The organism is Geobacillus sp. FSL W8-0026 (genome assembly GCF_037966255.1).
Lineage (GTDB): Bacteria > Bacillota > Bacilli > Bacillales > Anoxybacillaceae > Geobacillus > Geobacillus icigianus.
Genome location: NZ_CP150194.1, coordinates 321,691 through 379,361 on the forward strand (window position 1 = coordinate 321,691; position 57,671 = coordinate 379,361).

The window sequence follows — 57,671 nt, forward strand, 5'->3', positions numbered from 1 at the left end:
ATGCTCGTGGTACCGACGGACGTTGGGACTCTCTTGCTGCGGATGGAGCTAGCTATGGATTTGTAAATATCGGCCTTGAAGATGGATCGATGTATAACACCGTTTCTTGCGATGGCTTGTGGGTGTAAAATCCCCTTTTTTGGGGATTTTTTTGTTATAACTATTGACGATTGTAAATAGATAAGGTATTATATAATTGAAAGGAGGTGAACAGCGGTGTGGAAGTGGTAAAGGAAATCATTCTTACGCTTGCGGCTCTCGCAACGTTGATTAAAACCATCCTCGAAATCAACGAAAAAATCGATGCGAAGCGCAAGCGCAAGAAAAAGAAGAAAAAACGATAAACTAATGAGGGGGTGGGGTTACCGCCAACCTCACCCTCTCAAGAATATTATATCCGTTCTTCCACACAAATTCCAATGAAGAAATGGTTCAAAAAAATCGAAGCGACAGATTGCTTTTTCGCAATGTTGTTCCTGTCTTGGTTGAACGAAATTGATTTCCACAATATGACGATTTTAAGATGGATCACGTTGGTGCTTGTTGCAGCTTGGGTGATCATGATCGTGATCAAATACAAATTGAAATTCGAGGGTGATGAATGATGGAATACCACTTGAAAAACCGGGAAGAAGTGGAGTGCTTCATTAAAAATGAAGTCCTCACCACTTCCGAAGTGGTTGAAATTCTTGGAGTTACTCGTCAACGGATTAGTCAAATGATTTCCGCTGGCAAGTTGAATCCGATAAAAAAATTACGTGGTGATAGCTTGTTTTTACGGCAGGATATTGAAGAAAGAAAAAAAGAACTTGAGGCATTGCGTAAGAAATATCGCCCGTATGATGCAGAATAATGCAAAAAGCCCTTCTCATGTGAGAAGGGCTTTAATCCTCTGACATATTCCTTCTTTCATCGAGAAGATGATGAGGAAGATTAAAAAAGGATGGAATATGAGCAACGAAAAGAAGGCGGATCGCTCCGCCTTTTTTTGTATGAGATAGCAGTCGAAAATAATTTTGTATGGAATAAAAGAGCATATCTATTCATTCTGAAAAGTCTCGTGGCTGTGTTTAGTTTGCCTTCGAAGGTTCGGATGGTTAAGACCTGAACCTTGCAAACCATAAATGACACCTGTGATGTTAGGTGAAATCAAACAAGCATAAAAATAGCCCCTGCCTAGAAACCTCAACTAGTACTGCGAATATTTTTTTGTTTTAATACAAAATTTCGACAATATTTTCGATCAAAAACAGTTAATATCGGAATGAATGGATAAAGCTTTGAAATGGGGGGCTAATGATGTACGTTGTAGATGGGGCTAGCAGAATCATCTATTATCCATCAAATTATACAAATTATCTATGGAGTGGGCAAACGCTAAAAAGAGGTGATCGAAATGATGATGTGAGGACATTGCAATCTTGGCTTTACAGAGCCGGATTTAACCCTGGGGGAATTGATGGAGTTTACGGAGCAAATACAGAGAAGGCTGTGAAGGAATTTCAGAAGAAGGTGGGAATTACAGCTGATGGTATTGCAGGAAAGCAAACGTACCAAGCTCTACAAAAGTATGTTAGAACAGAAACGACAACATCACAATCAAACTCATCGATCAGTAATGATCATTGGACAGGTCAGACACTTAGGGAAGGAAATCGGGGACAAGCGGTAAAAGATTTACAGACTAAGCTTCAACGATTGGGGTATAACGTCGGGGCTATTGATGGTATTTACGGTAAACAAACAGCAGAGGCAGTGAAAAGGTTTCAAAAGGCCCATGGGTTGACAGTGGATGGCTTGGCGGGAAAAAGCACTTATCGTGCTATTGAGCAGGACATACAGCAAAAAAATTATTATAATCAAAAAACGATTATTCAGAATAAGTATAAAGCATTGGAAAATAAGGTTCATTCTAAAGATTCTACGTGGGGAGAAGTGGTAAAATCTTTAAAGGAAATCGCTAAACTGGGATTTGATTTTATCATTGGAGATGATATTAAAACTTTATTGGATCCCAACGCTAATACAATTGATAAAGTTATTGCAGCTTTAAGTTTTATTCCTGGTGGAAAGATAGTCAACGGTGAAATAAAATTAGCTAAGCTAGGAAGTAAAATCGAAGTTAAGTTTGATCAAAAATTCCTAAGTGAGATTTCGAAAACAAAACCAATAAATCTTCCCTCATACAAAGCTATAAGCATAGATATGGAGCATATCTTATCAGGTCATATTAAATCGGGAAATCGGGCAAAACAAAGCGGAAAGAAAGATTTGTTTCCTGAAAATATGACTACTAAACAAATAGAAAAGGCGATTATAGAGGCTTATAAAAACGGGAAAAAGTTAAAATCTCAAGGCGATAGGGTGAAAATTGAAGGATATGGGGGAGGAATGAAAATAGAAATGTGGGTCAATCTGAAGACAAAAATCATAGAGACTGCTTATCCTAAATTTTAGAAAGGGTGATTATGTTGTTAAAAGACATTGAAGTTGTAGTAAATACAAATTCAATATTCATGAACACTAGTAGAAATGTTATAGGTGAAATTTATCTAAAGATTGGTGATTTCTTTTTTCCCGAAGAAGGCTGGAATGATTTTGTGGTGGTGATTCTAGGATGGTGGCAAAAAAACATTATGAATATTAAAAATGATAGAATTGGGACAGTGTATGAATTCGACTTTATGGATGGACCTTGGTTTATGAAGGGAAAGAAAATTTCAGAGCACACGATCGGATTGGAATTTGTAAGGAATAAAAGTGATTCTCAACAAATTGTCTTCACGTGTTTATGTCAAGTAGCACAATTACAACAATCCATTTTAAATGCTACTGAAAAACTCTTGATAGAGTTAAAATCGAGGAAATGGCATTCCGATGATATTGAAGAGTTGGATAAAATTTGGCGACTATTGCAGTCTCTTAATTAGTAACGAACTTTGACAAGTTTTTTGGTTTCCATAGCCAATAAAACAGAAATGATGACTGTTTTAATGAAGAATTGTCGCAGCATGTGGTTTTTCAATGCCGCACTCGATGAAATATGGGAAAAGGCGGAGTGATCCGCCTTTTTTTTGACCACGTGACCACATTGTGACCACATTGTGACCACGAATTTAATCAAAAATTATATTTTTGTAACTATTCACCCCAGTGCTAGTGTATAAAAAAGCCCAGCACAAATAGGGCATTTCGGTCATAGAAAATGCCCTAGGTAGCGGAAAGAACTCGATCGATCGTTTCGCCTGCCAACAGAAGACATAACGAATCCCACACGTTTTTTTCGTGTTTCGTCAGTGTGGAAACGATGCTTCTTGCGATGCAAAACGACTGCGCGAATGTTTCTTCGCGAAACGTACCCGAAATGTTCTCTTTGACTTTGACCATGCGAAGATCGCGTTCGGCTTGGTTGTTATCAAAGGGAACATGTACTTCACGTAAGAAACGCAGCGCTTCTTCCTTTCGTTTTTGAAGGCGTCGAACAAAAGCGAGTGCTTTTTTCGGAAGAGGCGTCATCGTTTCTAATCGGTGTTGTGCTCTTTCTAGGATGCGATCATACACTCGTTCCCACCGTCTCGCTTCTTCTTCGGAAAGTGCACCGTGATGGGCTTCGACGGCTTGCTTGGCGGCTAACAGAAACGTGGTCATGCGCATCGCCCACGTATGCCCCTGTTCGATGAATCCTTTTAACTCACGCAAATGGTGGGCATGACAAAGGGCATGGGTGGCATGTGTGTATTTCGGATACGTACCGAACGCATCGTGCATCATCGTCCCTTCATATCGGGGAAGAATCCCGATATCATCGGTCGCTTTTTTTCCACGAGAAGCGTGAGGAGCCAAGTATGTATATCTCGATGTACACGCGACATGCACCCATGCGAGTTTCCCATTGATGCGCAAACTCGTTTCATCGACATGCAGGATGTTGGATTCAAGTAAGGCGTCTTCGATGATGTCCATATTGGATTCCAACGATTCGCGTCCTCGTTTCACCATATTGGCAAGAGTTCCCGTACTAATCGAGTGTTGATATAACGCTTCGATTGTATCACTTAAACGCTTGTACGGGATCAATTGGATATGATGTAAATAAACAACGAGCGCCGTGAGCCGTGGACCGTATTGCACATGATTCGTGACATGGGATGGGAATTCGGCTTGTTGCACGCATCGACAATGTGGACACGATTTCACTTCACGTTCATGTTGTGTCACCTCGATCGCCACAGGAGGGACATCAAACACTTGACGGATATCGACTTTGAACGGTTTGACTTCACGCAAAGAAGCTCCACATCCTTGACACGTATGCACACGGTGGACGACACGATGATGTGGATGTTCCACTTGACGGAGCGTCTTCCCCTCATGTCCCTCTTGCCCACCAAGCTTTTTGCCAGACGGCTCGCGGGAGGAACGCTTTTTCTCAAAACGGTCAGAAGATGGGGGCAAATGGCTATTGGAGCTGTTTTTTTTCGTGCGTGCTTCCAGCTCTTGAACACGGTACTTCAGTTGTTCATTTTCTTTGCGTAGCTGTTTGTTTTCTTTCAACAGTTGCTCAATGACTTGTTGTTGGTGAGTAATGAGCTGCTTTTGTTGTTGGGCTTTGCTGATTAAGCTTTCAACTGTAAATACAGCTTGTTGTACCGTCAACATGCGATTCACCTCCTTGTCTATCAATATTCACATCATGGACAGGAAAAGCAAAAAATATTCAGCTCACTTTATGATGTGGCTGAATAGTTACATATTTTTTATTGGATATTTAAACCTTACAAGTCTCTAAAAATCCCTATAATTCAACATTTAACAGACTTAAAGAAACTTTGATGTCCATTGATAAGCGATGGGCGGCATGATGTAATCAGCGCCTCCCATCCGTTGGAACACTGGGGTTTTCCCCGGTGTTCTTTTTTGTTTTGACCATGAAAATGACCACGCTATGGAATGCGGATCAAGCACGCATAAATCGCCTCCCCCTCTTGCCAAGCAGCGTGAATGACGTAGATGTACGAGCCTTGTTGTTTTGGCAGTGTGATCGTTCCATGTTGCACCGGCTGCCAGTCAACATCATCATCCTTCCATACGCCGGCTTCGAGTGTCGATGGGCGGTAGTCAAACTCGATGTGAAGTTTTGCCCCTGAAGCGGCGGGATGAGGCTTGAGTTCTTTGACGAGCAGCGGTGGGGCGGCGGCATCGGCAACAACTCCGCGCCGGCCTGTTGACCACGTGTAAGTCCCGAGCCGGTGGTCGACTGTTTCGCCGTTGATGGTCAACGTTAATTCAGGCGGCTTGATATCACCGAATGAACAGCCGGAAAGCCATAGAAGCAAAATAAGAAGCGGGGCCCGTCGTTTCTTCATTGTCGAACCATTCCTCCCTTTTCTAAACATAGACGTTTTTTCCGCCGATTTGTTGCGTTGATCTGTCTCAAAATGGGAATAAAAATGTCATGGAGCTCTTCACTATGACACCCTTCCTTTTTATACCAACCGATTTTGTCTTTAAAAGTCAAGTATATCTTTTGGTGATAAACTTGTCATGGGGATGTCGATGCAAAGGAGGACAACGCAATGAACGAACGAATCGAACGCGACTCGCTCGGCGAGGTGAGGGTGCCGGCCGATAAATATTGGGGAGCGCAAACGGAGAGAAGCCGGCAAAACTTCCGGATCGGCAAGGAAACGATGCCGCTGGAACTCATTTATGCTTATGCTGAGCTGAAAAAAGCGGCAGCCATCGTCAACGAGCAAGCCGGGAAGCTGAGCGAAGCGAAAAGACGGGCGATTGTAGCGGCGTGCGACGAAATTTTGGCCGGTCAGTGGGATGCGCATTTTCCGCTTGTCGTTTGGCAGACGGGAAGCGGGACGCAGACGAATATGAACGTCAACGAAGTGGTGGCGAGACGGGCGAACGAGCTGCTCCGTGACGGCGAGGAGCGCATTCACCCGAACGATGACGTGAATATGTCACAAAGCTCCAATGATACGTTTCCAACGGTCATGCATATGGCGGTGTATGCGAAAATTCACACGCATTTGCTGCCGGCGCTGGATGGATTGATCGGCACGTTCGCAGCGAAGGAGCGGCAATATGCGAAGACGATCAAAATCGGGCGCACCCACTTGCAAGATGCGACGCCGCTCACATTCGGACAAGAGATTTCCGGGTGGCGGACGATGCTGGAGAAAAGCAAAATGATGATCAGCGAAGCGGCCGACAAGCTGCTCGATTTGGCGATCGGCGGCACGGCGGTCGGCACGGGGCTCAATGCGCCGCCAGCGTTTGGCGAACAAGTCGCCAAACAGCTGCACGCCCAAACCGGCTACCCGTTCCGGTCTGCTGCCAACAAATTTCACGCGCTGACCAGCCATGACGAGATCGTTTACGTTCACGGGGCGTTGAAGGCGCTCGCCGCCGATCTGATGAAAATCGCGAACGATATTCGCTGGCTGGCGAGCGGACCGCGCTCCGGGCTCGGGGAGATCACGATTCCAGCCAATGAACCTGGGAGCTCCATCATGCCAGGCAAAGTCAATCCGACGCAAAGCGAAGCGATGACGATGGTGGCCGTGCAAGTGTTTGGCAATGATGCGACAATCGGTTTTGCGGCAAGCCAAGGCCATTTTCAATTAAACGTGTTCAAACCGGTCATCGCCTATAACGCCATTCAGTCCGTGCAGCTGCTTGGTGATGCCATCCGTTCGTTTGATGAGCGATGCGCCCAAGGGTTGGAGGCGAACGAATCGAAAATGAAAGAGTACGTGGACCGCTCGCTCATGCTCGTGACAGCGTTAAGCCCGCATATCGGCTATGACAAAGCCGCGGAAATCGCCAAGCTTGCGCACCGTGAAAGATTGACGCTGAAAGAAGCGGCCTTGAAAAGCGGGTATGTGACAGCCGAGCAGTACGAAGAATGGGTAAGGCCGGAGAAGATGATTTAGTGGCCCAAAACGCCGGGAGCGAACAGGAGGATCAAAAAACGGGGCTGATCCAAAAGGTTGTCTGTTTTCAAGATCAACACAACTATAGGAAACGCTCAGGCAGCGCGCGTAGTAGTGGGGGACGAGGGTGTTCCGTTTAGGACACCCTCGTTTTCCTGTTTTTCTCCTCCCCCTTTGTTGCAAATCGATTCCAAAAGTTCGGTATATTCGATATCATATTAATAGTATAAACGAGATATTGTCTACCGCTAAAAGACCCATTTATCACCATAAAAGGAGCTTGGTGTCATGACGATGAACGAATCGTTGCTTCCCGCCATCGAACAAGTGGTTCGCAATGTGGAACAAGTCATTGTTGGAAAACGGCACGTGATTGTGCTCAGTTTCACGGCGCTGTTGGCCAAGGGGCACGTATTGCTTGAAGACGTGCCCGGCGTCGGCAAAACGATGCTCGTACGTGCGCTGGCGAAATCATTTCAAGCTGAGTTGAAACGGATTCAATTTACGCCGGATTTGTTGCCGAGCGATGTGATTGGTGTTTCAGTCTATAACCCGAAAGAGCGGCAGTTTGAGTACAAACCCGGGCCGATCGTCGCTCATATTGTGCTCGCTGATGAGATCAACCGGACGTCGCCGAAAACGCAGTCAGCGCTTCTTGAGGCCATGGAAGAAGGAAGCGTGACGGTCGACGGCATCACGCGGGCGCTGCCGCAGCCGTTTTTTGTCATGGCGACGCAAAACCCGATTGAATACGAAGGAACGTATCCGCTTCCGGAAGCGCAGTTGGACCGGTTTTTGCTGAAGCTGCAAATGGGCTATCCGTCTGCTGATGAGGAAATCGAGCTGTTGCATCGGCTGGAAAAAATGAAGCCGTTGGAAGAGATCGGACCGGTGATGACGCTCGACGAATTGCGGGCTTTGCAGCAGAAGGTAGCCGATGTGCATGTCAGCGATACGGTGAAGCGATATATCGTCGAGCTGGTCCGGCAAAGCCGGGCGCATGAAGCCGTGTATTTAGGCGTCAGCCCGCGCGGGTCGGTCGCCTTGATGAAAGCAGCGCAGGCCTACGCGCTCATTCATGGCCGCGATTTTGTCATCCCTGATGACATACAGCAGCTCGCTCCTTATGTGCTCGCCCATCGTCTGCTCGTTCGTCCGGAAGCGAAATGGGACAAGCTTGATGCGAAAACGATCCTTTCCGAGCTGATGGCCCGCACGCCGGTGCCGGTGCAAGGACGGCGGTGAACGGGATGAAGCGAACGGGGAGGAGAACGTGGCGGCCCTTGTTGGGCGTGGTGATCTTAACTGCGGTTTTGTTTTCCTATGCCATGTTTCAAGGGGGCTTTGTCAGCTGGTTTTTGTTTTACAGCTTTTTGCCGTTTGGGTTGCATGCGTTGACGGTAGCCCTGTATCCGCTCCGGCGTGCGGCGGTGAGCCGGACGGTGCCGGCGCAGCGCTATTATGCGGGAGAAGCGATCCCGGTTACTGTTCGAGTTGAGCTGCCATGGCCGTTTCCCATGGCCGCGGTCGCGGTCGGTGAGGAACGAGAGGGGAAAGGTGGGGGTGCCGTCGTTTCTTGGGTGTTTCGGCGCCGTCTTTCTTGCCGATGGACGCTTATGTTGCCCCGCGGCCGCCATCAATTGGAAGCGGTGCGGCTGGAAGTGAGCGATATGTTTGGTTGGGGGAAGCGGGCGGAATCGTTCTCGGCTCCGTGCACGGTCATCGTCTATCCCCGCTATGTGGAGTGGCCGGCGAGCATGGTGCGTGAATGGTTTTCCCATGGAAACGCGGCCCGGACGTTTGCCTATCGGCGCGACCTAGCGGTGGCGGTCGGGGCTCGCGAATACGCGCCGGGCGATAAAATGTCTTGGGTGCACTGGAAGGCGTCAGCGCGCAAGAACGAGTTGATGACAAAAGAATTTGATGAGCAGCGCAACGATGATTGGTTCGTTGTCTTGGATGGCGGTCCATCACCTTGGTTTGAGGAGCTGGTCACGCTGGCCGCTTCTGTAGCGAAAGCGTTGTTGGATGCGGGAGCTCCGGTTGGGCTGCTTGTGGCGGGGAAAGAGCGCTCGTCCTTAGCGCCGCGGCGTCATGAGGAACAGTGGCAGGCGCTTCTTCTCCGCTTGGCGGAAGTGAAGGCGGCCCGCGAAGGGGGAATGGAGGCACTGCTTGTTGACGAAACGAATTGGAAAACGGCGGCCGGATGCATTTTTGTGACGTCTGCCTTGTCTTCCGCGCTGGTGCCGCCGTTGCGCGCGCTGGCGATGAAGCGCCGCGTCATTTTATATGTTGTGACGGGCGAACGGAGAGAGGAACAAAGGCGTTGGGAAGAAGAGCTTCGCCGCAGCGGTGTGCATGTCTCCGTCATTGCCCCTGACATGTTGCAAACGGTTCGGCAAGGAGGGGAGTTTCAATGAAGAAGGGGGTAGCTCGGCTGTTCTCTTCGTTTTTGCCTGCCTTGTTTGCGGCTTGGCTGCTCACCGAATGGCTTTGGCCGTTGGACGATGTGACGGATACCGGGCATATCGGTTTGTTTGTCTCGTTTGTCTTCCTTTGCTTTGCCGGCTATTGGGTTCGTCTCCCGGCGTGGCTTGCATTTCTTGGGAAAGGTGTTTATATCGGATGGGCGCTCTCCCGTTTATCTTCGTCTCACTCCATCGCCGCTTTGCCTTCGGCGCTTTGGCGGGATTGCCTCAACTGGCTGTGGGGCGATCGGTCTTCCATGCCGAGCGATACCGTGCGCACGTTTGTCTTTTTTCTTCTGCTATGGCTCGCTTCGGCCGCTTTTCATTGGCTCATCGGGAAACGGCAGCAGTGGTTGATTCCGTATGCGTTGACCGTTACGTATATTGCCGTCCTTGATACGTTTTTCCCATATAACGGCGATCAGGCGATCGTTCGTCTTGTCGGGCTCGGTTTTTTTGCCTTTGTGTGGCTGCATGGCGAACGGATGCGGGCAAACGGCGCTTTATTTTCTATCGGAAGGTGGCGGACAGCCGCCCTGTTCGTTCCGGCGTTGGCGCTGGCGGCAGGATATGCAGGCCCCAAACTCCCGCCGCAATGGCCCGATCCGGTGGCGTTTATCCGCAGCGCTCATGCCGTGCCGGAGCCGAGCGATGATGAGCCGGCTTCTTCTGCCGTAGCCAAAGTCGGGTATGGACAAAATGATTCCCGCCTCGGCGGACCGTTCCTTGCCGATGATACGCTCGTATTCACAGCGAAAGATCGAGGTCTTCATTATTGGCGCGTCGAGACGAAAGACGTTTACACCGGCAAGGGGTGGGAGGAGTTTCAGAGCGAACAAGTTTACTCGTTTGCCAATGGAGAGACGATCAAACATGAATGGTGGAGCCCGCGAGTCGAAACGGTGGAGCAAACCGCGGAAATCCACCTTCATCAAGGAGGATTTCATCTCGTTTATCCGCTTGGTTTGCGGCAAGTGAGGACGGCCACTCCGGTCGTTTATCGCATGAAGTTGGCGACAGAGAAAATTGAGGCGACCGACGACCGAGCCAACGCGGTTCCTATGAAACAGTATGTTGTCACGTATGGGGAGCCGGATTTTCCGATTGCCGCCCTGCGCGCTGCTCCCCCGGTCCAAGACCGGTCTTTGTTGAAACGATATACGCAGCTGCCGAAAACTTTGCCGCAGCGGGTGCGCGACTTGGCCAAACAAATTACGGCCGGAGAAAAAACAGCCTATGATCAAGTCAAAGCCATCGAGCAATATTTTCAGCAGAGCGGATATGTATATGAGACGAAAAATGTGGCCGTGCCGGGGGAAAACGAAGATTATGTCGACCAATTTTTGTTTGAAACGAAACAAGGGTATTGCGACAACTTTTCCACTTCGATGGTGGTCCTCGTGCGCACGCTCGGCATCCCCGCCCGTTGGGTGAAAGGCTATGTATCGGGACGGTTGGTTGGGGAGCAAAACGGCGATTTTCTTTACGAAGTGCGCAACAATGACGCGCATTCGTGGGTGGAAGTGTATTTTGAAGGCGTCGGTTGGGTGCCGTTTGAGCCGACGCGGGGGGTTGTCAATCCTTACGCGTTTTCCCTTGATGCTTCCGAGGAGAATGACCTTGCGGCGCCTGAGCAACAACCGGAAGAGCAGGATCGAACGAACCTCCCGCAGCCGCCGTCGGAGCCGTTTTCTGCCGCGAACCAAGACGGCCATTGGTGGGAGCGGCTCGTTGACTTCTGGTCATGGAAGACGGGGGTGGTGGTGGCGGCCGCGCTGGTGGCAGCGGCTGGCGCGATTTATGCGACAAGACGGAAATGGTGGCCGCGCCTGACCCTTGTTCGCTTTCAGCGCCGAAAAGCGGACGGAAGCGACTGGCTGATTTCAGCGTATGCGGCGCTTTTACGCCATTTGCACGATTACGGGCTGAAGCGGCGGCCGCAGGAAACGCTGCGCCAGTATGCGAAGGAGGTCGATCGTTTGTTTGAAACGGATGAAATGAACCGGTTGACTAGGCTATATGAATGTGTGGTGTACGGAACCGGTCTCCCGGACAGAGACGTTCGCGAAGCTGTTCAATTGTGGGAAAATTTAATAAAAAGGACGATCTCTTGACCGCATGCCGGCAAGTTGATAGAATGAATTCAAATTTGCACACGGACAAACGAAAAGCCCTTCATATAAGCGCAGGAATACGGCTTGCGCGTCTCTACCGGGCCGCCGTAAACGGCCCGACTATGAAGGCAGAAGACGCTGCTATTCTGCCTTCATCCATGTTCTCGGCCAAGGGCGGCGTTATTTTTTTGATGAGGTGGAACGATATGAATCAAGAAATGATCGTTGTCTTGGACTTTGGCAGTCAATACAACCAGCTGATCACTCGCCGCATCCGCGAATTTGGCGTCTATAGCGAACTGCACCCGCACACGATCCGCGCTGAGGACATCCGGGCGCTGAACGCCAAAGGAATCATTTTTTCCGGCGGGCCGAACAGCGTGTATGATGAGCAAGCGTTTCGGTGCGATCCGGCGATTTTTGAGCTGGGCTTGCCGATTTTAGGAATTTGTTACGGGATGCAGCTGATGGCCCATCATTTGGGAGGGAAGGTGGAAAAAGCGGCGCACCGTGAATACGGCAAAGCGCTCATCCAAGTGAAAAACGATTCTTTGCTTTTTCATGGGTTGCCGGACGAGCAAGTCGTTTGGATGAGCCATGGCGATTTGGTGACCGCTCCGCCTAGCGGCTTTGTTGTTGATGCGACGAGCCCTTCGTGCCCGATCGCCGCGATGAGTGACGAACGGCGAAAATGGTACGGCGTACAATTCCATCCCGAAGTGCGCCACTCGGTATACGGCAATGATTTATTGAAGAACTTTGTCTTTGAGGTATGCGGCTGCCGGGGCGATTGGACGATGGAAAACTTTATTGATGAGCAGGTGCGCCGCATTCGCAAACAAGTCGGCGGGAAAAAAGTGTTGTGCGCTTTAAGCGGCGGGGTCGATTCATCGGTCGCCGCGGTGTTGGTGCATCGCGCTATCGGTGATCAGCTCACATGCATTTTTGTGGATCACGGCCTTCTTCGCAAAGGCGAAGCGGAAAGCGTCATGAAAACGTTCCGTGAGCAGTTTCACATGAACGTCATCAAAGTCGATGCAAAGGAGCGCTTCCTAGCGAAGCTCAAAGGGGTCTCTGACCCGGAACAAAAGCGGAAAATCATCGGCAATGAATTTATTTATGTGTTTGACGATGAAGCGGCTAAGCTTGAGGGCATTGAATTTTTAGTGCAAGGCACGCTTTATACGGACATTATTGAAAGCGGAACGGCGACGGCGCAAACGATCAAATCGCACCATAACGTCGGCGGCTTGCCGGAAGAGATGAAATTCGAACTGATCGAGCCGCTCAATATGCTGTTTAAAGATGAAGTGCGCGCACTGGGCACTCAATTGGGGATTCCGGACGAGATCGTCTGGCGCCAGCCGTTCCCGGGGCCGGGGCTCGGCATCCGTGTGCTCGGTGAAGTGACGGAAGAAAAATTGGAAATTGTCCGTGAATCGGATGCCATTTTGCGGGAAGAAGTAAAAAAAGCCGGATTAGACCGCGAAATCTGGCAGTACTTTACAGTTCTCCCTGACATCCGCAGCGTCGGAGTGATGGGGGATGCCCGCACGTACGATTATACGGTGGCCATCCGCGCGGTGACCTCGATCGACGGGATGACCGCCGATTGGGCGCGCATTCCGTGGGATGTGCTCGAGCGCATTTCGACGCGCATCGTCAATGAAGTACCTCACGTCAACCGCGTCGTCTACGATATTACAAGCAAGCCTCCGGCAACGATCGAGTGGGAATAAAAACGAACAAAAGACGAACATTTCCTAAGGAATGTTCGTCTTTTCCTTGACAGCTGCTCTTTAGGCTGATACAATAGCCGTGGAATCATGAATATGGTCGAATTCCGTCGTATAATCCTGGGAATATGGCTCGGGAGTTTCTACCAAGCTACCGTAAATAGCTTGACTACGAGGGATGCGGGATAGGAGAGCGCTTGTTTTGTCCTCTCTCTGTTCGTCATTCCTTCCTAGTCAACGCTTCTGGTAGCGGCAGAAGCGTTTTTATTTTTTGTAGGGGGGACAAACTGTGAGAAAGTATTTTCAATTCGATGAGCTCGGCACGAACTATCGGACAGAGATCATCGCCGGGCTGACGACATTTTTGTCGATGGCGTACATCTTGTTCGTCAACCCGCTTACCCTGTCGCTCGGCGCGGTGAAGGATTTTCCGGATGAATTGCGGATTGACCAAGGAGCGGTATTTGTCGCCACCGCTTTGGCCGCGGCGTACGGATCGATTTTGATGGGGGTGTTGGCTCGCTATCCGATCGCTTTGGCGCCCGGGGTGGGATTGAGTGCCTTTTTCGCCTTCACCGTTGTCCTGCATATGGGGATTCCTTGGCAGACAGCGCTTGCCGGAGTTTTCGTCTCTGGGATCATTTTTACGATTTTAACGCTGACGGGTGTTCGGGAGAAAATTATTGATGCCATCCCGGTTGAGTTGAAGTACGCTGTCGGTGCCGGGATCGGGCTGTTCATCACATTCATCGGCCTGCAAAACGCTGGAATTATTGTCGATAACAAAGCGACGCTCGTCGGATTAAGTTCGTTGAAAGATGGCAATGCACTGTTGGCCATTTTTGGATTGTTCATCACCATTGTTTTTATGGTAAGAAAAGTAAATGGCGGCGTCTTTTACGGCATGGTCATTACCGCAATTGTCGGCATGATTTTCGGTTTGATTAAAGTGCCGCATCAAATTGTCGGCGCTATTCCGGACATTTCTCCAACCTTCGGCGTCGCGATCAAACATTTGCCGGACATTTTTTCATGGAAAATCCTCGGTGTTGTCTTGACGTTCTTTATCGTTGACTTTTTCGATGCGACTGGCACGCTCTTGGCGGTCGCCAACCAAGCCGGGTTGTTGAAAAACAATAAGCTGCCGCGCGCCGGCAAAGCGCTGCTCGTTGACGCGACGGCCGTCATGGTCGGAGCGGTGTTTGGCACATCGACGACGACGTCGTACATCGAATCGTCGGCCGGCGTCGCCGCTGGAGGGCGCTCCGGGTTTTCGGCGGTCGTGACGGGGATGTTGTTCTTGCTTGCTTTGTTCTTCTCGCCGCTGTTAAGCGTTATTACCGCGCCAGTTACGGCGCCAGCGCTCATCATCGTAGGGGTATTGATGGCTTCATCGATCGGTGAAATCGATTGGAAGAAGTTTGAGGTAGCTGTACCGGCGTTTTTTACATTGATTACGATGCCGCTTTCCTACAGCATCGCCACCGGCATCGCCGTCGGCTTCATTTTCTATCCGATCACGATGATTTTGAAAGGCCGCGGCAAAGAAGTGCATCCATTATTGTATGTGCTGTTTGTCATTTTTATCTGTTATTTCATCTTCTTGCGCCAATAGGAAAAAGAGAAAAGGGCTGTTCCTAGGATGAGTTTGATTGTCTTAGGAACAGTCTTTTATATTTTTTACATGGTGCGAGCGATCTCGATAAGGAACGATTCGTGATGCAGAGTGGCTTTACGACCACTTTGTCGATCATGTTGTGTACGGAATGTTAGCGAGAGAGTGGAAGAGATAAAAAATGGTGTTGATTGGAAAGAAAAAACTTTACGTAAGCAATTGACACATCAAAATAGAGGTGCTATATTAATAAAGCCGCTTTGATGCGGCAAAAAAAAGATAAAAAACATGTTGACAAAAACAAAAAGAAATGATATATTATAAGAGTCGCTTTTGAGGAGACAAATTCCTCAGGCGAAGCAATGAACGATCAATTTGTTCCTTGAAAACTGAACGAAACGAAGCGCAACGAAAAGCGGAGGTCCGCGGGTCGCCGCGACGGGCAAATGTTCTTCACCCACAGGGGTGCTTGCACCCCGAGGGGGAAGGTTATTTGACCCCGAGCGGCGGCGGACCGAAGCTAGACAATACGAAAAGCGGAGGCCGCTTGCCTATCGGCGAAACGCGCTGGAGGGCCTGCGAGGAGGCTATCGCCGCCGCAGCAGGACCGAAGCGTCGCGAGCCGATAGCGGCCGAAGCTTACAAAGCCAATCCACTTTCTTTTGGAGAGTTTGATCCTGGCTCAGGACGAACGCTGGCGGCGTGCCTAATACATGCAAGTCGAGCGGACCGAATCGGAGCTTGCTCTGGTTGGGTCAGCGGCGGACGGGTGAGTAACACGTGGGCAACCTGCCCGCAAGACCGGGATAACTCCGGGAAACCGGAGCTAATACCGGATAACACCGAAGACCGCATGGTCTTTGGTTGAAAGGCGGCCTTTGGCTGTCACTTGCGGATGGGCCCGCGGCGCATTAGCTAGTTGGTGAGGTAACGGCTCACCAAGGCGACGATGCGTAGCCGGCCTGAGAGGGTGACCGGCCACACTGGGACTGAGACACGGCCCAGACTCCTACGGGAGGCAGCAGTAGGGAATCTTCCGCAATGGGCGAAAGCCTGACGGAGCGACGCCGCGTGAGCGAAGAAGGCCTTCGGGTCGTAAAGCTCTGTTGTGAGGGACGAAGGAGCGCCGTTTGAACAAGGCGGCGCGGTGACGGTACCTCACGAGAAAGCCCCGGCTAACTACGTGCCAGCAGCCGCGGTAATACGTAGGGGGCGAGCGTTGTCCGGAATTATTGGGCGTAAAGCGCGCGCAGGCGGCTTCTTAAGTCTGATGTGAAAGCCCACGGCTCAACCGTGGAGGGTCATTGGAAACTGGGGAGCTTGAGTGCAGGAGAGGGGAGCGGAATTCCACGTGTAGCGGTGAAATGCGTAGAGATGTGGAGGAACACCAGTGGCGAAGGCGGCTCTCTGGCCTGTAACTGACGCTGAGGCGCGAAAGCGTGGGGAGCAAACAGGATTAGATACCCTGGTAGTCCACGCCGTAAACGATGAGTGCTAAGTGTTAGAGGGGTCACACCCTTTAGTGCTGCAGCTAACGCGATAAGCACTCCGCCTGGGGAGTACGGCCGCAAGGCTGAAACTCAAAGGAATTGACGGGGGCCCGCACAAGCGGTGGAGCATGTGGTTTAATTCGAAGCAACGCGAAGAACCTTACCAGGTCTTGACATCCCCTGACAACCCAAGAGATTGGGCGTTCCCCCTTCGGGGGGACAGGGTGACAGGTGGTGCATGGTTGTCGTCAGCTCGTGTCGTGAGATGTTGGGTTAAGTCCCGCAACGAGCGCAACCCTCGCCTCTCGTTGCCAGCATTCAGTTGGGCACTCTAGAGGGACTGCCGGCGACAAGTCGGAGGAAGGTGGGGATGACGTCAAATCATCATGCCCCTTATGACCTGGGCTACACACGTGCTACAATGGGCGGTACAAAGGGCAGCGAACCCGCGAGGGGGAGCGAATCCCAAAAAGCCGCTCTCAGTTCGGATTGCAGGCTGCAACTCGCCTGCATGAAGCCGGAATCGCTAGTAATCGCGGATCAGCATGCCGCGGTGAATACGTTCCCGGGCCTTGTACACACCGCCCGTCACACCACGAGAGCTTGCAACACCCGAAGTCGGTGCGGTAACCCTGACGGGAGCCAGCCGCCGAAGGTGGGGCAAGTGATTGGGGTGAAGTCGTAACAAGGTAGCCGTACCGGAAGGTGCGGCTGGATCACCTCCTTTCTAAGGGGAAAAACGAAGGCCGCCCGCCTATCGGCGAAACGCGCTGGAGGGCCTGCGAGGAGGCTATGCCGCCGCAGCAGGACCGAAGCGTCGCGAGCCGATGGCGGTCGGAGCTAGACAATACGAAAAGCGAAGGTCGCTAATGGCCAATCATTCACCAATCGCGCTTTCGTTTCGTTCAGTTTTGAAGGAATGAGAATTCCTTCCACTGCTTCGTTTGCGTCTGCGTCTACAAGTGAATCCAGAGAAGCTAGATTCCTCGACGCAAACCAGCGAAGAAGCAAGCTCAATGGAGCGACTTCGTTCCTTGAAAACTAGATAACCGATACACAAAAGGAAGAAGCCGAGACGCTGTAGGTTAAGCTAGAAAGGGCGCACGGTGGATGCCTTGGCACTAGGAGCCGATGAAGGACGGGGCAAACGCCGAAACGCTCCGGGGAGCTGTAAGCAAGCGTCGATCCGGAGATGTCCGAATGGGGGAACCCACTGTCCGTAATGGGGCAGTATCCATGCCTGAATCCATAGGGCATGGAGGGCACACCCGGGGAACTGAAACATCTTAGTACCCGGAGGAGAAGAAAGCAAACGCGATTCCCTGAGTAGCGGCGAGCGAAACGGGAACAGCCCAAACCAAGAGGCGAGTCCTCTTGGGGTTGTAGGACCGCTCATAGGGGAGTGAGAAAGGAACGGGGTAGACGAACCGGTCTGGAACGGCTGGCCAGAGAAGGTGAGAGCCCTGTAGTCGAAACTTCGTTCCCTCCCGAGCGGCTCCTGAGTACGGCGGGACACGGGAAATCCCGTCGGAAGCAGGGAGGACCATCTCCCAAGGCTAAATACTCCCTAGTGACCGATAGCGAACCAGTACCGTGAGGGAAAGGTGAAAAGCACCCCGGAAGGGGAGTGAAAGAGAACCTGAAACCGTGTGCCTACAAGTAGTCAGAGCCCGTTCATGGGTGATGGCGTGCCTTTTGTAGAATGAACCGGCGAGTGACGATGGCGTGCGAGGTTAAGCCGGGAAGGCGGAGCCGCAGCGAAAGCGAGTCTGAACAGGGCGTGAAGTACGTCGTCGTCGACCCGAAACCAGGTGATCTACCCATGTCCAGGGTGAAGGCCGGGTAACACCGGCTGGAGGCCCGAACCCACGCACGTTGAAAAGTGCGGGGATGAGGTGTGGGTAGGGGTGAAATGCCAATCGAACTTGGAGATAGCTGGTTCTCCCCGAAATAGCTTTCGGGCTAGCCTCGGGTGTAAGAGTCTTGGAGGTAGAGCACTGATTGGGCTAGGGGCCCTCATCGGGTTACCGAACCCAGTCAAACTCCGAATGCCAACGACTTATGCCCGGGAGTCAGACTGCGAGTGATAAGATCCGTGGTCGAGAGGGAAACAGCCCAGATCGCCAGCTAAGGCCCCCAAGTGCACGTTCAGTGGAAAAGGATGTGGAGTTGCGAAGACAACCAGGATGTTGGCTTAGAAGCAGCCACCATTTAAAGAGTGCGTAATAGCTCACTGGTCGAGTGACTCTGCGCCGAAAATGTACCGGGGCTAAACGTGCCGCCGAAGCTGCGGGATGACCGTTGGTCATCGGTAGGGGAGCGTTCTAAGGGCAGAGAAGCCAGACCGGAAGGACTGGTGGAGCGCTTAGAAGTGAGAATGCCGGTATGAGTAGCGAAAACAGAGGTGAGAATCCTCTGCGCCGAAAGCCTAAGGGTTCCTGAGGAAGGTTCGTCCGCTCAGGGTTAGTCGGGACCTAAGCCGAGGCCGAAAGGCGTAGGTGATGGGCAACAGGTGGAGATTCCTGTACCACCTCCTTCCCGTTGGAGCGATGGGGGGACGCAGGAGGATAGGGCGAGCAGGCGGCTGGAAGAGCCTGTCCAAGCAGTGAGGCTGGCCAGTAGGCAAATCCGCTGGCCGGAAGGCCAAGCTGTGATGGCGACGGAGTCATCCGGAAGTCCCCGATTTCACACTGCCAAGAAAAGCCTCTAGCGAGGGAAGAGGTGCCCGTACCGCAAACCGACACAGGTAGGCGAGGAGAGAATCCTCAGGCGCGCGGGAGAACTCTCGTTAAGGAACTCGGCAAAATGACCCCGTAACTTCGGGAGAAGGGGTGCTCTTTCGGGTGAAGAGCTTGGAAGAGCCGCAGTGAAAAGGCCCAAGCGACTGTTTATCAAAAACACAGGTCTCTGCGAAGCCGAAAGGCGACGTATAGGGGCTGACACCTGCCCGGTGCTGGAAGGTTAAGGGGAGCGCTGAGCGGAAGCGAAGGTGCGAACCGAAGCCCCAGTAAACGGCGGCCGTAACTATAACGGTCCTAAGGTAGCGAAATTCCTTGTCGGGTAAGTTCCGACCCGCACGAAAGGTGTAACGACTTGGGCGCTGTCTCAACGAGAGACCCGGTGAAATTATACTACCTGTGAAGATGCAGGTTTCCCGCGACAGGACGGAAAGACCCCGTGGAGCTTTACTGCAGCCTGATATGGAATTTTGGTATCGCTTGTACAGGATAGGTGGGAGCCTAGGAAGCCGGAGCGCCAGCTTCGGTGGAGGCGCCGGTGGGATACCACCCTGGCGGTATTGAAATTCTAACCCGCACCCCTTAGCGGGGTGGGAGACAGTGTCAGGTGGGCAGTTTGACTGGGGCGGTCGCCTCCCAAAAGGTAACGGAGGCGCCCAAAGGTTCCCTCAGAATGGTTGGAAATCATTCGGAGAGTGCAAAGGCACAAGGGAGCTTGACTGCGAGACGGACAGGTCGAGCAGGGACGAAAGTCGGGCTTAGTGATCCGGTGGTTCCGCATGGAAGGGCCATCGCTCAACGGATAAAAGCTACCCCGGGGATAACAGGCTGATCTCCCCCAAGAGTCCACATCGACGGGGAGGTTTGGCACCTCGATGTCGGCTCATCGCATCCTGGGGCTGTAGTCGGTCCCAAGGGTTGGGCTGTTCGCCCATTAAAGCGGTACGCGAGCTGGGTTCAGAACGTCGTGAGACAGTTCGGTCCCTATCCGTCGCGGGCGTAGGAAATTTGCGAGGAGCTGTCCTTAGTACGAGAGGACCGGGATGGACGCACCGCTGGTGTACCAGTTGTCCCGCCAGGGGCACCGCTGGGTAGCTATGTGCGGACGGGATAAGCGCTGAAAGCATCTAAGCGTGAAGCCCCCCTCAAGATGAGATTTCCCATCGCGTTAGGCGAGTAAGATCCCTCGAAGATGACGAGGTCGATAGGTCCGAGGTGGAAGCGTGGCGACACGTGGAGCTGACGGATACTAATCGATCGAGGGCTTAACCTAGAAAAGCGGAGGACGCCCGCTGATCGGCGAAACGCGCTGGAGGGCCTGCGAGGAGGCTATGCCGCCACAGCAGGACCGAAGCGTCGCGAGCCGATGGCGGCCGGAGCTAGACAGTGTGATACGCGGCTTCTTCCGACGGTTATCTAGTTTTGAAGGAATGCGTTCCTTCTTGACAGGAATTGATTTTCTGGTATAATGCTTGCCTAGTGGTGATAGCGGAGGGGAAACACCCGTTCCCATCCCGAACACGGAAGTTAAGCCCTCCAGCGCCGATGGTAGTTGGTGCCAGCGCCCCTGCAAGAGTAGGTCGCTGCTAGGCAGGCAAAAATGAGGGAGCTATACGGTTCTCTGATTTTTTTGCCTATTGTCATTAAGTCATTTTTAATGACGCCATTTTCGATCCTCTCCCCCAAAATGTGAAGCGTGATCATCGTTTCCTAGACCCCCTTTTTCATAAAGCGATAGGAAACGGAAACTCGCGAAAGGGTGTCCCGTCAACGTGGGACACCCTCTTTTTTGTCAAGAAAGCGGGGCTGGCCATTGGTTATGGTTCGCTTTTTTTAATCACGATCTTCTTTTTTGGCTCTTCAGGGATGAGCCGATGAAGGTGGATGAACAATAAGCCGTTATGATATGTTGCTTCGATGCGATCATCCTTGACGGGGAACGGCAACGGGATCGTTTTTTCGAACCGGCCTTGGAAAATTCCTTCTTCCACTAAGTCAAATCCTTGAAAGCTCAGATTGATGGTTGCCTTGATTTCCAGTGTCTTGTACGATACATACACTTCCGCGTCTTCGCTTTTCTCCAGTCCCGGCAAGCTGACGACGACAAGCAGCTCGTTATCCTTTTTGTAGATATTCATGCCTGATGATGGTTGATGGGATGAACGCAACAGCGGTTGGATGTTTCCCCAAAAATCGTTTTGGAAAAATTGCTGCCAATGCTTTGTCCAATCGGAAAACGGTGTGAATGGATGTTCGTTGGCCATGGCGTTTCCCTCCTCCGCACATTTATCATATGCCTCCTTATTGTTTTGGTGATTTAAAAAAAACGAACATTTGTGTTTATTTAATAATTAATGTTCGATTTTACCTTGACATTTCACCAAGGATCTTGCTACTATAAAAGTAGTTTCATAATGCGTAAAAGAATCCCTCATATAATTTTGGGAATATGGCCCAAAAGTCTCTACCCAATAACCGTAAATTATTGGACTATGAGGGAAAGGATCGGTTTTGGCTTTTTTTCGATCAGCAACTGTCAAAGCCCAGAACGATGCTTTCCCTCGCCTAAAAGAGGGAATGTATGTTCTGGGCTTTGTTTATTAAGGGTAAGGAGTGGAACGTATGAGCCCGCTAGTTGGGGTGGTCATGGGAAGCCGTTCAGATTGGGAAACGATGAAGCACGCCTGTGCGATTCTTGAAGAACTGGGCGTCCCGTTTGAGAAAAAAGTCGTGTCGGCGCACCGGACGCCGGATGAAATGTTCCGGTATGCGGAAACGGCGGAGGAGCGGGGCCTTAAGGTGATTATCGCGGGCGCCGGTGGAGCGGCTCATTTGCCGGGAATGATTGCGGCGAAAACGACGCTGCCGGTGATTGGTGTGCCGGTGCAGTCAAAGGCATTGAACGGGCTCGATTCGTTATTGTCGATTGTGCAAATGCCAGGCGGGGTGCCGGTGGCGACAGTGGCGATCGGCAAAGCAGGGGCGATGAATGCGGGACTGCTCGCCGTGTCGATCATCGGGCTGTTTGAGCCGCGCTATATGGAGGCGCTCAAAGCAAGGAGAGAATCGATTCGAAAACAAGTTGTGGAAAGCAGTGATCAACTTGACTAAGCGGCGGATTGTTCCGGGAGAGACGATCGGCATCATCGGTGGAGGACAACTTGGCCGGATGATGGCCATCGCGGCGCGCGAGATGGGGTTTCGCGTTGCGGTTCTTGATCCAACGCCCGACTCTCCGTGCGGGCAAGTGGCGGATGTAGAAATCACCGCGCCGTACGATGATTTGGATGCAATAGCTGACCTAGCGCGCGTCAGTGATGTCATCACGTACGAGTTTGAAAACATCGATGTGCGGGCGCTTGAGTGGCTTGTGGAAAACGCCTATGTTCCACAAGGAAGCCGGTTGCTTGCGGTGACGCAAGATCGGGCGTTGGAGAAAGAGGCGGTCGTCGCTGCCGGTTTGCCGGTGGCGCCGTATGTGAAAGTGAATGGGGCGGAGGAGCTCGAACAGGCCGTCCAAGCGATCGGGTTTCCTTGTGTCTTAAAAACGCGGCGCGGTGGTTATGACGGGAAAGGGCAATATGTGCTCCGGCGAGAAGGGGATGTTGCCAAAGCGGCAGAGCTGCTTCGCCTTGGCCCGTGTATTTTAGAAGGCTGGGTGCCGTTTGTGAAAGAAATATCGGTCATTGTCACCCGCAACGGCGACGGGGAGACGGCTGTTTTTCCGGTGGCGGAAAACATTCATGTTGAGAACATTTTGCATCAAACGATCGTTCCAGCACGGATCCCACCACACATCGAGCAGCGGGCGGTCCGTTATGCTAAGACGCTGGCGGCATCGTTTTCACTCATCGGGACGTTGGCGGTGGAAATGTTTTTGACAGGGGACGGGGATATTTATATTAATGAGTTGGCCCCTAGACCGCACAACTCGGGTCATTATACAATCAATGCATGTGCCACGTCCCAATTCGCCCAGCACATCCGCGCCGTCTGCAACTGGCCGCTCGGGTCGACGGAATTGGTAAAACCGGCCGTGATGGTCAATATTTTAGGCGAGCATGTCGAGCCGATTATTGGGCAAATTGATGCGTTTACCGGTGCGGTGTATGTCCATCTGTACGGCAAGCACGAAGCGAAGCCGAAGCGGAAAATGGGCCATGTGACTGTACTGGCGGATGATGTTGAGGAAGCGCTGGCGCGAGTGGAATCGTGGCAAATTTGGCATGATCGGAGGCTGGAACGAGGATGATTGAACGTTACACAAGACCGGAAATGGGAGCCATTTGGACCGAGGAAAATCGCTTTCAGGCATGGCTTGAAGTGGAATTGCTCGCGTGCGAGGCGTGGGCCGAGCTTGGCGTCATCCCGAAAGAAGATGTCCGCCGTCTGCGGGAACACGCGTCATTTGATATCCACCGCATTAAAGAAATCGAGGAAGAAACGCGTCATGATGTCGTCGCCTTCACCCGTGCTGTTTCCGAGACGCTTGGCGAGGAGCGGAAATGGGTGCACTACGGGCTGACATCGACGGACGTCGTCGATACGGCGCTCGGCTATTTGTTAAAGCAGGCGAACGCCATTTTGCGGCGCGATTTGGAAACCTTTATTCAAGTGCTGAAAGAGAAAGCGCGCGAACATAAATATACGGCCATGATGGGGCGCACGCACGGCGTCCACGCCGAACCGACGACGTTCGGGCTGAAATTGGCGCTTTGGTATGCGGAAATGGAACGGAATTTAGAGCGGTTTGAACAAGCGGCGAAGATGGTCGAGGTCGGGAAAATTTCCGGCGCGGTCGGCACGTATGCCAACATTGACCCATTTGTCGAGCAATATGTGTGCGAAAAGCTCGGGTTAACGCCGGCGCCGATTTCGACACAAACGCTTCAGCGCGACCGCCACGCCTACTACATGGCGACGCTCGCGCTCATCGCGACATCGATTGAAAAATTTGCTGTAGAAATTCGCGGCTTGCAAAAAAGCGAAGTGCGTGAAGTCGAGGAGTTTTTTGCCAAAGGGCAAAAAGGTTCGTCAGCGATGCCGCATAAGCGCAATCCGATCGGTTCGGAAAACATGACCGGCATGGCGCGCGTCATTCGCGGGTATATGGTGACGGCGTATGAAAATGTGCCGCTTTGGCATGAGCGCGACATTTCCCATTCGTCAGCGGAGCGCATCATTTTGCCGGATGCGACGATCGCGTTGAACTATATGTTGAACCGGTTTGCTAACATTGTGAAAAACTTGTTAGTGTATCCGGAAAATATGAAGAAAAATATGGAGCGCACATTCGGGCTCATTTACTCGCAGCGCGTCTTGCTCGCTTTGATTGACAAAGGGATGACGCGCGAGGAGGCGTACGATTTAGTGCAGCCGAAAGCGATGGAAGCGTGGGAGAGACAAGTGCCGTTCCGCTCGCTTCTCGAGGCGGATGAGCGGATTACGAGCCGGTTGACGAAAGAAGAACTCGACGATTGCTTTGATTACCGCCACCATTTGAAACACGTCGATACGATTTTTGCCCGCTTAGGATTAGAGTAAGTGGAAGCCGGCTGGCCTCATGCTGGCCGGTTACACGAAAAATTTTCAATCTTCTGGATAACGGAGGCTTGCATCATGCCGGCAAAACAACAGCTGTTGTATGAAGGGAAAGCGAAAAAAATTTACGCGACGGATGAACCGGATGTCCTTTGGGTCGAGTACAAAGACAGCGCCACGGCGTTTAACGGCGAGAAAAAGGCGACGATCGCCGGCAAAGGGCGGCTCAATAACGAGATTTCCAGTTTGTTGTTTACGAAATTGAAAGAAGCAGGCGTTGCCAATCATTTTATTGAAAAGCTGTCGCCAACGGAACAATTGGTCCGACGCGTGACGATCATCCCGCTGGAAGTCGTGGTCCGCAACGTTGTGGCCGGGAGTTTGGCGAAACGTCTCGGCTTGGCGGAAGGGACTCCGCTTGAAACTCCACTTGTCGAGTTTTACTACAAAAACGATGACCTTGGCGACCCGCTGCTCGTCGAAGACCACATTGCGATTTTGAAGCTCGCGAGCCGCGAGGAGATCGTCTGGCTGAAAAGCGAAGTGCTGAAAGTGAACGACGTGTTGCGCGCCCATTTTGCCGAGCGAAAAGTGAGATTAATTGATTTTAAGTTGGAGTTTGGCCGCACGGCGGACGGCGCGATCCTTTTAGCGGATGAGGTGTCGCCGGATACGTGCCGGCTTTGGGACGCTGAGACGAATGAGAAATTGGATAAGGACGTATTTCGCCGTGATCTTGGCAGTTTAACCGAGGCGTATGAGGTTATTCTCGAACGGTTAGGGGGAGAATCGGCATGTATAAAGTAAAAGTGTATGTCACGTTGCGTGAGAGTGTGTTGGATCCGCAAGGGACAGCGGTGAAGGGGGCGCTGCACAGCTTATCGTATACGGAAGTGAAAGACGTCCGAATCGGCAAGTTTATGGAGCTGGTGATCGAAAAAAGCGATCGCGACCTTGATGAGATGGTCCGTGACATGTGCGAGAAATTGTTGTCCAACCCGGTCATCGAAGATTACCGCTATGAAATTGAGGAGGCCGTCGCCCGATGAAGTTTGCCGTCATTGTCTTTCCGGGATCGAATTGCGATGTCGATATGTACCATGCGGTCGCCGATGAACTCGGCGAAGAAGTGGAATACGTTTGGCATGATGAAGAAAATCTCGATCGGTTCGACGCCATTTTGCTTCCAGGCGGCTTTTCATACGGCGATTACTTGCGTTCGGGGGCGATCGCCCGTTTTTCCAAGGTGATGGCCGCCGTGAAACAAGCCGCGGAAGCCGGAAAACCGGTGCTTGGGGTGTGCAACGGGTTTCAAATTTTGCTTGAAGCCGGCTTGCTTCCTGGGGCGATGCGCCGCAACCAAGGGCTGAAATTCATTTGCCGGCCGGTGCAGCTTGTCGTGGAAAACAATGAAACGATGTTTACCTCTGCCTATGACAAGGGCGAAGTGATTACCATTCCGATCGCCCATGGTGAAGGGAATTATTATTGCGACGAACAAACGCTAAAGCGCCTTGTCGAAAACCGGCAAATCGTCTTCCGCTACCATGGGGAAAACCCGAACGGCAGCTTGGCGGAGATCGCTGGCATTGTCAACGAGCGCGGCAATGTGCTCGGCATGATGCCGCATCCGGAGCGGGCGGTCGACGCTTTGCTCGGCAGCGCGGACGGACTGAAACTATTCCGATCGATCGTCAATTATTGGAGGGAGACGCATGTCGTTACTGCTTGAGCCGAGCGCGGCGATGGTCAAAGAACAAAAGCTGTATCGCGAAATGGGGTTAACAGACGAAGAATTTGCCCGCATTGAAGCGATGCTGGGGAGGCTGCCGAACTACACGGAAACCGGCATCTTTGCCGTCATGTGGTCGGAGCATTGCAGCTACAAAAATTCGAAGCCGGTGCTGAAAAAATTCCCGACCGATGGCCCGCATGTGCTGCAAGGGCCGGGCGAGGGTGCCGGCATTGTCGATATCGGTGACGGGCTGGCGGTGGCGTTTAAAATCGAAAGCCATAATCACCCGTCGGCGATCGAGCCGTACCAAGGGGCGGCGACCGGGGTCGGCGGCATCATCCGTGACGTCTTTTCGATGGGGGCGCGGCCGATTGCGCTGCTTAACTCGCTTCGATTTGGCGAATTGACATCGCCGCGCGTCAACTATTTGTTTGAACACGTCGTCGCCGGTATCGCCGGGTATGGCAACTGCGTCGGCATCCCGACCGTCGGCGGCGAGGTGCAGTTCGATCCGGCGTATGAAGGCAATCCATTGGTCAACGCCATGTGCGTTGGGATCATCCGCCATGAGGACATTCAGCGCGGCATAGCGACCGGGGTCGGCAACACGGTCATGTACGTCGGGGCGAAAACGGGCCGCGACGGCATCCACGGGGCGACGTTTGCTTCTGAGGAATTAAGCGAGCAATCGGAAGCGAAGCGTCCGGCTGTGCAAGTCGGCGACCCGTTTATGGAAAAACTGCTGCTTGAGGCGTGTCTTGAAGCAGTCAAGTCCGATGCGTTAGTCGGCATTCAAGATATGGGCGCCGCTGGGCTGACGAGCTCGTCGGCCGAGATGGCGAGCAAAGGCGGCTTCGGCATTGAAATGAATTTGGATCTTGTTCCCCAGCGCGAGGCGGGCATGACGCCGTATGAAATGATGTTGTCCGAATCGCAGGAGCGGATGCTGCTTGTCGTCAAGCAAGGACGGGAAGACGAAATCGCTGCGATTTTTGCGAAATATGGCCTCGAGGCGAAAGCGATCGGGAAAGTGACCGACGATCGAATGCTCCGCCTGTTTTTCCATGGTGAAGTAGTGGCGGAAATTCCGGTTGACGCGTTGGCGAAAGACGCGCCGGTGTATCATAAACCATCGGCGGAGCCGGCTTATTACCGCGAGTTTCAAGCGATGCCGCCGTATATTCCGCACATTGAAGATTACAATCAAACATTGCTTGGGCTGCTCGCCCAGCCGACGATCGCCAGCAAGGAATGGGTGTATGACCAGTACGACTATATGGTGCGGACGAATACGGTTGTCGCTCCGGGATCGGACGCGGCTGTCGTGCGCATCCGCGGCACGAATAAGGCGCTCGCGCTGACCACCGACTGCAACTCGCGCTATGTGTATTTGGATCCGGAAACAGGAGGGAAAATCGCGGTCGCCGAGGCGGCGCGCAATGTCGTCTGCTCGGGGGCGAAACCGCTCGCGATAACGGACTGCCTCAACTTCGGCAGCCCGGAAAAGCCGGACATTTTCTGGCAGCTGGAAAAAGCGGTCGACGGGATGAGCGAAGCGTGCCGGGCGCTTGAGACGCCGGTCGTGAGCGGCAACGTCTCGCTTTACAATGAAACGAACGGCGAGGCGGTGTACCCGACGCCGGTTGTCGGCATGGTCGGCCTGATTGAAGACCTTTCCCATATCACGACGCAATCGTTTAAGCAAACAGGTGACTTGATTTACGTGATCGGCGAGGCGAAGCCGGAGTTTGGCGGCAGCGAGCTGCAAAAATTTCTAGAAGGCCGCATTTTCGGAAAAGCGCCGGAAATTGATTTGAAAGTGGAAGCAAGCCGCCAGCGCCAGCTGCTTGCGGCGATCCGCGCGGGGGTCGTGGCGTCCGCGCATGATGTGGCTGAAGGGGGCTTAGCCGTTGCGCTTGCCGAGTGTGTCATGGGGGGGGCTTCAGGGCTTGGCGCGAAGGTGACGATCCGCGGTGATCTCATCAGTGAACTGTTCAGCGAAACGCAGTCTCGTTTTGTCGTTTCGGTGAAAAAGGAGCATCAAGAAGCATTTGAGCAGCTTGTAGAAGCGAAACGGATCGGGGAAGTGACGGATGACGGCACATTCACCGTGAACGGGGAGCAGGGGGAAACGATCATCCGCCTTTCGGTCGACGACTTGCGAAACGTCTGGAAAGGGGCCATTCCATGCTTGCTGAAATCAAAGGATTGAACGAGGAGTGCGGCATTTTCGGCATTTGGGGGCATGAAGACGCCGCCCGGCTCACATACTACGGCCTTCACAGCCTGCAGCACCGCGGCCAAGAAGGAGCCGGCATCGTGGTGGCGGGCGGCGGAAACTTGTCTGGCCATAAAGGGCTTGGCTTGGTGACGGACGTGTTTCAAAGCGGGACGCTCGATGCGCTTTTTGGCTCGGCGGCGATCGGCCATGTCCGCTATTCGACGGCGGGTGGGGGTGGCTATGAAAACGTTCAGCCGCTCTTATTCCGCTCGCAAACCGGTGCGATGGCGCTCGCCCATAACGGCAACTTGACGAACGCCATCGAGCTGAAGCTCGCGCTCGAAGGGCAAGGAAGCATTTTTCAGACGACATCGGATACGGAAGTGTTCGCCCATCTCATCCGTCGCAGCCAAGCGCCGACGTTTGTCGGGCAAATGAAAGAGGCGCTCAGCCAGATCGAAGGGGCGTTTGCGTTTTTGTTGCTGACGGAAACGGCGCTGTATGCGGCGCTTGACCCGCACGGGTTTCGGCCGCTGTCGCTCGGCCGGCTCGGCTCGGCGTATGTCGTCGCCTCGGAAACGTGCGCGTTTGATGTCATCGGCGCCACATATGAGCGGGAAGTGGCGCCTGGGGAACTGCTTATCATCAGCGGCGAAGGGGTGCGTTCGGAACGGTTTGCTCCGGAGCGGCCGCGATCGATTTGCAGCATGGAATACATTTATTTCGCTCGTCCGGATAGCCATGTTGACGGCATCAACGTCCACACGGCTCGAAAAAACTTAGGAAAGCGGCTCGCCTTGGAAGCGCCGGCCGAAGCCGATATTGTCACCGGTGTGCCGGACTCAAGCATTTCGGTTGCCATCGGCTATGCTGAAGCGACCGGCATTCCATACGAATTGGGCTTGATTAAAAACCGATATGTCGGCCGGACGTTCATCCAGCCGTCGCAGGCGTTGCGTGAACAAGGGGTCAAAATGAAGCTGTCGCCGGTGCGCGGCGTGGTCGCCGGCAAGCGGGTCGTGATGGTCGATGATTCGATCGTGCGCGGGACGACGAGCCGACGCATCGTCGCGATGCTCCGCGAAGCCGGGGCGGTTGAAGTGCACGTGCGCATCAGCGCCCCGCCGATCACCCATCCTTGCTTTTACGGCATTGATACGTCGTCAAAGGAAGAACTGATTGCAGCGAAACATACGGTCGAAGACATCCGCCGCTTAATCGGCGCCGATTCGCTGGCGTTTCTTAGCCAAGAAGGGCTGCTGGCGGCGATTGGCCGTCCGGAAGGCGCACCGCAGCGCGGACAATGTTTGGCGTGTTTTACCGGCCAATACCCAACCCGGATCAGCCCAATCGCCCGGCCGTGCATGACCGTCAAATGACAGGCAGCTCTGCGGCGCAGGCAATGAATACCGTGGCGCGCTGCTATTGGGGGAAAGTAGCGGCCGCCAAGGCGTGCGCCTGTTCGAGCGCAGCAGGCGGAGAAAAGGGGGATTCACGTGGCAAAAGCATACAAACAAGCAGGAGTTGACATTGAGGCCGGTTATCAGGCCGTCGCCCTGATGAAAGAGCACGTGCAAAAAACGATGCGTCCAGAAGTGTTGGGCGGAATCGGCGGGTTTGGCGGCTTGTTTGATTTATCGGCGCTTGGTTATCGTCAGCCGGTGCTCATCGCCGGCACGGATGGCGTCGGGACAAAGCTGAAATTGGCGTTTTTGCTTGACCGGCACGATACGATCGGCATCGACTGTGTGGCGATGTGCGTCAATGACATCGCTGTCCAAGGAGCGGAACCGCTCTTTTTCCTTGACTATATCGCTTGCGGCAAAGCGGTACCGGAAAAAATCGCCGCCATCGTCAAGGGGGTGGCTGACGGCTGCGTCGAAGCCGGCTGCGCCTTGATCGGCGGGGAAACGGCGGAAATGCCGGGCATGTACGCGGAAGACGAATACGATTTGGCCGGGTTTGCCGTCGGCATTGCCGAAAAAGAGCGATTGGTGACGGGGCAAACGATCCAAGCAGGCGATGTGTTGATTGGCCTTCCGTCAAGCGGCTTGCACAGCAACGGCTATTCGCTTGTGCGCCGCATCGTGTTCGAGCAGGCGAAGTTGGAGCTTGACCGCATTTACGAGCCGCTTGATGTTCCGCTCGGCGAGGAGTTGTTGAAGCCGACGCGCATTTACGCGAAACAGTTGCGCTCTGTGCGTGAGCGGTTTACGATCAAAGGGATGGCGCATATTACCGGCGGCGGGTGGATCGAAAACGTTCCGCGCATGCTGCCGGAAGGGCTTGGCGCCCGCATTCAACGCGGCTCGTGGCCGGTGCTGCCGATTTTTGACTTCTTGCGCGCCAACGGCAGCCTTGAAGAAGAAGAGATGTTTTCCGTGTTTAATATGGGCATTGGCCTCGTGCTCGCCGTCAGCCCGGAAACGGCAGCGCCGCTTGTCAAATGGTTGGACGAACAAGGAGAGCCGGCCTACATCATTGGCGAAGTGGCAAAAGGAGCGGGTGTGTCGTTTACCGGAGGGGGCAAAGCATGAAGCGGTTGGCCGTGTTTGCTTCCGGAAGCGGAACGAATTTTCAGGCGCTCGTCGATGCGGCGAAGCGCGGCGAGCTGCCGGCGGACATCGCCCTGCTTGTCTGCGATCGGCCGGGCGCCAAGGTCATCGAACGAGCGGGGCGCGAAAACGTGCCGGCGTTCGTGTTTTCCCCGAAAGACTACCCGTCGAAAGCAGCGTTTGAGACCGAGATTTTGCGCGAACTGAAAGAACGACAAGTCGAATGGATCGCGTTAGCCGGCTACATGCGCTTGATCGGGCCGACCTTGCTTTCCGCCTATGAAGGGAAAATCGTCAACATTCATCCGTCGCTGTTGCCGGCGTTTCCGGGCAAAGACGCCATCGGCCAAGCGTACCGGGCCGGCGTGTCGGAAACGGGCGTCACCGTTCATTACGTTGATGAAGGGATGGACACCGGACCGGTCATCGCCCAGCGCGCTGTTCCGATCGTGCCGGGAGAGCCGATCGAAGCGCTTGAGGCGCGCATTCATGCGGTCGAACATGAGTTATATCCGGCGGTATTGCGCATGCTGCTAGGGGAAAAGGAACAACAAGAAGAAAGGATCGAAAATGATGGCAGTGAAACGAGCATTGATCAGCGTCTCCAATAAAGAAGGACTCATTCCGTTTGCCAAACAGCTCGCCGAACTCGGCGTCGAGATCATTTCGACCGGCGGGACGAAACGGGCGCTTGAGGAGGCCGGTGTCCCGGTCATCTCGATTTCCGATGTCACCGGGTTTCCGGAAATTTTAGACGGGCGCGTCAAAACGCTGCATCCGGCCATTCACGGCGGCATTTTGGCGGTGCGCGGCGATGAGCGCCACCAAGCAGCGCTTGCGGAGCACGGCATTCACCCGATCGATTTGGTCGTTGTCAACTTGTATCCGTTCCAGCAAACGATCGCCAAGCCGGACGTGACGCTGGCTGAGGCGATTGAAAACATCGATATCGGCGGTCCGACGATGGTGCGCGCCGCAGCGAAAAACTATGCCGATGTCGCCATCGTCGTCGATCCAGCCGATTACCGAACGGTCATCGAGGAGCTGAAAACAACCGGATCGATCCAAGCAAAAACGCGGCAAAAACTGGCGGCGAAAGCGTTCCGCCATACGGCGGCATATGACGCTATGATTGCCGAGTATTTAACAAACCTCGCTGGAGAGGACTACCCGGAAACGCTCACTATCACGTACACGAAAAAACAATCATTGCGCTATGGAGAGAATCCGCATCAATCGGCGGCGTTTTACGCTAAACCGCTCGGTGCGGCGTTCTCGATGGCCAACGCAGTACAGCTGCACGGCAAAGAGCTATCATACAACAACATTAACGATGCCAATGCGGCCATCAATCTTATCCGCGAGTTTCAGGAGCCGGCCGTGGCGGCGATCAAACATATGAACCCGTGCGGCGTCGGTGTCGGCGCGACGCTTCTTGAGGCGTTTACAAAAGCGTACGAGGCCGACCCGGTGTCCATTTTTGGCGGCATTATCGCCGTGAATCGAGAAGTGGACAGAGAAACAGCCGAGCGGATGCATGACATCTTTTTGGAAATCGTCATCGCGCCATCGTTTAGCGACGAAGCGCTTGCCATTTTGACGCAAAAGAAAAATATCCGCCTGTTGACCCTTGATTTCACGGCGCCCAACGGTAAGGAAAAAACGCTCGTTTCGGTCAACGGCGGCGTGCTCGTCCAAGCTGCCGATACGTATACGCTTGCGGACGCCGAATGGAACGTCGTTACGAAGCGCGAGCCGACCGAAAAAGAGCGCGAACAGCTTCGTTTTGCGTGGAACGTTGTGAAGCATGTCAAATCCAACGCCATTGTGCTGGCGAAAAACGGCATGACCGTTGGCGTTGGCGCCGGACAAATGAACCGGGTCGGCGCGGCGAAGATCGCCATTGAACAAGCCGGGGAGCAGGCGGCAGGCGCGGTGCTCGCTTCCGACGCCTTTTTCCCGATGGACGACACCGTAGAAGCGGCGGCAAAAGCCGGCATTACGGCCATCATCCAGCCGGGCGGGTCGATTCGTGACGCCGATTCGATCCGCAAAGCGGATGAGTATGGCATTGCCATGGTGTTTACCGGCGTGCGCCATTTTAAACATTAAACGGCGGCAAAAGGGGAGGGAGACGATGAACGTTCTCGTAGTCGGACGCGGCGGGCGCGAGCATGCCATCGCTTGGAAGGCGGCGCAAAGCCCGCTTGTTGGCAAACTGTATGCCGCGCCGGGCAACCCGGGCATCGGGGAAGTCGCGGAGCTCGTCGACATTGATGAACTCGATTTTGACGCGCTTGTTCAGTTTGCGAAACAAAACAAGATTGATTTGACGATTGTCGGGCCGGAAGCGCCGCTGGCCGCCGGCATTGCCGACCGCTTTATGGCGGAAGGGCTGCGCCTATTCGGACCGAGCGAAGCGGCGGCGCTCATTGAAGGAAGCAAAGCGTTTGCGAAAGAGCTTATGAAAACATACGGCATCCCGACGGCGGACCATGCGACGTTTTCCTCATATGAACAAGCGAAAGCGTATATTGAGGAAAAAGGAGCGCCGATCGTCATTAAAGCGGACGGGTTGGCCGCTGGAAAAGGCGTCACTGTCGCCCAAACAGTGGAAGACGCGCTGGCCGCAGCGAAGGCCGCGCTCATCGATGGACAATTCGGTGCAGCCGGCAGCCAAGTCGTGGTCGAGGAGTATTTGGAAGGCGAAGAATTTTCGTTTATGGCGTTGGTAAACGGCGAAAAGGTGTATCCGCTCGCCATCGCCCAAGACCATAAACGGGCGTACGACGGGGACGAAGGGCCGAACACCGGGGGGATGGGAGCGTATTCGCCCGTGCCGCAAATATCCGCCGATACGGTCCAAATCGCCTTGGAGACGATTTTGCGTCCGACCGCCCAAGCGTTAGTGGCGGAAGGACGGCCGTTTACCGGCGTCCTGTATGCCGGGTTGATCGCCACATCGGCCGGGCCGAAAGTGATCGAATTTAACGCCCGGTTCGGCGATCCGGAGGCGCAAGTCGTGCTGCCGCGTTTACAAACCGATTTGCTTCAGGCGATCTTGGCGGTGATGGATGGAAAAGAACTGGAGCTCGAGTGGACGGACGAAGCGGTGCTTGGCGTCGTGCTGGCGGCGAAAGGCTATCCGGGCGCTTACGAACGCGGAGCGGCCATCCGCGGACTCGAGCGACTCGCTCCGGATGCGTTGTTGTTCCACGCCGGCACGAAGCGCGAAGATGGAACGCTTTACACAAACGGCGGCCGCGTCCTGCTGCTGGCGGCCAAAGGGGCGACGCTCGCTGAGGCGAAGGAAAAAGCGTACGAGCAATTGGCGGCGATTGACTGCGCCGGCTTGTTTTACCGCCGCGACATCGGCCGGCGCGCTATCGAACGCGCCTCCGCCGCAAATACACATACGACAGGGCGATAATGCCGCCGATTAACGTTGCCAACACAAACGACATATCGGTCATATATTCCAGCAACATGGTGATCCACTCCTTTGGATGGAAGGTGTCCCGGGGCGCGGGACACCTTTTTCTCGCCTTAATCATGAGTTTTTCTAGGGGGCCGGTGATTTCGTGTAAAATGCTACTGATCCCCCCATTTATCAATTAGAGAAACTTTGCAGAATCAGCTTTCTTTTTTGAATGAAAATGCCTCCCATTGGTGTGTGTCGCGGTTTTTCACCGGCCTTCTAGAGGGGCGGTGATTTAGTACAAAATAGTGCTATTCCATCTGTTTCTCAGTTAGAAAAACTTAGCGAAATCAGCCTTCTTTTTTGGCGAGATGCCGCTGATTTGCTCGTGGCAGTCGTTTTTCACCGGCCTTCTAGGAGGCTGGTGATTTAAGAGGACAAGCCGCTGATCAAACCCGTTTTTCAAATAGAAAAGCCTCGTCGCATCAGGATCGCTTTTCAAACGATCCCCCATTGCTCAAAAGAAACAACCGTTTTTCACCAGCCTTCCAAGGCCTTTCAACAGCAACCGATCAGCCCGGCGCTGCCGAGAAAGAGGGGGGAACGATGAGGGACAGCGGCCATCATTGCTGTCCCAAGCTCTTGCGTATCGATGCGTCGCTGTCATGTTTATGTCGGGTTGATGACAGTTTCTGTTTCCTCATTAAGTAGCTGCCGGCGCTGCATATTCTCAACTAACGCAGTGACAGGGCAAAAACGAGTGATGCCTTCCCCGACTTTCATCGCCCCAAGCAAGATGGCCCACAAATAGGAGGTGCACCATGGGCGGCGGGCGAAGCGGGCGGCCCCCCAAGCGACGACAGTCAACCCAAGGGTAATGCGAATGAGCGCATTGACAATGCCAATATTGGCCATCGGTGAATCCCTCCTTTCATCTTTCGTATTGTGAAAATGACTTTTGTGCGTTAAAATGATTACATGGAACGATTAGGAAACAAGGGACGGGGTGTCAATGAGCGAACAACGTTACCGATGGAAAGGCAGCGAGCTGCGCGAACAAGCAGCGGTGATTGATGGCAAACAATCGCCGACCAAAGTGTTAGTCAACGCCACGTATTTGCATTCGTATTTCCGCGAATGGGTGAAAGGGAATATATGGATTCATGGCGACCGTATCGTGTATGCCGGTGATCGGCTTCCCGACCGCGTTGATCCGTCATGTGAGACGGTTGACTGCCGCGGATATGTGCTTGTCCCCGGCTACATGGAGCCGCATGTTCATCCATTTCAATTATATAATCCCCATTCGTTTGCCTATTATGCGGCCTTGTACGGAACGACGACGCTGGTGAACGATAACTTGTTTTTGCTTTTACAGCTGAAAGACGAACAATCGCTTTTATTTTTGCAAAAAATGAATGCGCTTCCAACATCGATGTATTGGTGGTGTCGGTTCGACGGACAGACAGAGCTTGAACGCGAGGAGGAGACACTGTCCAACGCCCGGATCAAATGGTGGCTTGACCAAGAAAGCGTGCTTCAGGGTGGAGAGCTGACTTCATGGCCAAAAGTGATCGGCGGAGATGACATCATCTTGTACTGGATGCAGGAAGCGAAGCGGCGGCGGCGCAAAATCGAAGGACACTTTCCCGGAGCATCGGAAAAAACGCTCGTCAAAATGGCGCTCTTTGGCGCCGATGGCGATCATGAGGCGATGACCGGGAAAGAAGTGCGTCTGCGCCTTTGGCACGGCTATACCGTCACCCTCCGCCATTCTTCCATTCGCCCGGACTTGCCGGTGCTGCTTGAGGAGATGAAGGCACTCGGGCTTGAGCGTTATGACCAATGCCTGCTTACAACGGACGGTTCGCCGCCATCGTTTTACGAGCACGGGGTGATCGACCGGCTTATTCGCATGGCGATCGAACACGGCGTACCTGTGATCGATGCGTATGCAATGGCGACCATCAACGTCGCCCGTCACTATGGAATTGAGCATCTCCACGGCAGCATCACCACCGGCCGGATTGCGCATATTAACTTTTTGCGCTCCGCCCATGACCCGACGCCGGTGCAAGTGCTGGCGAAAGGCCAATGGGTCAAGCGCGAGGGCGAAGAGACTGCCATATGGCCAGCACCCGACTGGAGGCAATTAGGTCTCGGGCCTCTCTCGTTGTCGTGGGAGATTGAGGGAGACGATTTGCAAGTATCGATGCCGATGGGGCTGCGCATGGAAAATGCGGTCATTTTAAAGCCGTATTCGGTGTCGATCGATACAACGCGCGACCATCTTGGCCATGATCACGACGAATGTTTTTTAGTGCTGCTTGATCGCCGCGGTCGCTGGCGCGTCAATACGATGCTGAAAGGATTCGCGACAGCGCTTGGCGGCTTGGCGAGCTCCTACTCCAACACGGGCGATCTGCTTCTGATCGGCAAACATAAAGAAGACATGATGCTTGCATTCCAACGCATGAAGGAACTGGGCGGCGGCATAGTGCTTGCCGAACGCGGGAACGTTGTCTTTGAGCTTCCGCTTCCGTTGGCCGGCATGGTGTCCCCGCTCGAGATGAGGACACTGATCGCCGAAGAGCGCGCGTTCGTTCGCCTTATGCGCGAGCGGGGGTATCGCTTCGAAGATCCGGTGTATTCATTGTTTTTCCTGCAATCGACCCATTTGCCGTACGTTCGGATTACGCAACGGGGCATTTATGATGTGATGCACAAAACGGTACTCTTTCCTTCGATAATGCGGTAAAATAAAAAAGAAAAAGGTTGTGTGTCCATTGAAACGTTGGCTGTTCATCATCGGGTGCACGGCGCTTTTGCTCGGTGGCTGCACGACGGAACGAGAGCAGAAACAAGCAAAACAAGCCGAGCCACCAGCTTCTTCGCTGACAGAACCATCCGCGCCTGCGGCCGAGGAAAAACAACGATTTCCGCTCACCGGATTGCCGGCTCATGAAGATTCCCAACAGCGGGTGGTCGGCGTCATGATCAACAACCATCCGAAAGCCCGGCCGCAATCAGGGCTAAGCAAGGCCGATATCGTGTATGAAGTGCTTGCTGAAGGCGACATCACTCGCTTTTTAGCTCTTTATCAGAGCGAACGGCCCGAACGGGTGGGACCGGTGCGAAGCGCACGTGATTACTATATTGACTTGAGCGAAGGCTACCATGCACTGTATGTATGCCACGGCTGGAGCCCAGAAGCGAAAGCACGTCTTGAAGGAGGCGGCATCGACTATTTGAACGGTCTGTTTTACGACGGTACGCTGTTTCACCGCGTTTCGTTCCGCAAGGCGCCGCACAACTCGTACATTACATTCGCCAACATTGAAAAAGGGGCTAAACAAAACGGATACGCGTGGACGGACGAGGTCGCCCCGCTGCCGTTTCGCGATGACGAGCCCCGCGGCGAGCAGGCCGGGACGATTCACATCGCTTATTCGCGTCAGGCGTATGCCCAGGTGGAATACCGGTATGTACCGGAGCAAAAAGGATATGCTCGATCCAGCGGCGGCGAGCAGACGATCGATTATGATACGCATGAGCCGATTGTCGTGCAAAACGTGCTGATCGTCGCCGCCCGCCATCACGTCGTCGATCACTACGGGCGGCGCGCCATCGATTTGGCGGCAGGCGGCCAAGGCTATTTGTTGCAACATGGCGTTATCCAGCCGATCGAATGGAAAAACATTGATGGGCGGCTGCTGCCGTACCGCGACGGGCGGCCAGTCGGATTTGTGCCCGGGAAGACATGGATCAATATTGTTCCGACGCTGGACATTGTCCACTGGAAATAAAGCAACAATGGCGGGGCCCGCCTAGCGGTGGGGTGGAGCAAAGAGGAAAGCCACTCGGCCCGATCCGCTCGCCCTCACAACAGATTCGGGGCCGGTTAGAGAAAAACGAGGCACGTTGCGCGGCGGCGGGAACGTCCCCGTCTCAAGCAAAGGAGGAAGACAAGGATGCAAATTGACAAACTGCGCGGCAGAGAGCTGGATCAGTTGTTTAAAGCGATTTTGTCGTTGCGCGATGTAGAAGAGTGTTACCGCTTTTTTGATGATTTATGCACGGTGAACGAAATTCAGGCGCTCGCCCAGCGGCTGGAAGTCGCTCGCATGCTGCGCGAAGGGTATACGTACCATAAAATCGAAACGGAAACCGGAGCGAGCACGGCGACGATCTCGCGCGTCAAGCGCTGCCTTAATTACGGCAACGATGCTTATGCCATGGCGCTTGACCGCATCAAAGAGGAAGAACGTCAAGAGGCAAGCGAACCGATCATCGACTGAGGCCAAAAGGAGGTTCCTTCCATTTGCAAAGGAACTCCTTTTCTTTTTGCGGATTTGTTATAATGAAACAATGGAGACGGAGTGGAGGGGATTTTGCGATGGAAGAGATTCGCGCCTGGCGCCATGTGTTCAAACTCGACCCGAACAAACCGATCGATGACGAGCGCCTAGAGCGTCTTTGTGAGTCGGGAACGGATGCTGTCATCGTCGGCGGCACGGACGGGGTGACGATCGATGGGGTGCTCGACTTATTGGCCCGCGTCCGCCGCTTTTCGGTGCTGTGTGCGCTTGAGGTCACGGATGTCGAGGCGCTAACGCCGGGATTTGATGTGTATTTGATTCCGATCGTTTTGAACAGCCGGCGAACGGAATGGATCATCGGCCGTCATCACGAGGCGATGAAGCGATACGGCGATGTGATGAACGGAGAGGAATTGGTTGCCGAAGGCTATTGCATTGTCAACCGTGAATGCAAAGCAGCAAAGCTGACAGAGGCTGATGCAGCGCTCGCTGACGAGGATGTCGTGGCGTATGCTCGTCTCGCCGAACAGCTGTATCGGCTGCCGATTTTTTATCTCGAATACAGCGGAACGTACGGAGACCCCGCTTTAGTGGACAAAGTCAAACGGGTGCTTAGCCGCGCGCAGCTCGTCTATGGCGGTGGCATCACGACGCCGGAACAGGCGGCGGAAATGGCTCGCTATGCCGATACAGTTGTCGTTGGCAACGCCATTTACGAGTCATTCGAAAACGCGTTGGCCACGGTGGCAGCCGTCCAACAGATGGCAGACCGGCGTAAGTTCGGCGCCGGAACATAGAACTTATGTTTGTTGGTGGTGGAAACGATGAATTTTTTATCGGAAAAGCTGCTTGCTCATTTAAATAAGGAGCAGCAAGAAGCTGTCAAAACGACGGAAGGGCCGTTGCTCATCATGGCGGGAGCGGGGAGCGGAAAAACGCGCGTGCTGACGCACCGGATCGCCTATTTGATGGCCGAGAAACAGGTGGCGCCGTGGAATATTTTGGCCATTACGTTTACGAACAAAGCGGCGCGCGAAATGAAGGAGCGAGTGCAGGCGCTGTTGGGCGGGGCGGCGGAAGACGTATGGATTTCGACGTTTCACTCGATGTGCGTCCGCGTGTTGCGCCGCGACATTGACCGCATCGGCATCAACCGCAATTTTTCCATCCTCGACCCGACCGATCAGCTTTCGGTCATCAAAGCGATTTTGAAAGACAAAAATATCGATCCGAAAAAATGGGAGCCGCGGACGATTTTAGGCACGATCAGCGCAGCGAAAAACGATTTGCTCGCGCCGGAACAATTCGCGAAGCGGGCGTCGACGTATTATGAAACGGTCGTGAGCGACGTGTATCAAGAGTATCAACAACGCCTTCTCCGCAACCATTCGCTCGACTTCGACGATTTGATCATGACGACGATCCAGCTGTTTGACCGCGTGCCGGATGTGCTTCAATATTACCAGTATAAATTCCAGTACATTCACATTGATGAGTACCAAGATACGAACCGCGCCCAATATACACTGGTGAAAAAGCTCGCTGCACGGTTCCAAAACATTTGCGCCGTCGGCGATGCCGACCAGTCGATTTACCGGTGGCGCGGGGCGGATATTCGCAACATCTTGTCATTTGAACGCGATTATCCAAACGCGAAAGTGATTTTGCTTGAGCAAAACTACCGTTCGACGAAGCGGATTTTGCAAGCGGCAAACGAAGTCATCGCTCATAACGTCAATCGCAAGCCGAAGCGGTTGTGGACGGAAAATCCGGAAGGGAAGCCGATCACGTATTATGAGGCGATGAACGAAGTCGATGAAGCGCGGTTTGTCGCCGACCGCATTCAAGAGGCGGTCGAACAGGAAGGGCGGCGCTACCGCGATTTTGCCGTGTTGTATCGGACGAATGCGCAGTCGCGCGTCATCGAGGAAGTGTTTTTGAAAGCCAATATTCCGTATCAAATCGTCGGCGGCTTAAAGTTCTATGACCGGAAAGAAATCAAAGACATCCTCGCTTACTTGCGCGTCATCGCCAATCCTGATGACGATTTGAGCTTGCTGCGCATCATCAACGTGCCAAAGCGCGGCATCGGAGCGTCGACGATCGACAAGCTCGTCCGCTATGCGGTGGAGCATGGGCTGTCGGTGTTTGCCGCGCTCGGTGAACTGGAGATGATCGGATTCAGCGCCAAAACAGCCGGAGCGCTCGCCGCCTTCCGCGCCCAGCTGGAGCAATGGACGCAGCTGCAGGAATACGTTTCTGTGACCGAGCTCGTCGAAGAAGTGCTCGATCGGTCCGGCTATCGCGCGATGCTGGAGGAGGAGCGGACGATTGAGGCGCAAAGCCGGCTTGAGAACTTGGACGAATTTTTGTCGGTGACAAAGCATTTTGAAAATGTCAGCGATGATAAGTCGCTCATCGCCTTTTTGACCGACTTGGCGCTTGTTTCCGATTTGGACGAGCTCAACGGCAGCGACCAAGCGGCAGAAGGGGATGCGGTTGTGTTCATGACACTTCATGCCGCCAAAGGGCTGGAGTTCCCGGTCGTCTTTTTGATCGGCATGGAAGAAGGCATTTTCCCGCATAACCGTTCGCTTAACGACGAAGATGAGATGGAAGAAGAGCGACGATTGGCGTATGTCGGCATCACTCGTGCCGAAGAAGAGCTCGTGTTGACGAGCGCGCAAATGCGGACGTTGTTCGGAAACATTCAGATGAATCCGCCTTCGCGTTTTTTAAACGAAATTCCACCGCATTTGCTAAAGGCGGCTGTCCCCCGGTCTGTGGCCGCACCGCGTCCGGCTGCTGCCCGCCCAGTCCATGGCGTTGTCGGAGGATGGAAAGTGGGCGACCGCGCCAACCATCGAAAGTGGGGAGTGGGCACGGTAGTCAGCGTTCGCGGCGACGGAGAAGATCAAGAGTTGGACATCGCGTTTCCAAGCCCGATTGGCGTCAAGCGGCTGCTTGCGAAGTTTGCGCCGATTGAGAAAGCATAGAAAGGAGAACCGGTGACGTATGGATCGCCAACAAGCCGAACAGCGCGCAGCCGAGCTGCGCGAGCTGCTCAACCGCTATGGCTACGAATATTACGTGCTGGATCGTCCATCTGTTCCAGACGCGGAGTATGACCGGTTGATGCAAGAGCTCATCGCCCTTGAGGAACAGTATCCGGAGCTAAAAACGAGCGATTCGCCGACTCAACGCATCGGCGGACCGCCGCTGGAGGCGTTTCGCAAGGTGACGCATCGCGTCCCGATGATGAGCTTAGCGAACGCGTTTCACGAAGGCGATTTGCGCGATTTTGACCGCCGCGTCCGCCAAGAAGTCGGCGAAGTGGCGTATGTGTGTGAATTAAAAATTGATGGTCTTGCCGTTTCGGTTCGCTATGAAGAAGGTTATTTCGTCCAGGGGGCGACGCGCGGCGACGGAACGACAGGGGAAGACATTACGGAAAATTTGAAGACGATCCGCTCGCTGCCGCTGCGTCTTAACGAACCGGTGTCGCTTGAGGCGCGCGGCGAGGCGTTTATGCCGAAAGCGTCGTTTCTGCGCCTGAATGAGGATCGGAAAGCGCGCGGCGAGGAGCTGTTCGCCAACCCGCGCAATGCTGCGGCCGGCTCGCTCCGCCAGCTCGACCCGAAAGTGGCGGCGTCGCGCCAGCTCGATTTGTTCGTTTACGGATTGGCTAATGCCGAAGAGCTTGGGATTGCGTCGCACAGCGAGGCGCTCGACTATTTGCAGTCGCTTGGGTTTAAAGTGAATCCCGAGCGGCGGCGCTGCGCCACGATCGAGGACGTGATCGCGTTTGTCAACGAGTGGCATGAAAAACGGCCACAGCTGCCGTACGAGATCGACGGCATCGTCATTAAAGTCGATTCGTTTGCGAAGCAGCGACAGCTTGGCACGACAGCCAAAAGCCCGCGCTGGGCGATCGCTTACAAGTTCCCAGCTGAAGAGGTCGTCACAACGCTGATCAGCATTGAAGTGAACGTCGGCCGCACCGGTGTTGTCACCCCGACGGCGATCCTCGAGCCGGTTCGCGTCGCCGGCACGACCGTGCAGCGCGCCACTCTTCATAACGAAGATTTTATCCGCGAAAAAGACATCCGTATTGGCGATGCCGTCATCATTAAAAAAGCGGGCGACATTATCCCGGAAGTCGTCGGTGTCGTTGCTGATCGGCGCGATGGGGATGAAGTGCCGTTTGTCATGCCAACGCATTGTCCGGAATGTCAAAGTGAGCTCGTCCGCCTGGAAGGAGAAGTGGCGCTCCGTTGCTTAAACCCGAACTGTCCGGCCCAGCTGCGCGAACGGCTCATCCATTTCGCCTCAAGGGCAGCGATGAACATTGAAGGGCTGGGGGAAAAAGTCGTCACCCAACTGTTTAACGCCGGTCTTGTCCACGATGTCGCCGACTTGTACCGGCTGACGAAAGAACAGCTTGTCGGTTTAGAGCGGATGGGTGAAAAATCGGCAGCCAATTTGCTGGCGGCGATTGAAGCGTCAAAGCAAAACTCGCTTGAGCGGCTGCTGTTTGGCCTCGGCATCCGCTACGTCGGAGCGAAGGCCGCCCAGCTGTTGGCCGAACATTTCGAAACGATGGAGCGGCTGGAGAAAGCGACGAAAGAGGAATTGATGGCCGTTCCGGAAATTGGCGAAAAAATGGCCGACTCGATCACCGCTTTCTTTTCTCAGCCGGAAGCGGTCGAGCTGTTGAATGAATTGCGCTCTTACGGTGTCAACATGGCATACAAAGGACCGAAGCGGGCGGTTGAGGTACCGGCAGACTCCGCTTTCGCCGGCAAAACGGTTGTTTTGACTGGAAAGCTGATGTCTATGTCGCGCAATGAGGCGAAAGAACAAATCGAGCGGCTCGGCGGACGCGTCACTGGCAGCGTCAGCCGCAGCACTGACATTGTCATCGCCGGCGACGACGCGGGGTCAAAGCTTGATAAAGCCCGACAATTGGGCATCGCCATTTGGGATGAACCACGATTTTTGCAAGCGATAAGCAGGAGGGAATCATGAGAAGAAATCCGATCATTCGCAGCGTCGGGGCTCACCGTCAAACGAAACGGGCGCGAAAGCAGCTGGCCGCCCTCGGGCTCGCCGCTGTCTGCCTGTTGTCTTCGTGCGCGCCCAAATTCAACGAAGGCGAGGAAGTAGTGCAGAATAAAGGAAACAAAGAGCAAGAAGCGGTGATTCCGAAATACAACATCTCAGATTCGTATTATCGAGTCGTGCTGCCGTTTAAACCGTCCGGGGCGCGCGGACACGTGGTCAACGACGTCAATACGCGCCTTGACGTCGACGAATTTGAGACAGGGCTGATGCGTCTGGCTTCCGAGCGGTTTTCGCCCGACGATTACTTGTTTCAAGAGGGGCAGTATTTAGACAGTGAAACGATCGATAAATGGCTTGCGCGCAAGAAAACAGACCGCCAGTTGAAAGCGGAAAAAATGAAACCGGAAGACAATATCGGCTTAAATCCGGCGATCAACGATACAGGGACGAACGAGCAAAAAAATACGCAGAGCCCCATTTATTTGGCAAGCATTTTGGAACATGATTATTTAGTCAAGGCGGGCAATGATAAAGTGAAGCTTGGCGGCGTTGCGATCGGCTTGGCGTTAAACTCTGTCCATTATTATTCAACCGAACAAGGTTATCCGCGCGAGGTCAAAATCAAAGACGATGTCATTGAACGGGAAGGCAAGCGAATCGCCGCCGAGGTGTTGAAGCGGCTGCGAAAGATCAAAGGGCTCGGCAGTGTGCCGATCACGATTGCCTTATACAAACAGGCGCCGCGCTCGTCTGTGACTCCGGGGCATTTTTTTGCTGTTACCTACGTCGATGAAGGAAGCAGCACGATTGATGATTGGGAGGCGGTGCATGAGGAATATTATTTATTCCCATCCGATGAAGCGGAAGAAAACCACCGTGACGATTGGCTAAAATTCAACAACTTTAAATCGGACGTGGAAGATTTCTTTCCGAACTACACTGGCATTGTGGGTCGAGGATTGTACGTCAATGACCAACTTCAGAAGCTGACGATCAACATAACAATGCCGTTTTACGGCAAGGCGGAAGTGATTGGCTTCACCCAATATGTGACCGGTTTGGTGATGGAAAAATTTCCGGATTACATCACCGTCAACGTCTACATCTCTTCAGCCGGCCAACCTGAAAGCCTCATCGTGCGCCAAGCGAAAGCAGATAAGCCGTTTGTGCATATTTATCAATAAGTTAGCCGGCCAACCGCGGGGCAGCATGAGGGTGTCCCAAAAATCGGGATACCCTCTCTCAACGTTATATATAGACACTAACCATCGCCTCCATACTGCTGTGTCTTTCTTGAGGGGAGATCGCCTTTTGGGTCATCCCCATGCTTTGTTGATGATGAACCATTGCTAAGCGAAGCACCGTCCTGCTCTGACTTGCATCAGCGATAGGATGTTTTGTGGATAGAACGCGTTGGAAAAGGTGGTGAAAAACCCCTGTTTGCCTTGATCGGTGATGGAACGTGTGAACATAGAGGCTGATGCAGTAAGCTTTTTCTACTTGAGAAATGATCCTAAGAAGCGGTGGCGCGAGTAAATCACAACTCTCCTAGGGGGCTGGTGATTTAAGGGACAAGCCGTTTATCAAGCCCGTTTCTCAAATAGAAAAGCCCTGTCGCATCAGGATCGCCTTTCAAATGTTCCCCCTTTGCTCAAGAGAAACAATCGTTTTTCACCAACCATCTAGCTAGAGGGTTGGCGAAAAACGGCTGCCAAGAGCAAATCTGCGGCATTTCGCCAAAAAAGAAGGCTGATTTCACCCGGCTTTTCTAACGGAGAAGCAGATGGAATCGCAGGATGTTGTACGAAATCACCGTCTCTCTCATGAAAGAATCGGCGCAGGGGTTTGGAGTGTTTTTCCCCCGCTGTGGCATTGTGCGCATTTACGGCGGCGCGCTCGCTGTTTTAGCACTGACAAAAGAGGTGGGGCTGCCGCATATCAGGCTGGCCCTTCATTCACACGCCGCTGGCCAAATGGAGTGGACGGTGCCACAGCGATTCGTCAAGCCGGTGCTTCATTCACTTCATATGCGGCGCAGATGCCCGATTCAATCGCTCCTTGAATCCAGCCATGGTGGGTGGACGCATGTTCGCCAGCAAAATGGATCCTTCCTTCGGGGAGCGCGATGTACGGCGACAGCTCTGTCACTTGGTTCGGCTTCATCATCGTGAAGGCGCCGCCCGAGTACGGATCGCGCACCCAACTGTGGCTTGTTCCGGTTTCAAATTCGCGGTACACTTGTTCGCCATGGATGACGGCTAAGTTTTTTAACGTATATTCAAGCCGCTCTTCATCACTTAAGCTGTCCCACGGGATCGTGTCGTCTTCCCACGTATAGCTGGCCAAGACGACGCCAGGTCCTAGAGTGCCGATGCCTTGGCTTGGATATTGGGTGTATCGAATCGGCAGATCCGACACGGTTTTTCCTCCGAACATCCCTTCTTTTTCCCAAAACCGGGTTTTAAACTGGATGCCCGTTTTCGTTGAACCGGCATAATGAAGTTCACGAATAGCCTTCCATTTGTTTTCGGAAAACGAATGGCGCGGTTCGATGTCGACAAACTGCAAAACCGAGAACGGGATGGTGACGATCACCCGATCGGCGGTGATTTGAAACGGCTGAAAAATTTTCGTATGGGTCGCATGGACGGTGACGCTGTTTGGGGTTTGGACGATTTTTTGCACTTTGTGACTAAAGAGAATCTCGTCCTTCAGCTGCGGTAAAAAAGCTTTGGGAAGCTGGTCATTGCCGCCGGCGATTTCATAAAAGCGAATGTTCGGCGTAAATAAGACCATTAGCTCGCGCAACACCTCAAGAAACGACAATTCTGGGAAGCCTTCAAGCGAGAGAACGGTTTTGATCATGTCGATGGCTCCTACCGACAGCCTCGGGCCGAATGGGTTGTAGCGCAAATAGGCGTCCAGCGAGTAGCGGTCAAGCCGTTCGATGACAATCGGCCAATGTTGTTCGGGATGTTGTTCAATGAATTGAATGACCGGACGAATGGCCATTTGCAACAGCTCGGAAGCGGTTTTGCCCCGTTCGTGGGGGGCGACGGGAAAGCCGAAGAGATCGGGATGCCGTTCGTATTCGTTCAGGCGCGCTTTGACGCCGCGAAAATAGAAAATGTCGCGCGGGGTGCTGTTGATAAACGGGTGGAGCGGCAAGTTGAATTTTTTGATATATGCCAATGTCAATGGATGGGTGTGCGGGATGCGCATCGCGCCCGCCTCGAGATACTGACCGTCGCGGAAGTCCGAGCGGAGCGTGTAAATGCGGCCGCCGACCCGCTCGGACGCTTCAAGAATCGTGATGCGATGGCCGGCTTGCTTCAACAATGATGCGGCGACAAGCCCGGCCATGCCGGCGCCGATAATGACGACCGTTTTCGGAGCGGATGGTTTCTTTAATCCGTTTCGAATGATCGAGATCATCGTCTCCATCGGCAGCCTCGGAGAAACATACGGATGCGCCACGTGTCCATCCTCCTTTGCCCTCGGGTAGCTCCCTAGGTGGAGCTGCGGTTATTCCATCTTATTCCGCGGCAAAGGAGGATATGTGGGGGAGCGGTCACAATTCGGAAAAGATATACGTCCCTCCGGCCAGCTCGAGGCGACGCTGCAGCTTGCTGCCGACGATGCGGCAGGCAAACGGCCTTGTCGACGAGGGTTCATCCGCTTGGGAAAAGCGGAGGCTGACGCCGCCAACCGTGAGTTCGGCATAGGTCCCCGCTTCATCGCGCCCCACATTCGCTGCCGGCAAATCAAACAGCCGACGGTAGCTGTTGACGGCGCGGTCGAGGCTACGCACATAAACGCTAACGGACGACAATGACGGCGCCCCATTTGCATGGCGCATGAGCGGCGCCAGCTCGTTCATCCGCACGTCATCGCGCTTGCCCCACTGGATGAAAAACGGATAGCGGAACGCGCCGTCTGCATCGTCTCGGATAAACAGCATCGACCACGTTAATAACTTGCCGTCATCGCGCTGGCGGCTGCCGGGGAACGGCCCGATCGGAGTGAATCCTTTGCTTTTGAGCTGTACAGCCAGCTGTTGGATATCGTTTGTTCGAAAGGCAAACTGGGAGAAGCCATTCCCCTCTTGACGGTCAGCGACAAGTTGGGCAATAAGCGGATTTTGGCAGGCGTTCGCTGTCTGCTCATCGGCGATGCCGATCCATTCGATGTAGCTTAGCGGCGCGAAATAGCATAACGCGTTATACGTTCCCCATGCCTCATGGCGGCCGCCGTGGATGGCCGTAAACCCTAACTGTTTAAACGAGCCTTTCACCTGTTCCGGGCGCTCGGTCAGGTGGACGAGATGGTCAAACGCGACGTTCATGGCGGCGAACTCCTTCTGGATAGGGAATAGGTTAGCGGAACAGCATTTCTTTAAGCTTGTAGATGATGCGTTCGTTATCGACGGTGCGATGGGCGATAAAATTCAAGTCCAGCTTGATGTCTTCAATTTGGGCAGCCAATTGCTCGTAGCGGGAATCCATTTTCTGTTCGAGGCGGTCCACCGTTTGTTTCAATGAGGCAAATTCTTGGTGAAGATGGTGGACATCGGCGGCGAGAGCTTCTAGTTTGGCGTCTGTTTCGTCTTGGCGGTGGAGAAGAGCGGCCACGATGCCGTGTAATTCCTTTTGCCCAGCGCGAAGCGAATCTTGTTCTTGGCGCAGACGCTGCTGTTCCAGACGGATTTCCTGCTGCTCTTTCCGGATTTCTTGCTGTTCTTTTCGAATTTCTTCTTGTTCCTGACGAATGGCGATTTGTTCACGCTCGAGCCGCTCTTGCCCTTCGACAAGCAGTCGGAGCGTGCCGTCCATCGCGTTCAAGCGGTCGAGCACTTGAGCGAGCAGTGCTTCACTCATCGTCATCATCCCCCTTTTTCCTACGTTATGGCCATTATAGTACATATGTTCGAACTTGTCAATGGACAACAAAGGAAATGTTAGCCGGAATGTTGCTTTATTTCCTTTTATTTTGGTATCATCATAGTATTGTGAAAGGTCGACCATGTCGGAGGTGAACACGATGTCGCGAATTTCGCTCGAACAAGTGAAGCATGTCGCCGACTTGGCGCGGTTGGCGATTACCGAAGAAGAGGCGGAGATGTTTACGAAACAGCTTGATGCCATCATTACGTTTGCCGAGCAGTTGAATGAATTGGATACCGAAAACGTGCCGCCGACTTCGCACGTGCTTGATATGCGAAACGTGATGCGCGAGGATATTCCAGAACCGGGGCTGCCGCGCGAGGAAGTGTTGAAAAACGCGCCGGACCAGCAAGACGGCCAGTTCCGCGTGCCCGCTATTTTAGAGTAAGGAGGGGGATTTATGTCGCTCTTTGACCATACGGTGTCGGAATTACATACGCTGCTGCAGAAAAAAGAAGTGTCGATTTCCGATTTAGTTGACGAATCATACCGCCGCATCGGCGAAGTGGAAGAGAAAGTGCAGGCGTTTTTAACGCTGAACGAAGAGCAAGCGCGGGTGAAAGCGAAAGAGCTTGATGACAAGTTGGCGAAAGGCGAGGAGACCAACCCGCTGTTCGGCTTGCCGATCGGCATTAAAGACAACATTGTCACCAAAGGGTTGCGCACGACATGCGCCAGCAAAATTTTATACAACTTTGATCCGATTTATGATGCGACCGTCATGGAGCGGTTAAACGCCGCCGGCGCAATCACGATCGGGAAGCTGAACATGGACGAGTTCGCCATGGGCTCGTCAACGGAAAACTCCGGCTTTCAGCTGACGCGCAATCCGTGGGATTTAGAGCGCGTGCCGGGCGGTTCCAGCGGCGGTTCAGCGGCGGCGGTGGCGGCAGGCGAAGTGCCGTTTGCGCTCGGCTCGGATACGGGCGGTTCGATCCGCCAGCCCGCGGCGTTTTGCGGGGTTGTCGGATTGAAGCCGACATACGGCCGCGTGTCGCGCTTCGGGCTCGTCGCGTTCGCGTCATCGCTCGACCAAATCGGCCCGATTACGCGCACGGTGGAAGATAACGCCTACTTGCTGCAAGTGATTTCTGGCGTTGACCCGATGGATTCGACGTCAGCGAACATCCCGGTGCCCAACTATGTCGAAGCGTTGACGGGCGATATCAAAGGCTTGAAAATCGCCGTGCCGAAAGAATATTTCGGCGAAGGCGTCGACGAAGGCGTGCGCCAGTCGGTGCTTGCTGCGCTCAACGTGCTCGAGAAGCTCGGAGTGACATGGGAAAAAGTGTCGCTGCCGCATTCAAAATACGCCTTGGCGACGTACTATTTGCTCGCTTCGTCGGAAGCATCGGCCAACCTTGCCCGCTTTGACGGCGTTCGCTACGGATATCGGACCGACAACGCGAAAAACTTGATCGACATGTACAAATTGACGCGGAGCGAAGGGTTCGGCAACGAGGTCAAGCGCCGCATCATGCTCGGGACGTTTGCTTTAAGCTCAGGCTATTACGATGCGTATTACAAAAAAGCGCAAAAAGTGCGGACGTTGATCAAGCGCGACTTCGAAAACGTTTTTGAGCAATACGACGTCATCATCGGTCCGACCACGCCGACGCCGGCGTTTCAAATCGGCGAGAAAACGAGCGATCCGCTGACCATGTATATGAACGATATTTTGACCATTCCGGTCAACCTTGCCGGCGTGCCGGCGATTTCCGTGCCGTGCGGCTTTGTCGACGGCTTGCCAGTCGGCTTGCAAATCATCGGCAAGCACTTTGATGAAAGCACGGTCTATCGCGTCGCTCATGCCTTTGAACAAGCGACCGACTACCATAAGCAAAAACCGGTGTTGTAAGGGGGGATGGACGATGAATTTTGAAACGGTGATCGGACTTGAGGTCCACGTCGAGCTGAAAACGAAATCGAAAATTTTCTCCAGCAGCCCGAACGCCTTCGGGGCGCCCCCGAATACGCAAACGAACGTCATCGACTTAGGGTATCCGGGCGTGCTGCCGGTTTTGAACCGGCAAGCGGTCGAATTTGCGATGAAGGCGGCGATGGCGCTCAACTGCGAAATCGCAACCGAGACGAAATTTGACCGCAAAAACTACTTTTATCCGGACAACCCGAAAGCGTACCAAATTTCGCAATACGACCAGCCGCTCGGCAAAAACGGCTGGATTGAAATCGAAGTGAACGGGAAAAAGAAAAAAATCGGCATCACTCGCATTCACCTTGAAGAAGACGCCGGCAAACTGACGCACACGGGCGACGGCTACTCGCTTGTCGACTTTAACCGCCAAGGGACGCCGCTCATTGAGATCGTCTCGGAGCCGGACATCCGCTCGCCGGAAGAAGCGTATGCGTATTTGGAAAAATTAAAGGCGATCATCCAATACACCGGCGTCTCCGACTGCAAAATGGAAGAAGGGTCGCTCCGCTGCGATGCGAACATCTCGCTCCGCCCGATTGGGTCGGACCGATTCGGCACGAAAACCGAATTGAAAAACTTAAACTCGTTCAACTTCGTCCGCATGGGGCTCGAGTACGAGGCGAAACGGCAGGAGAAAATTTTGCTCTCCGGCGGCGTCATCCGCCAAGAAACGCGGCGGTTTGACGAAGCGACGAAAACGACGATTTTGATGCGCGTCAAAGAAGGATCGGAAGACTACCGCTACTTCCCAGAGCCGGACTTGGTCATGCTCTATATTGACGACGAATGGAAAGAGCGCGTCCGCGCCTCGATTCCGGAGCTCCCGGATGCCCGCCGGAAGCGGTATGTCGAGGAATGGGGCTTGCCGGAATACGACGCCAAAGTGCTCACCTTGACGAAAGAAATGGCCGACTTCTTTGAAGCGACGGTCGCCAACGGCGCCGACCCGAAACTGGCGTCCAACTGGCTCATGGTCGAAGTATCCGGTTACTTAAACGCCGAGCAAAAAGAGCTCCATGACATCGCCTTGACGCCGGAAAGCTTGGCCGGAATGATCAAGCTGATCCAAAACGGCACGATTTCGTCGAAAATCGCCAAAAAAGTGTTTAAAGAGCTCGTCGAACACGGCGGCGATCCAGAGACAATCGTCAAAGAAAAAGGGCTCGTGCAAATTTCCGACGAAGGAGCGCTGCGCAAAATCGTGCTTGAAGTGCTCGACGCCAACCCGCAATCGGTCGAAGACTTCAAAAACGGTAAAGACCGCGCGCTTGGCTTCCTCGTCGGCCAAGTGATGAAAGCGACGAAAGGACAAGCCAACCCGCCGCTTGTCAACAAGCTGCTCATCGAGGAAATCAACAAGCGGTAACCCATCCGACAAGCCTGCGATTCGCAGGCTTGTTTCGTTCATTGATTTTTTAGACTTTTAGAAAAACATGATTGACATCCCCCGATGGGAATGGTAGATTTTTATATAAAACCAACTGGATTAGTTGGATATCAACACCAAGAGGAGCGGGAGAGGAAGAAACCAAACCGAGGGGGAGGAAAACGATGAGCAATGAACGCACATTCCGCCCGGAGACGCTCGCCATCCACGCCGGGCAAAAACCGGATGGAGAAACGGGCGCGCGGGCCGTGCCGATTTACCAGACGAGTTCGTATGTCTTCCGCGACAGTGAGCACGCGGCCAACTTGTTTGGGCTAAAAGAGGAAGGGTTTATTTATACGCGCATTATGAACCCGACGAACGATGTGCTGGAAAAGCGGATCGCAGCGCTAGAAGGCGGCGTCGGGGCGCTCGCGCTCTCATCGGGGCAGGCGGCGGTGTTTTATGCGATCATCAACATCGCCTCAGCAGGCGATGAAATTGTATCGTCTTCGTCCATTTACGGCGGCACGTACAACTTGTTCGCCCATACGCTGCGCAAGTTTGGCATTACGGTGAAGTTTGTCGATCCGTCCGATCCGGAAAACTTCGAAAAAGCCATTACTGACAAAACGAAAGCAGTGTTTGCCGAAACGATCGGCAACCCGAAAAACGATGTGCTCGACATCGAAGCGGTCGCCGCCATCGCCCATCGCCACGCCATTCCGCTCATTGTCGACAACACGGTCGCCAGCCCGTACTTGCTGCGGCCGATTGAATTCGGCGCCGATATCGTCGTCCATTCGGCGACGAAGTTTATCGGCGGCCACGGCAATTCGATCGGCGGCGTGATTGTGGACAGCGGCAAGTTTGACTGGAAAGGAAGCGGCAAGTTTCCGGAGTTCACCGAACCCGACCCAAGCTACCACGGGTTGGTGTATGTCGATGCCGTCGGCGAAGCGGCGTACATCACGAAAGCGCGCATCCAGCTGTTGCGCGACTTAGGGGCATCGCTGTCCCCGTTTAATGCATTTTTGCTGTTGCAAGGGTTGGAGACGCTTCACTTGCGGATGCAGCGCCATAGCGAAAACGCCCTCGCCGTTGCGAAATTTTTGGAAGCGGAAGCGGCTGTCGAATCGGTCAGCTATCCAGGGCTTCCAAGCCATCCGTCGCATGAGCTGGCGAAAAAGTATTTGCCAAACGGGCAAGGTGCGATCGTCACCTTTGAAATCAAAGGCGGCGTCGAAGCCGGGAAAACATTGATCGACTCGGTCAAGCTGTTCTCGCACTTGGCCAACATCGGCGATTCGAAATCGCTCATCATCCACCCGGCCAGCACGACGCACGAGCAGCTGAGCCCGGACGAACAGCTGTCCGCCGGCGTCACCCCGGGTCTTGTCCGCCTGTCCGTCGGCACGGAGTCGATCGATGACATTTTGGACGACTTGCGCCAAGCCATTCGCCAGAGTCAGGGGGTGGCGGCGAGATAACGAATAGTAGGTAAGCTCAAAGGCTGGTCGGAATGGAGGCCAGCCGTTTTTGTTTTCTCTCACTACTTGATTTATATGTATTATATGTTATAATACGGTTAGGCTGACTGTAGCCCGTTCCGGGGACATAGGTCAAGATCTGAGCAAAGGGCTGTAAAGGGTAGCGTCAAAAGTTCTATGAAAACTCCACACAGACCATCCCATTGAGCATCGTGGGGCATGCAGAGAGCCGGATTCGCCCTTGACCAACACCCGCCAAAGGTGCGGAAGAGTCGTCAAGAGAGGGGGGAATCTTGCGAAAACTAACGTGTTTCCAGCGACATTAGAAAATGCTTAGGATCAGGTTTTATACTGTTTTTCACAGATGGCTGGCTTATCGAAGAGAAGAGTAGTGAAAATGGCTGTTTTTCGTTGATCAGCGAATGAATGCGATGTTGTAGGCTTTTTTATTTGAGAAATAATGATGAAAGCGGCATTCCTTCTTGAATGACCGGCTGTCTATATAGACTTCCATGACGAAACATTTTCGTCACCATCGTAAGGATGAAAATGTCCTTATGTTGAATGCTGGAACTCTACGCATTTTGGAATTCGGGTATTTTCAGGATAGATGCACCTTGAAAAGTTAACTTCTCGATTACGCTGCACACCCCAAGCGTTGCAGCACTTCCTCGGGGCGTTCATGAATGTAGTCCACAAACCGGGCAATGGCTTGGGCGATATCGTTTCGATCGTTGTGAAACACATTGGCGATGACGGTGTCTTTCAGCCATTTCCACAAGCGTTCGATCGGATTCAGTTGCGGAGAATACGGAGGAAGGGAAATGAAGTGAAAACACGGTCCTTCTTCCCGCAAACACTCTCTCACCATTTTGGCATGATGAATTCGGGCGTTATCCAGCACCAAGACGATGAGCCGATCCGGGTAACGCTCTTTGAGAACTCGCAGGAAATCCAAAAACGTTGTCGCATTGGCCGCCCCTGCTGGATGAAGAACCGTTTCGCCGTCATGGACGTTAACCGCGCCAAACAGCGATACGTGGGCATGATGGCCGAACGTCGGCACTTGCTTTTGATGGCCAACCTCCGACCATGTCGTACGCAGTACATGATACGACCGGATAGGCGTTTCATCGATGTACAACAGGACGGAATCCGGACCGATTAATTTTTTTTTATCAGATCCATTTGTCTCTCGAAGTTTTTTTGCCGGTCCGGGTCCCCTTTTGCCAACGTGTAGGTCGGCCGAGTCCAAGAACGCCCTTTTCGATGCAAGAGTTTTCGCAAGGCTTCGCGGGAAATGGAGATGCCATAACGGTGGTACACATAGGATTGAAGGATCTTCGTATTCCACGCCGAAGCGATGTCCCAGCCCAGCTCCGCAGGGGTCGTGGTCAACACGAGTTGTTTGACCTCTTCCTGCTGTTCTTCGGTGAGAAACGGCTCCCGCAAAGGGGCAACATCCCGATGAAGCAGGAGTTCAAGACCGCCTTCGTTAAACAGCGACACATAATGGGAAACGGTTTGGCGGCACACATGGACCATGGAAGCAACCTCTTTGCCCAAATATCCTTCCATGACCAGGCGGACGGCCATCACGCGTTGGCGGAGCTGAGCGTTTTTGATCTTCCGTTCCTGCTTGCGGAGTTTCCGGGGCGTTCATCGGTGATGGTCGGTGATTTTGAGACGTTTCATGCAGAATTCCGCTCCTTTCCCATGCTTTTCCTTAGGAGCAGTATCACCGGAGTGGGCACCAGTTATACGAAGGTGAATCTTTTAATGAGCATGTATATAGTACCAAGGTTATTCAAAATTTTTTCTTTAAAGGTTTTTATATAAATTTAACGAAAATATTGCATTTTTTTTTAAAAAGATTATAATTTTCACAGGACCGGTCCCTATACTTTGAAATTTAAAAGGGGGATGATATGAGATATTGAGAAATTCCTATGCATTCTTTGTGACACTTGTACTTAAAACGTATAAACATCCGCTATTGAAACATGTCATCTTAAAGGACTTTTGAAGAAAAAAAGCAGGTTAAGCGACAACATGTTTAGAAGGAGGAGATTGAATCATGAAGGAAAAAATGAAAATGGTTACTACTTTGATTGCTTTTATCTCATTAATTGCGATAGGAGGAGTTAGCGCAGCATCCTATGTTACCTATGCTACAGTTCTTCCGCGCTTTGGAGCTGACACGGAATTAGCGAGCGCCAATAAAGCGACGAACAGTAAAAGTAAAGTGGAAAATTCGGTTGTTGGAAGCGATTATAAAGCGAATATGTGGATTCAGCAAGGCTCCACGAAAGTTTCGCCAACCGCGCTGAATGTAACCGATAATGACACGCGTTATTTTACTGTCGATCAAAGCGCTGTTGGTAAAAAAGTTTCATTAATGGCGGAAAATGCATCCTTCACTTACGTTACAGTTGACATCGCAGGCAAATTTTATCCCGACAATTGATCGATTTTTATAGATATGTTCAGTCAACTTGGACAAGAGAGAGGTTTTCTTCGTCAGGGTCGGTCTTCTTCAATTTTGTTGAAGAAGACCGACCTTAAACAGAAGAATTGGGAGATGATCGTATGTATATGGAATTGCTTAAACTTCTGAAAAATAAGAACCTTTATATCAGCGCCGCCTGCCTGCTGCTGCTTGTCATCGGCGCCGTCGTGTTGGGAGTGAAAGATTATCGTGAAAATGTGCAGTTGCTTGAACGAATTTACCACGACAATCCTAATGTTTTCGCCTTGGCATCGCCTCACCTTGAATGGGTTGGCCTAGGAGGCTTCCACTTTAACGTACTCTCATCTCTATATTACTTCCTTTTCCCGCTATTGTTATCGATCCCATTGGTGGATTCGATGGATCGTGAACGAAAGAGCGGAAATGTTCATTATCAATTGACACGGATGGGAAGAGGAGCTTATTACCGAAGGAAGTTTATGTTTACCTATATCAGCGCTTTTTTCTTGTTCCTCCTTCCTCTTGTGCTGGGAGTTGTGCTGGTGAATCTGTTGACGAATCATTGGGATTATTCGAGCTATTCCCAAGCATATCGGCAATTGATCGCCGGGACGCTGCCGCTGCCGGACAACTCATTTGCGGGAGAAAAGAAAACGCTTTTTTCATCTTTGCTGGAGATCTCCCCTTATTGGTATACACTCGTTTATTATGTAATCGGGGGGTTATTTGCCAGCGGTTACGTCTGCCTTGGTTTAGGATGTTCCTTGTTGTTGAAAAATCGGTATTTGATTACGTTGATGCCACAAATCATTTATATGCTTTGTTGGGCGGTGCTGACCATCATCGGCCAACTTGCTTGGGATCCGTTTAATTTCTTACTTCCTTCACAACCAGTAGAAGGATTGGCCTACTGGAAAATGGCCATCGTGTTTGTCCTCCAATTGTTGATCGCGGTAGGGGTATTTTCGTATGGAGTGAAGAAAAGTGAAGATGTTCTGTAAACAGAGTGTTTTTTTCATTTGGCAAGATGTAACGTTGCATCGAACCGTCATCAAGACCGTTCTAGGCGTCATTGCCTTGTTGATGTTTGCAGCCGTCCTGCCATGGGGATCAATCACGATTGGCAAATGGCATAGTCTAAAAGAGTTTATCTTGCTCTATCGGTATGAATTTTTCCATCTGCCTGCGTTTTTATTTCTTTTAGGTTCAATGTTGCGAACCAATACGTGGATGATCCTAAGAAGATACCGCACCCGGGGACAGATTGGGATGCATAAAGCGCTGCTCGTCCTCGCCTTAGCTGTCTGTATGTCTCTTTGGGTTGTCGCAGTAGGCGGATTATGTACAACGTTGGTGAAATATATTATATATCCCAACATAAAGAACGTCCATGCGGCTTTTTTATACGTGCCACATCGTGGGGACAAAAGCTCGTTCCTTTATTTTCTTATTACGTATTTTTTGCTCACAGCGATATTCGGGTTGATGTTTGTGTGGCTAACCGA

Annotated in this window: 46 protein-coding genes, 3 rRNA genes, 1 pseudogene and 3 riboswitches (2 of these 53 only partly in view); of the genes and pseudogenes, 40 read left to right on the forward strand and 10 right to left on the reverse strand. The window is 53.0% G+C overall.

Annotated elements, in window-relative coordinates:
• From NST29_RS01795 to NST29_RS01815, 5 genes are all read left to right on the forward strand, one after another.
• On the forward strand, positions 1–128 hold the 3' end of the coding sequence (locus NST29_RS01795) for a hypothetical protein (RefSeq protein WP_033020071.1). Its footprint begins 412 nt before the window's first position; only the last 128 of its 540 coding nucleotides appear in the window; the start codon falls outside the window, past its left edge; the stop codon is at positions 126–128.
• A 90-nt stretch (positions 129–218) separates the two neighbouring features.
• Entirely contained in the window at positions 219–344 is a 126-nt protein-coding gene (locus NST29_RS01800) for a hypothetical protein (RefSeq protein ID WP_255396830.1), read from the forward strand.
• Positions 345–604: 260 nt separating this feature from the next.
• Positions 605–853, forward strand: a complete 249-nt coding sequence (locus NST29_RS01805) for a helix-turn-helix domain-containing protein (RefSeq protein WP_033020069.1) — start codon at positions 605–607, stop codon at positions 851–853.
• 446 nt (positions 854–1,299) lie between these two features.
• Positions 1,300–2,457 carry a peptidoglycan-binding protein gene (locus NST29_RS01810; RefSeq protein ID WP_324699463.1) on the forward strand — a complete coding sequence of 386 codons (1,158 nt, stop codon included), beginning with the start codon at positions 1,300–1,302 and terminating at the stop codon, positions 2,455–2,457.
• Positions 2,458–2,471: 14 nt separating this feature from the next.
• Positions 2,472–2,930 (forward strand): hypothetical protein, encoded by a 459-nt coding sequence (locus NST29_RS01815; RefSeq protein WP_091704432.1) that lies wholly within the window; start codon positions 2,472–2,474, stop codon positions 2,928–2,930.
• Positions 2,931–3,210: 280 nt separating this feature from the next.
• Here NST29_RS01815 and NST29_RS01820 read toward each other — a convergent pair whose 3' ends face one another.
• Both NST29_RS01820 and NST29_RS01825 read right to left on the reverse strand, forming a co-directional pair.
• Positions 3,211–4,659 carry an IS66-like element ISGst1 family transposase gene (locus NST29_RS01820; protein ID WP_033019592.1) on the reverse strand — a complete coding sequence of 483 codons (1,449 nt, stop codon included), beginning with the start codon at positions 4,657–4,659 and terminating at the stop codon, positions 3,211–3,213.
• 284 nt (positions 4,660–4,943) lie between these two features.
• Positions 4,944–5,366 (reverse strand): hypothetical protein, encoded by a 423-nt coding sequence (locus NST29_RS01825; RefSeq protein ID WP_033020064.1) that lies wholly within the window; start codon positions 5,364–5,366, stop codon positions 4,944–4,946.
• A 210-nt stretch (positions 5,367–5,576) separates the two neighbouring features.
• Between NST29_RS01825 and fumC the strand changes: the two genes are divergently transcribed.
• The 9 genes from fumC to rrf all read left to right on the forward strand — a co-directional run bounded on the left by fumC (position 5,577) and on the right by rrf (position 20,700).
• Entirely contained in the window at positions 5,577–6,947 is a 1,371-nt protein-coding gene (gene fumC / locus NST29_RS01830; protein ID WP_033020063.1) for a class II fumarate hydratase, read from the forward strand.
• A gap of 288 nt (positions 6,948–7,235) precedes the next feature.
• A complete protein-coding gene (locus NST29_RS01835; protein ID WP_033020061.1) occupies positions 7,236–8,192 on the forward strand; it encodes a MoxR family ATPase in 957 nt (318 codons plus the stop codon).
• A 5-nt stretch (positions 8,193–8,197) separates the two neighbouring features.
• Positions 8,198–9,367 carry a DUF58 domain-containing protein gene (locus NST29_RS01840; RefSeq protein WP_339232623.1) on the forward strand — a complete coding sequence of 390 codons (1,170 nt, stop codon included), beginning with the start codon at positions 8,198–8,200 and terminating at the stop codon, positions 9,365–9,367.
• The gene (locus NST29_RS01845) at positions 9,364–11,529 is read left to right on the forward strand and encodes a transglutaminase domain-containing protein (protein WP_033842590.1); all 2,166 of its coding nucleotides are present in this window, start codon (positions 9,364–9,366) and stop codon (positions 11,527–11,529) included. Before NST29_RS01840 ends, NST29_RS01845 begins: the two co-directional genes overlap by 4 nt.
• Before the next feature lie 41 nt (positions 11,530–11,570).
• Positions 11,571–11,672: riboswitch (purine riboswitch) on the forward strand.
• Positions 11,673–11,735: 63 nt separating this feature from the next.
• A complete protein-coding gene (guaA, locus tag NST29_RS01850; RefSeq protein ID WP_033842589.1) occupies positions 11,736–13,268 on the forward strand; it encodes a glutamine-hydrolyzing GMP synthase in 1,533 nt (510 codons plus the stop codon).
• A gap of 87 nt (positions 13,269–13,355) precedes the next feature.
• A riboswitch (purine riboswitch) is annotated at positions 13,356–13,457 on the forward strand.
• A gap of 97 nt (positions 13,458–13,554) precedes the next feature.
• Positions 13,555–14,880: an NCS2 family permease gene (locus tag NST29_RS01855; RefSeq protein WP_033842588.1), complete on the forward strand. Its 1,326-nt coding sequence runs from the start codon at positions 13,555–13,557 to the stop codon at positions 14,878–14,880.
• 659 nt (positions 14,881–15,539) lie between these two features.
• A 16S ribosomal RNA gene (locus tag NST29_RS01860) occupies positions 15,540–17,097 on the forward strand.
• A 356-nt stretch (positions 17,098–17,453) separates the two neighbouring features.
• Positions 17,454–20,381: ribosomal RNA gene (locus tag NST29_RS01865) — 23S ribosomal RNA — on the forward strand.
• Positions 20,382–20,583: 202 nt separating this feature from the next.
• Positions 20,584–20,700, forward strand: a 5S ribosomal RNA gene (gene rrf / locus NST29_RS01870).
• Together the 16S, 23S and 5S rRNA genes form the textbook arrangement of a ribosomal RNA operon.
• Positions 20,701–20,925: 225 nt before the next feature.
• Here rrf and NST29_RS01875 read toward each other — a convergent pair.
• On the reverse strand, positions 20,926–21,372 hold the full coding sequence (locus NST29_RS01875) for an Hsp20/alpha crystallin family protein (RefSeq protein WP_033018445.1): 447 nt from the start codon (positions 21,370–21,372) through the stop codon (positions 20,926–20,928).
• A 147-nt stretch (positions 21,373–21,519) separates the two neighbouring features.
• Positions 21,520–21,621, forward strand: a riboswitch (purine riboswitch).
• Positions 21,622–21,730: 109 nt separating this feature from the next.
• On the opposite strand from NST29_RS01875, the gene purE reads away from it, so the two are divergent.
• The 12 genes from purE to purD all read left to right on the forward strand — a co-directional run bounded on the left by purE (position 21,731) and on the right by purD (position 34,590).
• The gene (gene purE / locus NST29_RS01880) at positions 21,731–22,219 is read left to right on the forward strand and encodes a 5-(carboxyamino)imidazole ribonucleotide mutase (RefSeq protein ID WP_033018444.1); all 489 of its coding nucleotides are present in this window, start codon (positions 21,731–21,733) and stop codon (positions 22,217–22,219) included.
• Positions 22,203–23,360: a 5-(carboxyamino)imidazole ribonucleotide synthase gene (purK, locus tag NST29_RS01885; RefSeq protein ID WP_235207583.1), complete on the forward strand. Its 1,158-nt coding sequence runs from the start codon at positions 22,203–22,205 to the stop codon at positions 23,358–23,360. Before purE ends, purK begins: the two co-directional genes overlap by 17 nt.
• Positions 23,357–24,652 carry an adenylosuccinate lyase gene (gene purB / locus NST29_RS01890; protein ID WP_033018443.1) on the forward strand — a complete coding sequence of 432 codons (1,296 nt, stop codon included), beginning with the start codon at positions 23,357–23,359 and terminating at the stop codon, positions 24,650–24,652. The genes purK and purB overlap by 4 nt, the downstream gene beginning before the upstream one ends.
• A gap of 75 nt (positions 24,653–24,727) precedes the next feature.
• Positions 24,728–25,456 carry a phosphoribosylaminoimidazolesuccinocarboxamide synthase gene (gene purC, locus NST29_RS01895; protein ID WP_033018441.1) on the forward strand — a complete coding sequence of 243 codons (729 nt, stop codon included), beginning with the start codon at positions 24,728–24,730 and terminating at the stop codon, positions 25,454–25,456.
• The gene (gene purS / locus NST29_RS01900; protein ID WP_033018440.1) at positions 25,444–25,698 is read left to right on the forward strand and encodes a phosphoribosylformylglycinamidine synthase subunit PurS; all 255 of its coding nucleotides are present in this window, start codon (positions 25,444–25,446) and stop codon (positions 25,696–25,698) included. The genes purC and purS overlap by 13 nt, the downstream gene beginning before the upstream one ends.
• A complete protein-coding gene (gene purQ, locus NST29_RS01905; RefSeq protein ID WP_033018439.1) occupies positions 25,695–26,381 on the forward strand; it encodes a phosphoribosylformylglycinamidine synthase subunit PurQ in 687 nt (228 codons plus the stop codon). The genes purS and purQ overlap by 4 nt, the downstream gene beginning before the upstream one ends.
• On the forward strand, positions 26,365–28,596 hold the full coding sequence (purL, locus tag NST29_RS01910; RefSeq protein WP_033018438.1) for a phosphoribosylformylglycinamidine synthase subunit PurL: 2,232 nt from the start codon (positions 26,365–26,367) through the stop codon (positions 28,594–28,596). Before purQ ends, purL begins: the two co-directional genes overlap by 17 nt.
• On the forward strand, positions 28,572–29,984 hold the full coding sequence (purF, locus tag NST29_RS01915) for an amidophosphoribosyltransferase (protein ID WP_033018437.1): 1,413 nt from the start codon (positions 28,572–28,574) through the stop codon (positions 29,982–29,984). The genes purL and purF overlap by 25 nt, the downstream gene beginning before the upstream one ends.
• A gap of 117 nt (positions 29,985–30,101) precedes the next feature.
• Positions 30,102–31,142 (forward strand): phosphoribosylformylglycinamidine cyclo-ligase, encoded by a 1,041-nt coding sequence (gene purM / locus NST29_RS01920; protein WP_033018436.1) that lies wholly within the window; start codon positions 30,102–30,104, stop codon positions 31,140–31,142.
• A complete protein-coding gene (gene purN / locus NST29_RS01925) occupies positions 31,139–31,771 on the forward strand; it encodes a phosphoribosylglycinamide formyltransferase (RefSeq protein ID WP_033018435.1) in 633 nt (210 codons plus the stop codon). The genes purM and purN overlap by 4 nt, the downstream gene beginning before the upstream one ends.
• Positions 31,734–33,272 (forward strand): bifunctional phosphoribosylaminoimidazolecarboxamide formyltransferase/IMP cyclohydrolase, encoded by a 1,539-nt coding sequence (purH, locus tag NST29_RS01930; RefSeq protein WP_339232630.1) that lies wholly within the window; start codon positions 31,734–31,736, stop codon positions 33,270–33,272. Before purN ends, purH begins: the two co-directional genes overlap by 38 nt.
• A gap of 25 nt (positions 33,273–33,297) precedes the next feature.
• Positions 33,298–34,590 (forward strand): phosphoribosylamine--glycine ligase, encoded by a 1,293-nt coding sequence (gene purD, locus NST29_RS01935; RefSeq protein WP_033018433.1) that lies wholly within the window; start codon positions 33,298–33,300, stop codon positions 34,588–34,590.
• On the opposite strand, the gene NST29_RS01940 is transcribed toward purD, so the two are convergent.
• Both NST29_RS01940 and NST29_RS01945 read right to left on the reverse strand, forming a co-directional pair.
• Positions 34,544–34,714 carry an EYxxD motif small membrane protein gene (locus tag NST29_RS01940; protein WP_324699179.1) on the reverse strand — a complete coding sequence of 57 codons (171 nt, stop codon included), beginning with the start codon at positions 34,712–34,714 and terminating at the stop codon, positions 34,544–34,546. The genes purD and NST29_RS01940 overlap by 47 nt on opposite strands.
• 533 nt (positions 34,715–35,247) lie before the next feature.
• Entirely contained in the window at positions 35,248–35,493 is a 246-nt protein-coding gene (locus NST29_RS01945; RefSeq protein WP_033018432.1) for a DUF2892 domain-containing protein, read from the reverse strand.
• A 97-nt stretch (positions 35,494–35,590) separates the two neighbouring features.
• Between NST29_RS01945 and NST29_RS01950 the strand changes: the two genes are divergently transcribed.
• The 7 genes from NST29_RS01950 (at position 35,591) to NST29_RS01980 (ending at position 45,145) form a co-directional block, all read left to right on the forward strand.
• Positions 35,591–37,336 (forward strand): adenine deaminase C-terminal domain-containing protein, encoded by a 1,746-nt coding sequence (locus tag NST29_RS01950; protein WP_033018431.1) that lies wholly within the window; start codon positions 35,591–35,593, stop codon positions 37,334–37,336.
• A gap of 28 nt (positions 37,337–37,364) precedes the next feature.
• On the forward strand, positions 37,365–38,384 hold the full coding sequence (locus NST29_RS01955; protein ID WP_033018430.1) for a DUF3048 domain-containing protein: 1,020 nt from the start codon (positions 37,365–37,367) through the stop codon (positions 38,382–38,384).
• Positions 38,385–38,549: 165 nt separating this feature from the next.
• Complete coding sequence (locus tag NST29_RS01960) at positions 38,550–38,876, forward strand: YerC/YecD family TrpR-related protein (RefSeq protein ID WP_033018428.1); 327 nt, start codon at positions 38,550–38,552, stop codon at positions 38,874–38,876.
• 98 nt (positions 38,877–38,974) lie between these two features.
• Complete coding sequence (locus NST29_RS01965; RefSeq protein ID WP_033018427.1) at positions 38,975–39,694, forward strand: heptaprenylglyceryl phosphate synthase; 720 nt, start codon at positions 38,975–38,977, stop codon at positions 39,692–39,694.
• Between the two features lie 27 nt (positions 39,695–39,721).
• Positions 39,722–41,893 (forward strand): DNA helicase PcrA, encoded by a 2,172-nt coding sequence (gene pcrA, locus NST29_RS01970; protein ID WP_033018450.1) that lies wholly within the window; start codon positions 39,722–39,724, stop codon positions 41,891–41,893.
• Positions 41,894–41,912: 19 nt separating this feature from the next.
• Entirely contained in the window at positions 41,913–43,925 is a 2,013-nt protein-coding gene (ligA, locus tag NST29_RS01975) for an NAD-dependent DNA ligase LigA (protein ID WP_033018426.1), read from the forward strand.
• Positions 43,922–45,145: a CamS family sex pheromone protein gene (locus NST29_RS01980; protein ID WP_033018425.1), complete on the forward strand. Its 1,224-nt coding sequence runs from the start codon at positions 43,922–43,924 to the stop codon at positions 45,143–45,145. Before ligA ends, NST29_RS01980 begins: the two co-directional genes overlap by 4 nt.
• Before the next feature lie 817 nt (positions 45,146–45,962).
• Here the strand turns inward: NST29_RS01980 and NST29_RS01985 are convergent.
• The 3 genes from NST29_RS01985 to NST29_RS01995 form a co-directional block, all read right to left on the reverse strand.
• A complete protein-coding gene (locus tag NST29_RS01985; protein ID WP_081916999.1) occupies positions 45,963–47,438 on the reverse strand; it encodes a flavin monoamine oxidase family protein in 1,476 nt (491 codons plus the stop codon).
• A 94-nt stretch (positions 47,439–47,532) separates the two neighbouring features.
• Entirely contained in the window at positions 47,533–48,306 is a 774-nt protein-coding gene (locus tag NST29_RS01990; protein WP_033018424.1) for a VOC family protein, read from the reverse strand.
• Between the two features lie 31 nt (positions 48,307–48,337).
• A complete protein-coding gene (locus NST29_RS01995; RefSeq protein ID WP_033018448.1) occupies positions 48,338–48,844 on the reverse strand; it encodes a hypothetical protein in 507 nt (168 codons plus the stop codon).
• A gap of 157 nt (positions 48,845–49,001) precedes the next feature.
• Between NST29_RS01995 and gatC the strand changes: the two genes are divergently transcribed.
• The 4 genes from gatC to NST29_RS02015 all read left to right on the forward strand — a co-directional run bounded on the left by gatC (position 49,002) and on the right by NST29_RS02015 (position 53,696).
• Positions 49,002–49,292 carry an Asp-tRNA(Asn)/Glu-tRNA(Gln) amidotransferase subunit GatC gene (gene gatC / locus NST29_RS02000; RefSeq protein ID WP_031405929.1) on the forward strand — a complete coding sequence of 97 codons (291 nt, stop codon included), beginning with the start codon at positions 49,002–49,004 and terminating at the stop codon, positions 49,290–49,292.
• Between the two features lie 12 nt (positions 49,293–49,304).
• Positions 49,305–50,762: an Asp-tRNA(Asn)/Glu-tRNA(Gln) amidotransferase subunit GatA gene (gatA, locus tag NST29_RS02005; RefSeq protein WP_033018423.1), complete on the forward strand. Its 1,458-nt coding sequence runs from the start codon at positions 49,305–49,307 to the stop codon at positions 50,760–50,762.
• A 13-nt stretch (positions 50,763–50,775) separates the two neighbouring features.
• Positions 50,776–52,206 (forward strand): Asp-tRNA(Asn)/Glu-tRNA(Gln) amidotransferase subunit GatB, encoded by a 1,431-nt coding sequence (gene gatB, locus NST29_RS02010; RefSeq protein WP_033018422.1) that lies wholly within the window; start codon positions 50,776–50,778, stop codon positions 52,204–52,206.
• A gap of 185 nt (positions 52,207–52,391) precedes the next feature.
• Positions 52,392–53,696, forward strand: coding sequence for a homocysteine synthase (locus NST29_RS02015; protein ID WP_033018421.1), 1,305 nt, complete (start codon positions 52,392–52,394; stop codon positions 53,694–53,696).
• Between the two features lie 637 nt (positions 53,697–54,333).
• Here the strand turns inward: NST29_RS02015 and NST29_RS02020 are convergent.
• Positions 54,334–54,840: an IS630 family transposase gene (locus NST29_RS02020; RefSeq protein ID WP_231559776.1), complete on the reverse strand. Its 507-nt coding sequence runs from the start codon at positions 54,838–54,840 to the stop codon at positions 54,334–54,336.
• Positions 54,841–54,860: 20 nt separating this feature from the next.
• A pseudogene (locus NST29_RS02025) lies at positions 54,861–55,391 on the reverse strand (winged helix-turn-helix domain-containing protein).
• A gap of 382 nt (positions 55,392–55,773) precedes the next feature.
• Between NST29_RS02025 and NST29_RS02030 the strand changes: the two are divergent.
• The 3 genes from NST29_RS02030 to NST29_RS02040 all read left to right on the forward strand — a co-directional run.
• Positions 55,774–56,163, forward strand: coding sequence for a hypothetical protein (locus NST29_RS02030; protein ID WP_033020707.1), 390 nt, complete (start codon positions 55,774–55,776; stop codon positions 56,161–56,163).
• Between the two features lie 122 nt (positions 56,164–56,285).
• Complete coding sequence (locus NST29_RS02035) at positions 56,286–57,167, forward strand: NADH dehydrogenase (protein WP_033020706.1); 882 nt, start codon at positions 56,286–56,288, stop codon at positions 57,165–57,167.
• Positions 57,151–57,671, forward strand: the 5' portion of a protein-coding gene (locus NST29_RS02040) for a hypothetical protein (RefSeq protein WP_033020705.1). The gene runs 220 nt beyond the window's last position; 521 of the gene's 741 nt are visible here — the first part of the coding sequence; its start codon is at positions 57,151–57,153; its stop codon lies beyond the right edge, outside the window. Before NST29_RS02035 ends, NST29_RS02040 begins: the two co-directional genes overlap by 17 nt.

Excerpts from the sequence above, each read along its gene's own strand:
- NST29_RS01805 (WP_033020069.1), top strand. The coding sequence starts at position 605 with ATGGAATACCACTTGAAAAACCGGGAAGAAGTGGAGTGCTTCATTAAA.
- NST29_RS01810 (WP_324699463.1), top strand. The coding sequence starts at position 1,300 with ATGTACGTTGTAGATGGGGCTAGCAGAATCATCTATTATCCATCAAAT.
- NST29_RS01820 (WP_033019592.1), bottom strand. The coding sequence starts at position 4,659 with ATGTTGACGGTACAACAAGCTGTATTTACAGTTGAAAGCTTAATCAGC.
- NST29_RS01825 (WP_033020064.1), bottom strand. The coding sequence starts at position 5,366 with ATGAAGAAACGACGGGCCCCGCTTCTTATTTTGCTTCTATGGCTTTCC.
- fumC (WP_033020063.1), top strand. The coding sequence starts at position 5,577 with ATGAACGAACGAATCGAACGCGACTCGCTCGGCGAGGTGAGGGTGCCG.
- NST29_RS01835 (WP_033020061.1), top strand. The coding sequence starts at position 7,236 with ATGACGATGAACGAATCGTTGCTTCCCGCCATCGAACAAGTGGTTCGC.
- NST29_RS01840 (WP_339232623.1), top strand. The coding sequence starts at position 8,198 with ATGAAGCGAACGGGGAGGAGAACGTGGCGGCCCTTGTTGGGCGTGGTG.
- NST29_RS01845 (WP_033842590.1), top strand. The coding sequence starts at position 9,364 with ATGAAGAAGGGGGTAGCTCGGCTGTTCTCTTCGTTTTTGCCTGCCTTG.
- guaA (WP_033842589.1), top strand. The coding sequence starts at position 11,736 with ATGAATCAAGAAATGATCGTTGTCTTGGACTTTGGCAGTCAATACAAC.
- NST29_RS01875 (WP_033018445.1), bottom strand. The coding sequence starts at position 21,372 with ATGGCCAACGAACATCCATTCACACCGTTTTCCGATTGGACAAAGCAT.
- purE (WP_033018444.1), top strand. The coding sequence starts at position 21,731 with ATGAGCCCGCTAGTTGGGGTGGTCATGGGAAGCCGTTCAGATTGGGAA.
- purB (WP_033018443.1), top strand. The coding sequence starts at position 23,357 with ATGATTGAACGTTACACAAGACCGGAAATGGGAGCCATTTGGACCGAG.
- purC (WP_033018441.1), top strand. The coding sequence starts at position 24,728 with ATGCCGGCAAAACAACAGCTGTTGTATGAAGGGAAAGCGAAAAAAATT.
- purS (WP_033018440.1), top strand. The coding sequence starts at position 25,444 with ATGTATAAAGTAAAAGTGTATGTCACGTTGCGTGAGAGTGTGTTGGAT.
- purQ (WP_033018439.1), top strand. The coding sequence starts at position 25,695 with ATGAAGTTTGCCGTCATTGTCTTTCCGGGATCGAATTGCGATGTCGAT.
- purL (WP_033018438.1), top strand. The coding sequence starts at position 26,365 with ATGTCGTTACTGCTTGAGCCGAGCGCGGCGATGGTCAAAGAACAAAAG.
- purF (WP_033018437.1), top strand. The coding sequence starts at position 28,572 with ATGCTTGCTGAAATCAAAGGATTGAACGAGGAGTGCGGCATTTTCGGC.
- purN (WP_033018435.1), top strand. The coding sequence starts at position 31,139 with ATGAAGCGGTTGGCCGTGTTTGCTTCCGGAAGCGGAACGAATTTTCAG.
- purH (WP_339232630.1), top strand. The coding sequence starts at position 31,734 with ATGGCAGTGAAACGAGCATTGATCAGCGTCTCCAATAAAGAAGGACTC.
- purD (WP_033018433.1), top strand. The coding sequence starts at position 33,298 with ATGAACGTTCTCGTAGTCGGACGCGGCGGGCGCGAGCATGCCATCGCT.
- NST29_RS01940 (WP_324699179.1), bottom strand. The coding sequence starts at position 34,714 with ATGATTAAGGCGAGAAAAAGGTGTCCCGCGCCCCGGGACACCTTCCAT.
- NST29_RS01945 (WP_033018432.1), bottom strand. The coding sequence starts at position 35,493 with ATGGCCAATATTGGCATTGTCAATGCGCTCATTCGCATTACCCTTGGG.
- NST29_RS01950 (WP_033018431.1), top strand. The coding sequence starts at position 35,591 with ATGAGCGAACAACGTTACCGATGGAAAGGCAGCGAGCTGCGCGAACAA.
- NST29_RS01960 (WP_033018428.1), top strand. The coding sequence starts at position 38,550 with ATGCAAATTGACAAACTGCGCGGCAGAGAGCTGGATCAGTTGTTTAAA.
- NST29_RS01965 (WP_033018427.1), top strand. The coding sequence starts at position 38,975 with ATGGAAGAGATTCGCGCCTGGCGCCATGTGTTCAAACTCGACCCGAAC.
- pcrA (WP_033018450.1), top strand. The coding sequence starts at position 39,722 with ATGAATTTTTTATCGGAAAAGCTGCTTGCTCATTTAAATAAGGAGCAG.
- ligA (WP_033018426.1), top strand. The coding sequence starts at position 41,913 with ATGGATCGCCAACAAGCCGAACAGCGCGCAGCCGAGCTGCGCGAGCTG.
- NST29_RS01980 (WP_033018425.1), top strand. The coding sequence starts at position 43,922 with ATGAGAAGAAATCCGATCATTCGCAGCGTCGGGGCTCACCGTCAAACG.
- NST29_RS01990 (WP_033018424.1), bottom strand. The coding sequence starts at position 48,306 with ATGAACGTCGCGTTTGACCATCTCGTCCACCTGACCGAGCGCCCGGAA.
- NST29_RS01995 (WP_033018448.1), bottom strand. The coding sequence starts at position 48,844 with ATGACGATGAGTGAAGCACTGCTCGCTCAAGTGCTCGACCGCTTGAAC.
- gatC (WP_031405929.1), top strand. The coding sequence starts at position 49,002 with ATGTCGCGAATTTCGCTCGAACAAGTGAAGCATGTCGCCGACTTGGCG.
- gatA (WP_033018423.1), top strand. The coding sequence starts at position 49,305 with ATGTCGCTCTTTGACCATACGGTGTCGGAATTACATACGCTGCTGCAG.
- gatB (WP_033018422.1), top strand. The coding sequence starts at position 50,776 with ATGAATTTTGAAACGGTGATCGGACTTGAGGTCCACGTCGAGCTGAAA.
- NST29_RS02015 (WP_033018421.1), top strand. The coding sequence starts at position 52,392 with ATGAGCAATGAACGCACATTCCGCCCGGAGACGCTCGCCATCCACGCC.
- NST29_RS02030 (WP_033020707.1), top strand. The coding sequence starts at position 55,774 with ATGAAGGAAAAAATGAAAATGGTTACTACTTTGATTGCTTTTATCTCA.
- NST29_RS02035 (WP_033020706.1), top strand. The coding sequence starts at position 56,286 with ATGTATATGGAATTGCTTAAACTTCTGAAAAATAAGAACCTTTATATC.